This is a genomic window from Vannielia sp. (assembly GCF_029212645.1).
GTDB lineage: Bacteria > Pseudomonadota > Alphaproteobacteria > Rhodobacterales > Rhodobacteraceae > Vannielia.
Window position 1 is genome coordinate 1 of record NZ_JARGND010000003.1, and the last position, 54,305, is coordinate 54,305.

The 54,305-nt window shown below is 62.0% G+C and carries 57 protein-coding genes and 1 riboswitch (1 of these 58 running past the window's edge); of the genes, 33 read left to right on the forward strand and 24 right to left on the reverse strand.

The genetic code is table 11. The annotated features are described in order from the left end of the window. Nucleotides 1-386 precede the first annotated feature (386 nt). Together P1U55_RS01400 and P1U55_RS01405 are read left to right on the forward strand one after the other, a co-directional pair. Nucleotides 387-914, forward strand: coding sequence for a hypothetical protein (locus P1U55_RS01400; RefSeq protein WP_301045681.1), 528 nt, complete (start codon nucleotides 387-389; stop codon nucleotides 912-914). Nucleotides 915-1,079: 165 nt separating this feature from the next. Next, nucleotides 1,080-1,307 carry a DUF1127 domain-containing protein gene (locus P1U55_RS01405; protein ID WP_301045682.1) on the forward strand — a complete coding sequence of 76 codons (228 nt, stop codon included), beginning with the start codon at nucleotides 1,080-1,082 and terminating at the stop codon, nucleotides 1,305-1,307. Between the two features lie 110 nt (nucleotides 1,308-1,417). Here the strand turns inward: P1U55_RS01405 and P1U55_RS01410 are convergent, their stop codons facing one another. Together P1U55_RS01410 and P1U55_RS01415 are read right to left on the reverse strand one after the other, a co-directional pair. Further along, nucleotides 1,418-2,383, reverse strand: a complete 966-nt coding sequence (locus P1U55_RS01410) for a phosphoadenosine phosphosulfate reductase (protein ID WP_301045683.1) — start codon at nucleotides 2,381-2,383, stop codon at nucleotides 1,418-1,420. Between the two features lie 89 nt (nucleotides 2,384-2,472). Next, nucleotides 2,473-3,651 (reverse strand): acyl-CoA dehydrogenase, encoded by a 1,179-nt coding sequence (locus tag P1U55_RS01415; protein WP_301045684.1) that lies wholly within the window; start codon nucleotides 3,649-3,651, stop codon nucleotides 2,473-2,475. Nucleotides 3,652-3,773: 122 nt separating this feature from the next. On the opposite strand from P1U55_RS01415, the gene P1U55_RS01420 reads away from it, so the two are divergent. The 8 genes from P1U55_RS01420 (at nucleotide 3,774) to P1U55_RS01455 (ending at nucleotide 11,710) form a co-directional block, all read left to right on the forward strand. Beyond that, nucleotides 3,774-4,673: a MoxR family ATPase gene (locus tag P1U55_RS01420; protein WP_301045685.1), complete on the forward strand. Its 900-nt coding sequence runs from the start codon at nucleotides 3,774-3,776 to the stop codon at nucleotides 4,671-4,673. Between the two features lie 64 nt (nucleotides 4,674-4,737). Continuing rightward, nucleotides 4,738-5,169 carry a hypothetical protein gene (locus P1U55_RS01425; protein ID WP_301045686.1) on the forward strand — a complete coding sequence of 144 codons (432 nt, stop codon included), beginning with the start codon at nucleotides 4,738-4,740 and terminating at the stop codon, nucleotides 5,167-5,169. Nucleotides 5,170-5,184: 15 nt separating this feature from the next. Beyond that, nucleotides 5,185-6,447: a VWA domain-containing protein gene (locus P1U55_RS01430; protein WP_301045688.1), complete on the forward strand. Its 1,263-nt coding sequence runs from the start codon at nucleotides 5,185-5,187 to the stop codon at nucleotides 6,445-6,447. A gap of 64 nt (nucleotides 6,448-6,511) precedes the next feature. Beyond that, nucleotides 6,512-8,308 carry an OmpA family protein gene (locus P1U55_RS01435; protein ID WP_301045689.1) on the forward strand — a complete coding sequence of 599 codons (1,797 nt, stop codon included), beginning with the start codon at nucleotides 6,512-6,514 and terminating at the stop codon, nucleotides 8,306-8,308. Nucleotides 8,309-8,452: 144 nt separating this feature from the next. Then, entirely contained in the window at nucleotides 8,453-9,016 is a 564-nt protein-coding gene (locus P1U55_RS01440; protein WP_301045690.1) for a YeeE/YedE thiosulfate transporter family protein, read from the forward strand. A gap of 3 nt (nucleotides 9,017-9,019) precedes the next feature. Next, nucleotides 9,020-9,610, forward strand: coding sequence for a YeeE/YedE thiosulfate transporter family protein (locus P1U55_RS01445; protein WP_301045691.1), 591 nt, complete (start codon nucleotides 9,020-9,022; stop codon nucleotides 9,608-9,610). A gap of 127 nt (nucleotides 9,611-9,737) precedes the next feature. Continuing rightward, nucleotides 9,738-10,700 (forward strand): XdhC family protein, encoded by a 963-nt coding sequence (locus P1U55_RS01450; protein WP_301045692.1) that lies wholly within the window; start codon nucleotides 9,738-9,740, stop codon nucleotides 10,698-10,700. Beyond that, complete coding sequence (locus P1U55_RS01455) at nucleotides 10,697-11,710, forward strand: molybdopterin-binding protein (protein ID WP_301045693.1); 1,014 nt, start codon at nucleotides 10,697-10,699, stop codon at nucleotides 11,708-11,710. Before P1U55_RS01450 ends, P1U55_RS01455 begins: the two co-directional genes overlap by 4 nt. Nucleotides 11,711-11,842: 132 nt before the next feature. Here the strand turns inward: P1U55_RS01455 and P1U55_RS01460 are convergent, their stop codons facing one another. From P1U55_RS01460 to infC, 3 genes are all read right to left on the reverse strand, one after another. Continuing rightward, on the reverse strand, nucleotides 11,843-12,223 hold the full coding sequence (locus P1U55_RS01460; protein WP_301045694.1) for a hypothetical protein: 381 nt from the start codon (nucleotides 12,221-12,223) through the stop codon (nucleotides 11,843-11,845). After that, the gene (locus tag P1U55_RS01465) at nucleotides 12,220-13,050 is read right to left on the reverse strand and encodes a hypothetical protein (RefSeq protein ID WP_301045695.1); all 831 of its coding nucleotides are present in this window, start codon (nucleotides 13,048-13,050) and stop codon (nucleotides 12,220-12,222) included. Before P1U55_RS01465 ends, P1U55_RS01460 begins: the two co-directional genes overlap by 4 nt. 218 nt (nucleotides 13,051-13,268) lie before the next feature. Then, nucleotides 13,269-13,763 (reverse strand): translation initiation factor IF-3, encoded by a 495-nt coding sequence (gene infC, locus P1U55_RS01470; protein WP_301045696.1) that lies wholly within the window; start codon nucleotides 13,761-13,763, stop codon nucleotides 13,269-13,271. A gap of 257 nt (nucleotides 13,764-14,020) precedes the next feature. Between infC and P1U55_RS01475 the strand changes: the two genes are divergently transcribed. From P1U55_RS01475 to P1U55_RS01495, 5 genes are all read left to right on the forward strand, one after another. Then, nucleotides 14,021-14,905 (forward strand): translation initiation factor 3, encoded by an 885-nt coding sequence (locus P1U55_RS01475; RefSeq protein ID WP_301045697.1) that lies wholly within the window; start codon nucleotides 14,021-14,023, stop codon nucleotides 14,903-14,905. Between the two features lie 243 nt (nucleotides 14,906-15,148). Beyond that, nucleotides 15,149-16,834 carry an ATP-binding protein gene (locus P1U55_RS01480; RefSeq protein WP_301045698.1) on the forward strand — a complete coding sequence of 562 codons (1,686 nt, stop codon included), beginning with the start codon at nucleotides 15,149-15,151 and terminating at the stop codon, nucleotides 16,832-16,834. Next, on the forward strand, nucleotides 16,831-18,168 hold the full coding sequence (locus P1U55_RS01485) for a sigma-54 dependent transcriptional regulator (protein ID WP_301045699.1): 1,338 nt from the start codon (nucleotides 16,831-16,833) through the stop codon (nucleotides 18,166-18,168). The genes P1U55_RS01480 and P1U55_RS01485 overlap by 4 nt, the downstream gene beginning before the upstream one ends. A gap of 131 nt (nucleotides 18,169-18,299) precedes the next feature. Continuing rightward, a complete protein-coding gene (locus P1U55_RS01490; RefSeq protein WP_301045700.1) occupies nucleotides 18,300-19,292 on the forward strand; it encodes a TAXI family TRAP transporter solute-binding subunit in 993 nt (330 codons plus the stop codon). Between the two features lie 84 nt (nucleotides 19,293-19,376). Next, a complete protein-coding gene (locus P1U55_RS01495) occupies nucleotides 19,377-21,560 on the forward strand; it encodes a TRAP transporter fused permease subunit (RefSeq protein WP_301045701.1) in 2,184 nt (727 codons plus the stop codon). A gap of 122 nt (nucleotides 21,561-21,682) precedes the next feature. Here P1U55_RS01495 and lptD read toward each other — a convergent pair whose 3' ends face one another. From lptD to lptF, 3 genes are read right to left on the reverse strand one after another with little or no spacing between them, the layout of a single operon-like run. After that, entirely contained in the window at nucleotides 21,683-24,058 is a 2,376-nt protein-coding gene (gene lptD, locus P1U55_RS01500) for an LPS assembly protein LptD (protein WP_301045702.1), read from the reverse strand. Continuing rightward, nucleotides 24,058-25,155: an LPS export ABC transporter permease LptG gene (gene lptG / locus P1U55_RS01505; protein ID WP_301045703.1), complete on the reverse strand. Its 1,098-nt coding sequence runs from the start codon at nucleotides 25,153-25,155 to the stop codon at nucleotides 24,058-24,060. Before lptG ends, lptD begins: the two co-directional genes overlap by 1 nt. Then, nucleotides 25,152-26,276, reverse strand: a complete 1,125-nt coding sequence (gene lptF / locus P1U55_RS01510) for an LPS export ABC transporter permease LptF (protein WP_301045704.1) — start codon at nucleotides 26,274-26,276, stop codon at nucleotides 25,152-25,154. Before lptF ends, lptG begins: the two co-directional genes overlap by 4 nt. A gap of 275 nt (nucleotides 26,277-26,551) precedes the next feature. Here lptF and P1U55_RS01515 point away from each other — a divergent pair, with 275 nt between their 5' ends. Further along, nucleotides 26,552-28,012: a leucyl aminopeptidase gene (locus P1U55_RS01515; protein WP_301045705.1), complete on the forward strand. Its 1,461-nt coding sequence runs from the start codon at nucleotides 26,552-26,554 to the stop codon at nucleotides 28,010-28,012. A 5-nt stretch (nucleotides 28,013-28,017) separates the two neighbouring features. Next, nucleotides 28,018-28,479, forward strand: coding sequence for a DNA polymerase III subunit chi (locus P1U55_RS01520; RefSeq protein WP_301045706.1), 462 nt, complete (start codon nucleotides 28,018-28,020; stop codon nucleotides 28,477-28,479). A gap of 6 nt (nucleotides 28,480-28,485) precedes the next feature. On the opposite strand, the gene P1U55_RS01525 is transcribed toward P1U55_RS01520, so the two are convergent. Beyond that, entirely contained in the window at nucleotides 28,486-28,935 is a 450-nt protein-coding gene (locus P1U55_RS01525; protein ID WP_366942999.1) for an Lrp/AsnC family transcriptional regulator, read from the reverse strand. Between the two features lie 103 nt (nucleotides 28,936-29,038). Between P1U55_RS01525 and rocF the strand changes: the two genes are divergently transcribed. Both rocF and P1U55_RS01535 read left to right on the forward strand, forming a co-directional pair. Continuing rightward, nucleotides 29,039-29,965, forward strand: coding sequence for an arginase (gene rocF, locus P1U55_RS01530; protein WP_301045707.1), 927 nt, complete (start codon nucleotides 29,039-29,041; stop codon nucleotides 29,963-29,965). 53 nt (nucleotides 29,966-30,018) lie between these two features. Next, nucleotides 30,019-31,068: an ornithine cyclodeaminase gene (locus P1U55_RS01535; protein ID WP_301045708.1), complete on the forward strand. Its 1,050-nt coding sequence runs from the start codon at nucleotides 30,019-30,021 to the stop codon at nucleotides 31,066-31,068. A gap of 9 nt (nucleotides 31,069-31,077) precedes the next feature. Here P1U55_RS01535 and P1U55_RS01540 read toward each other — a convergent pair whose 3' ends face one another. Together P1U55_RS01540 and P1U55_RS01545 are read right to left on the reverse strand one after the other, a co-directional pair. After that, a complete protein-coding gene (locus tag P1U55_RS01540) occupies nucleotides 31,078-31,659 on the reverse strand; it encodes a TIGR02281 family clan AA aspartic protease (RefSeq protein WP_301045709.1) in 582 nt (193 codons plus the stop codon). Nucleotides 31,660-31,691: 32 nt separating this feature from the next. Then, the gene (locus P1U55_RS01545) at nucleotides 31,692-32,303 is read right to left on the reverse strand and encodes a MarC family protein (protein ID WP_301045710.1); all 612 of its coding nucleotides are present in this window, start codon (nucleotides 32,301-32,303) and stop codon (nucleotides 31,692-31,694) included. 174 nt (nucleotides 32,304-32,477) lie between these two features. Further along, nucleotides 32,478-32,623: riboswitch (FMN riboswitch) on the forward strand. A gap of 73 nt (nucleotides 32,624-32,696) precedes the next feature. Between P1U55_RS01545 and P1U55_RS01550 the strand changes: the two genes are divergently transcribed. Next, nucleotides 32,697-33,128 (forward strand): 6,7-dimethyl-8-ribityllumazine synthase, encoded by a 432-nt coding sequence (locus P1U55_RS01550; RefSeq protein ID WP_301045711.1) that lies wholly within the window; start codon nucleotides 32,697-32,699, stop codon nucleotides 33,126-33,128. On the opposite strand, the gene P1U55_RS01555 is transcribed toward P1U55_RS01550, so the two are convergent. The 3 genes from P1U55_RS01555 to P1U55_RS01565 form a co-directional block, all read right to left on the reverse strand. Further along, the gene (locus P1U55_RS01555; RefSeq protein WP_301045712.1) at nucleotides 33,125-34,063 is read right to left on the reverse strand and encodes an alpha/beta fold hydrolase; all 939 of its coding nucleotides are present in this window, start codon (nucleotides 34,061-34,063) and stop codon (nucleotides 33,125-33,127) included. The two genes, P1U55_RS01550 and P1U55_RS01555, sit on opposite strands and share 4 nt — an antisense overlap. Nucleotides 34,064-34,159: 96 nt before the next feature. Beyond that, nucleotides 34,160-36,010, reverse strand: a complete 1,851-nt coding sequence (locus P1U55_RS01560) for an ABC-F family ATP-binding cassette domain-containing protein (RefSeq protein ID WP_301045713.1) — start codon at nucleotides 36,008-36,010, stop codon at nucleotides 34,160-34,162. Nucleotides 36,011-36,209: 199 nt separating this feature from the next. Then, nucleotides 36,210-36,917, reverse strand: coding sequence for an SDR family NAD(P)-dependent oxidoreductase (locus P1U55_RS01565; RefSeq protein ID WP_301045714.1), 708 nt, complete (start codon nucleotides 36,915-36,917; stop codon nucleotides 36,210-36,212). A 116-nt stretch (nucleotides 36,918-37,033) separates the two neighbouring features. Here P1U55_RS01565 and ndk point away from each other — a divergent pair, with 116 nt between their 5' ends. Both ndk and P1U55_RS01575 read left to right on the forward strand, forming a co-directional pair. Continuing rightward, entirely contained in the window at nucleotides 37,034-37,456 is a 423-nt protein-coding gene (gene ndk / locus P1U55_RS01570) for a nucleoside-diphosphate kinase (RefSeq protein ID WP_301045715.1), read from the forward strand. A 149-nt stretch (nucleotides 37,457-37,605) separates the two neighbouring features. Beyond that, complete coding sequence (locus P1U55_RS01575; protein ID WP_301045716.1) at nucleotides 37,606-38,403, forward strand: glycosyl transferase; 798 nt, start codon at nucleotides 37,606-37,608, stop codon at nucleotides 38,401-38,403. Nucleotides 38,404-38,418: 15 nt separating this feature from the next. On the opposite strand, the gene P1U55_RS01580 is transcribed toward P1U55_RS01575, so the two are convergent. From P1U55_RS01580 to P1U55_RS01595, 4 genes are read right to left on the reverse strand one after another with little or no spacing between them, the layout of a single operon-like run. After that, on the reverse strand, nucleotides 38,419-39,903 hold the full coding sequence (locus tag P1U55_RS01580; protein ID WP_301045717.1) for a hypothetical protein: 1,485 nt from the start codon (nucleotides 39,901-39,903) through the stop codon (nucleotides 38,419-38,421). Beyond that, complete coding sequence (locus P1U55_RS01585) at nucleotides 39,900-40,277, reverse strand: GtrA family protein (protein ID WP_301045718.1); 378 nt, start codon at nucleotides 40,275-40,277, stop codon at nucleotides 39,900-39,902. The genes P1U55_RS01580 and P1U55_RS01585 overlap by 4 nt, the downstream gene beginning before the upstream one ends. Beyond that, entirely contained in the window at nucleotides 40,274-40,975 is a 702-nt protein-coding gene (locus P1U55_RS01590; protein WP_301045719.1) for a methyltransferase domain-containing protein, read from the reverse strand. The genes P1U55_RS01585 and P1U55_RS01590 overlap by 4 nt, the downstream gene beginning before the upstream one ends. Further along, nucleotides 40,968-41,948 (reverse strand): glycosyltransferase family 2 protein, encoded by a 981-nt coding sequence (locus tag P1U55_RS01595; RefSeq protein WP_301045720.1) that lies wholly within the window; start codon nucleotides 41,946-41,948, stop codon nucleotides 40,968-40,970. Before P1U55_RS01595 ends, P1U55_RS01590 begins: the two co-directional genes overlap by 8 nt. Nucleotides 41,949-42,296: 348 nt before the next feature. Here P1U55_RS01595 and P1U55_RS01600 point away from each other — a divergent pair, with 348 nt between their 5' ends. From P1U55_RS01600 to P1U55_RS01615, 4 genes are read left to right on the forward strand one after another with little or no spacing between them, the layout of a single operon-like run. Next, nucleotides 42,297-42,785: a hypothetical protein gene (locus tag P1U55_RS01600; protein ID WP_301045721.1), complete on the forward strand. Its 489-nt coding sequence runs from the start codon at nucleotides 42,297-42,299 to the stop codon at nucleotides 42,783-42,785. A gap of 1 nt (nucleotide 42,786) precedes the next feature. Then, nucleotides 42,787-43,341, forward strand: a complete 555-nt coding sequence (locus tag P1U55_RS01605; RefSeq protein WP_301045722.1) for a hypothetical protein — start codon at nucleotides 42,787-42,789, stop codon at nucleotides 43,339-43,341. Between the two features lie 3 nt (nucleotides 43,342-43,344). After that, nucleotides 43,345-43,842: a hypothetical protein gene (locus P1U55_RS01610; protein WP_301045723.1), complete on the forward strand. Its 498-nt coding sequence runs from the start codon at nucleotides 43,345-43,347 to the stop codon at nucleotides 43,840-43,842. 36 nt (nucleotides 43,843-43,878) lie between these two features. After that, entirely contained in the window at nucleotides 43,879-44,295 is a 417-nt protein-coding gene (locus tag P1U55_RS01615) for a hypothetical protein (protein WP_301045724.1), read from the forward strand. Nucleotides 44,296-44,419: 124 nt separating this feature from the next. Here P1U55_RS01615 and P1U55_RS01620 read toward each other — a convergent pair whose 3' ends face one another. Together P1U55_RS01620 and P1U55_RS01625 are read right to left on the reverse strand one after the other, a co-directional pair. Then, nucleotides 44,420-45,067 (reverse strand): hypothetical protein, encoded by a 648-nt coding sequence (locus P1U55_RS01620; RefSeq protein WP_301045725.1) that lies wholly within the window; start codon nucleotides 45,065-45,067, stop codon nucleotides 44,420-44,422. 40 nt (nucleotides 45,068-45,107) lie between these two features. After that, on the reverse strand, nucleotides 45,108-45,407 hold the full coding sequence (locus tag P1U55_RS01625; protein WP_301045726.1) for a hypothetical protein: 300 nt from the start codon (nucleotides 45,405-45,407) through the stop codon (nucleotides 45,108-45,110). A gap of 297 nt (nucleotides 45,408-45,704) precedes the next feature. Between P1U55_RS01625 and P1U55_RS01630 the strand changes: the two genes are divergently transcribed. Genes P1U55_RS01630 through P1U55_RS01645 form a run of 4 tightly spaced genes read left to right on the forward strand, consistent with a single transcriptional unit; the run spans nucleotide 45,705 to nucleotide 47,910 of the window. Further along, the gene (locus P1U55_RS01630; RefSeq protein WP_301045727.1) at nucleotides 45,705-45,965 is read left to right on the forward strand and encodes a hypothetical protein; all 261 of its coding nucleotides are present in this window, start codon (nucleotides 45,705-45,707) and stop codon (nucleotides 45,963-45,965) included. Nucleotides 45,966-45,976: 11 nt separating this feature from the next. Continuing rightward, nucleotides 45,977-46,720: a hypothetical protein gene (locus P1U55_RS01635; protein WP_301045728.1), complete on the forward strand. Its 744-nt coding sequence runs from the start codon at nucleotides 45,977-45,979 to the stop codon at nucleotides 46,718-46,720. 42 nt (nucleotides 46,721-46,762) lie between these two features. After that, nucleotides 46,763-47,392: a hypothetical protein gene (locus P1U55_RS01640; RefSeq protein ID WP_301045729.1), complete on the forward strand. Its 630-nt coding sequence runs from the start codon at nucleotides 46,763-46,765 to the stop codon at nucleotides 47,390-47,392. A 2-nt stretch (nucleotides 47,393-47,394) separates the two neighbouring features. Next, nucleotides 47,395-47,910: a hypothetical protein gene (locus P1U55_RS01645; RefSeq protein ID WP_301045730.1), complete on the forward strand. Its 516-nt coding sequence runs from the start codon at nucleotides 47,395-47,397 to the stop codon at nucleotides 47,908-47,910. Between the two features lie 89 nt (nucleotides 47,911-47,999). Here the strand turns inward: P1U55_RS01645 and P1U55_RS01650 are convergent, their stop codons facing one another. Further along, a complete protein-coding gene (locus tag P1U55_RS01650; RefSeq protein WP_301045731.1) occupies nucleotides 48,000-48,593 on the reverse strand; it encodes a hypothetical protein in 594 nt (197 codons plus the stop codon). Between the two features lie 130 nt (nucleotides 48,594-48,723). On the opposite strand from P1U55_RS01650, the gene P1U55_RS01655 reads away from it, so the two are divergent. Together P1U55_RS01655 and P1U55_RS01660 are read left to right on the forward strand one after the other, a co-directional pair. Beyond that, on the forward strand, nucleotides 48,724-49,659 hold the full coding sequence (locus P1U55_RS01655) for a helix-turn-helix transcriptional regulator (RefSeq protein ID WP_301045732.1): 936 nt from the start codon (nucleotides 48,724-48,726) through the stop codon (nucleotides 49,657-49,659). Nucleotides 49,660-49,872: 213 nt separating this feature from the next. Then, entirely contained in the window at nucleotides 49,873-50,301 is a 429-nt protein-coding gene (locus tag P1U55_RS01660) for a hypothetical protein (protein ID WP_301045733.1), read from the forward strand. Between the two features lie 42 nt (nucleotides 50,302-50,343). On the opposite strand, the gene moaA is transcribed toward P1U55_RS01660, so the two are convergent. Then, complete coding sequence (moaA, locus tag P1U55_RS01665) at nucleotides 50,344-51,348, reverse strand: GTP 3',8-cyclase MoaA (RefSeq protein WP_301045734.1); 1,005 nt, start codon at nucleotides 51,346-51,348, stop codon at nucleotides 50,344-50,346. Nucleotides 51,349-51,437: 89 nt separating this feature from the next. On the opposite strand from moaA, the gene P1U55_RS01670 reads away from it, so the two are divergent. Continuing rightward, nucleotides 51,438-51,938: a hypothetical protein gene (locus tag P1U55_RS01670; RefSeq protein WP_301045822.1), complete on the forward strand. Its 501-nt coding sequence runs from the start codon at nucleotides 51,438-51,440 to the stop codon at nucleotides 51,936-51,938. A gap of 66 nt (nucleotides 51,939-52,004) precedes the next feature. On the opposite strand, the gene P1U55_RS01675 is transcribed toward P1U55_RS01670, so the two are convergent. Together P1U55_RS01675 and glmS are read right to left on the reverse strand one after the other, a co-directional pair. After that, complete coding sequence (locus tag P1U55_RS01675; protein ID WP_301045735.1) at nucleotides 52,005-52,688, reverse strand: DNA alkylation repair protein; 684 nt, start codon at nucleotides 52,686-52,688, stop codon at nucleotides 52,005-52,007. 66 nt (nucleotides 52,689-52,754) lie between these two features. Then, a protein-coding gene (gene glmS / locus P1U55_RS01680) for a glutamine--fructose-6-phosphate transaminase (isomerizing) (RefSeq protein WP_301045736.1) crosses the window boundary here: on the reverse strand, nucleotides 52,755-54,305 show its 3' portion. It continues 264 nt past the right edge of the window; the window shows 1,551 of its 1,815 coding nt (coding positions 265-1,815); the start codon falls outside the window, past its right edge; it ends in the stop codon at nucleotides 52,755-52,757.

Genomic DNA, 54,305 nt, shown 5'->3' on the forward strand with positions numbered 1-54,305 from the left:
CGAGACGGAAGTGACCTATGAAGATGGTCGCAAAGGCCAGATCACCGCGACGCTGGGGGCAAGACGCTTGTGTCGGGCATTTCGAGGATCAAAACGTTGGGGCCGGGACATGCAGATGACTCCGGGTTGTCGGAGTTGTCTGCCGTGTCGGGCCATGAAGCGGGGCCGAAGCGGGTGTTACGCGGTGTCATGTTCGATATCCTAACATGGTTTTCCTAAGATTTGCTTGCCCCTTGGAAGCGAAAGACGGTTTCGTTAAAGTTTTTTTAATAGTTTTGTCTTTGGGGTTTCACTACATGGCGCACTTTGGCCCGATTGTTTCAGTTTTGGCAGTAATTGCCGGTCCACTGGGGGCGCAACCGGCCTGTCCAACCCCACAGGATTTGGTGGAGGGAATCGCTGCGCAGGACGATGAGGGCAGTGTGACGACCTATCGCTCGGCGGGGGTGCCGGGGGTGATCCGCGAAACCACGCTGTTTGATGACAACACCGGCTTTGTGGTCACCTCCCAGGGCGGCTTGTTGGTGCAGGAAAGCGCCAATCTTGCCGCTGGGGGAGCCGTGGAGGCTGGCAGCGTTGTGACCACCAGCTACACCAACCCGCAAGCGGTGTTTCCGGTGGCCGAGGGCATGGTGCGGGAGTTGAAGGCAAATGAGCAGCGCGCCGATGGCACGCCCGACGTGGCGACAGAGGTGCTGATCGAAACCAGCCTCCAGCGACGGGTGCTTTATGGTGGTTGTGAGGTGGCGGCGATCCCGGTGCGGCTGACCTATCGCCGCAGCGACGGGGATGCGCAGGAGTTCGTTGATTTCCTGCCTGCTTATGGCATCTCGCTCTATCTTGGCGGCGGCGAGAAGGGGCAGGCGCCCGATATTTACCGCATCGTTGAGTTCAGCAAGGCGCCGCCGCAATAAATCGGCCGCAGTAAGCCCGCCAGCTCTCCCTTTTGTCTACGCTGCATTGCAGCAATTGCATGGCGGGGATGCGGGATTGGCGGTGGTAGGCTGGCAGGTGACACCTTTATTGTAAGGCCAAGCGCGTGACCGCAATGACGCAGTCAACACTCAAGGAGTTACAAGATGGCCACCCCCGCAACAAACGCCGATTTCGCCCACCATGGTTTTGGCGCGCGCATCGGCGCCGGTTTCAGCCGCGTGTTCGGCACGCTGGTGAAATTGGCCGAGAACAATCGCCGCTACAAGGCGGCCCAAGAGTTTGCAAAGATGTCTGACGAGGAACTCGCCAAGCGTGGCTTGACCCGTGCTGACATTGCGCGCCACGTCTATGGCGATATGTTTTACATCTGAGCCGGAAGGGTCAGGACACCGCCCCAAACAGGGCGCGTGTTGGAAGAGGGGCTGCCGGGCAACTGGCGGCCCCTTTCTTTATGTGACGGTCGGGCGGGGTATCAGGGCGGTTATTCGGCGGCGGCTTGTGCGCGGCGCGGGGCGGGCAGGCTGCGGCCTTCGGCGCTGAGGGCGGCTTCGGCATCGGCGAGGGCCTTGCGAAGGCGCGGCCAGTCAAAATGCGTGAGCGCGTGGCGCGCGACAAGGCCCATGCGCCAAGGCTCAGCCGCGCGGTCAAGGCGCACCACGAGGCGGCGCAGGTAGGGGCCATGCTCGCGCCGTTTGCGCAGCAGCTCAAAAAACCGGGCAGAGGTGAGGCGGCCATGGGCGGCGTGCCGGATCATGCTGGCCAGAACGCCCATTTCATGCAGCTCATGCGCCAGATGCGCCCCAAAGCCGGGGCAGCGCAGGGGGGTGATGTTGCTGTCATGAAAGAGCGAAGCATGCATGGCGTCTTCTCTCACCTGCGGATCAAACAGGATAAACACCTGCTCGGCGGCTTCGCACATTGACGGGGCGTAGCCGTAGCGCGAGGTGAAATCATGGCGGCGCAGCTCGGGAAAGCGCTTGTCCCACCCGGCGCGGTCAGGGGCGAGGGTGGCCACGGGCGCAATGGCGATTACACGCGCACCGGGCGCGGCGACGGAATAGGTGGCAGCGGCGTAGCCGGAAAGGCCAACGCCGAAAAACACCACCTCGTCAAACTCATCAAAGAAGCCCTCATCGACCAGCCGATCAAAATAGGCGTAAACCTCGGGGGCGCGGAAGGTGCCATCGGTTTCGCTATAGAGGCAAAGCTGCGAAAACCCCTCGCGCCCCGCGACCTCAAGGCCAAAGGGCAGTGCCCCCTGGGCCTGGTCGCGGATGGTGGCGGCACTTTCAAAGGTGACGAGCAGCGTTTCACCATCTTCGGTGAGCAGCGCGCCGTGATCCTCGCCGAGGCGCAGATGCGCCCCGTGCTCGGCACCGTGGGTATCAAGCGTCAGCCGCCACGCAGCGGCGCGATTTTTATGATCCGGGTCCGTTCTGGCAGCCATCTCTCGCACTTCCGGCGTGTTACCTTTCGTAATTTAGGGCTGATGGACGGGTTTATCCATGGGGGTGGGCGGCTGTTGCCAAATCAGCATCAAAAGAAGGCTTGAAGCCCGGTTTGTGCACGCCCGAGGATCAATGCATGAATGTCGTGGGTGCCCTCATAGGTGTTCACCGTTTCAAGGTTGGCGGCGTGGCGCATCACCTGAAACTCTTCGGAAATGCCGTTGCCGCCGTGCATGTCGCGGGCCACGCGGGCCACATCCAGCGCCTTGCCGCAGTTGTTGCGCTTCATCAGCGAAATCAGCTCGGGCGGGCAATCATCGGCGTCCATCAACTGGCCGGCCCGCAGCGCGCCTTGCAGGCCAAGGCTGATCTCGGTTTGCATATTGGCGAGCTTCAGCTGGAAAAGTTGGGTTTGCGCCAAGGGGCGGCCAAACTGGTGGCGATCAAGGCCGTATTGCCGCGCCGCGTGCCAGCAGAACTCGGCCGCGCCCATGGCCCCCCAGGCGATGCCGTAGCGGGCCTTGTTGAGGCAGCCAAACGGGCCTTTCAACCCTTCGACATTGGGCAGGAGCGCATCCTCGCCAACCTCGACGCCCTGCATCACGATCTCGCCGGTGACAGAGGCGCGCAACGAGAGCTTGCCGCCGACCTTGGGGGCCGAAAGGCCCGCCATGCCCTTTTCAAGCACGAAGCCGCGGATCTTGCCGCCATGCGCCTCTGACTTGGCCCAGACCACGAAGACATCGGCGATGGGCGCGTTGGAGATCCACATCTTGGAGCCGGTCAGCTTGTAGCCGGTGGCGGTTTTTTCGGCGCGGGTTTTCATGCCGCCGGGGTCTGAGCCGGCGTCAGGCTCGGTGAGGCCAAAGCAGCCGATCAGCTCACCGCTGCACAGGCCCGGAAGGTATTTGCGGCGCTGCTCTTCGGAGCCGTAAGCATTGATCGGGTGGATCACCAGCGAGGATTGCACCGACATCATGGAGCGATAGCCGCTGTCGACGCGCTCGATCTCGCGCGCGATCAGCCCATAGGCGGTGTAGGATGCCCCAAGCCCGCCGAACTCCTCGGGGATGGTCACGCCCAGCAGGCCTGCCGCGCCCATCAGGGGAAACAGCTCTGGCGCAACGGTGGCTTCGCGGTAGGCTTCGATCACCCGCGGGGCCAGCTCGGCCTGTGCGAACTCAGCCGCCGCGCGGGCCAGCATACGCTCGTCTTCGCCCAGCTGTGCTTCAAGGCGGAAAGGGTCATCCCAGGTAAATGTGCTCATAGAATCCTCCAAATTTGCGGCGGACACTATCCTCAGCTTTGGGCGAGGGAAAGGGCTGTGCGGCTTTGGTCGCCCTTGACCCTATGCGCCCCAGATGCAGCATGGGGCGCAGGAGGACGGGTATGCAATCCATCGACGATGTACAGGCCGCCCTGGGCGAGCAGAATTATGTGTGCGGACGGGCACTTGCGACGGTGGTGTTCCTTTCGCTCAAGCTGGGGCGACCGCTGTTTCTGGAAGGTGAGGCGGGGGTTGGCAAGACCGAGATCGCCAAGGCGATTGCCGCCGCTCTGGGCCGCCGTTTGATCCGGTTGCAATGCTATGAGGGGTTGGACGCGGCAAGCGCGGTTTATGAGTGGAACTTTGCCGAGCAGATGATCGCCATTCGCACCGCCGAAGCCTCTGGCGGGGCGGATCGTGACGCGCTGAAAGACGAGCTTTTTACCGAAGACTACCTGATCGCGCGCCCCTTGCTGCAAGCCATGCAGCCCCAGCCCGGCGGCGCGCCTGTGCTGCTGATCGATGAGTTGGATCGCACCGATGAGCCGTTTGAGGCCTTCCTGCTGGAGGCGCTCAGCGACTTTCAGGTGACGATCCCCGAGCTTGGCACCATCAAGGCGCCTGAGCCGCCGATCGTGATCCTCACCTCCAACCGCACCCGCGAGGTGCATGACGCGCTGAAGCGGCGCTGCCTTTATCATTGGGTGGACTACCCGACCTTTGATCGTGAGCTTGAAATCCTGCAAGCCCGCGCCCCGGAAGCCGCCGAGGCGCTGAGCCGCGAAGTGGTGGCCTTTGTACAAAAGTTGCGCACCGAAGACCTGTTCAAAAAGCCCGGCGTGGCCGAAACGATTGACTGGGCCAAGTGCCTTCTGGCGCTGGATGTGCTGGAGATCAGCCCCGAAACCATTGCCGACACGCTGGGCGCGATCCTGAAGTATCAGGACGATATCGCCAGGTTGCAGGGGGCCGAGGCGGCGCGGCTCCTGGATGAGGTCAGGGCCGAGCTTGCGCCTGCATAGGGGCTGTGCCACCCTTTTGCCCGCAGCACGTTTGCGGGAAAAGACATTGGAAAGGTAACGAGTTATGGCAGAAAACAAAGCAGTAGGCGGTGCGGTTGGCGGCCTGGTTGATGCGTTGGCGGGCTTCGCCCAAAGCGCGATGGACGCCTCGGTAAAGCACGCCGCACGCGAGGAATACCGCGCCCGGTGGAAATCTCAGGTGATGGAGGTGTTCAACGACCCTTCCAGGATTGACGACAATATGTGCCGGGTTGGCGGGGTTACCGGTGTGTTGCTGGTGATCGGTGTGGCCGAGCCTCGCGCGATCAACCTTGTGCCGGTGCCCACCTACCGCGAATTTCTGGGCATCCATGTTGCGGGCTATGGCAATGATCCGGCCGAGGTGAAGGCGCGCTATCTGCAACAGCCCAGCATGGTGGCGCTTTCGGCCAATACCCACCTGCACCGGGTGGATTACTATGTGTGGATGAACCGGGTTGAGGCCATGACGTGGTGATGCGCACCGTGTGCCATGGTTAAACTCCCCGATCTGGAGTTGCCGGAGACCCCGCGCCTGACCCACAACATCACGTGGTTCGCGCGGGCGCTGCGCAAGGCGGGCCTGCCAATTGGCCCCGGCCGGGTGATTGATGCGATCCGGGCGGTGGAAGCAGCGGGCTTCACCTCAAAAACCGATTTTTACCACACGCTTGCGGCCTGCTTCATTTCCAAACCCGAGCAACGCATTGTTTTTGCGCAAATCTTCCGGCTCTACTGGCGTGATCCACGCTATATGGAGCATATGATGAGCCTGATGCTGCCCTCGGTGCGCGGCGTGCAGGAGGAAAAGGCGGCGCAGGCGGCTGAAAAGCGCGCCGCCGAAGCGCTGCTGGATGGGGTGGACCGTGATCTGCCCGACATGCCCGAAGAGCAGGGCGGTGACACCCAGATCGAGATTGATGCGTCGGCCACCATGAGCCGCGAGGAGCGCCTGAAAAGCCTCGACTTTGAGCAGATGTCCAATGATGAGGTGGCCGAGGCCAAGCGGATCATCGCGCGGATGGCGCTTCCGGTGCGCCCGTTGCAAAGCCGGCGCACCCGCGCCACCCCGCGCGGCCAGATCGCCGATTGGCGCGCCACCATGCGCGCCGCCATGCGCAAGGGCGGCGAGGTGACGGAGTTTGCCGCCAAGAGCCGCACCGAGCGCTGGCCTGATCTTGTCACCCTGTGCGATATCTCCGGCTCGATGAGCCATTACAGCCGGATCGTGCTGCATTTCCTGCATTCGGTCGCCAATGCCAAGGGGGCGGGCTGGGCGCGGGTGCATGCCTTCACCTTTGGCACCCGGCTCACCAATATCACCCGCCATCTGCGCACCCGTGATGTGGATGCCGCCCTGGCCGCCGCCGGGGCCGAGGCACAGGATTGGGAGGGCGGCACCCGGATTGGCGCCTGTTTGCATGAGTTCAACCGCGATTGGTCCCGCAGGGTGCTGTCACGCGGGGCGGTGGTGCTGGTAATCACCGATGGGCTTGACCGGGACGCGCCGGAGCGGCTGGCACGCGAGATGGAGCGGCTTTCGCTCTCGGCGCGCCGCCTGATCTGGGTAAACCCGCTGCTCCGTTGGGATGGGTTTGCCCCCAAGGCCGCCGGAATTGCCGCGATGCTGCCCCATGTCACCAGCTTTCGCGCAGGCCACAACATTGCCTCGCTGGAAGCGCTGGCCGATGCGCTTTCGCGCGAGGATGGCGGCGGTGAGAAGGCCCGGCTGATGAAGATGCTGCACGAGCGCTAGGGAACTTGCGCGCCGCTCTGTTCGTTGACGATCCAACGCGTCACGCGAAAAGAGGAGCATTTTCATGCTGAAGAGCATTCGTAACACCACGGCCCTTGTGGCCGCATTTTCCCTGATCAGCCCTGCTATTGTCACGGCTCAGCAAGCCCTGAGCGGCCCCGCCGCAGAGCTGTGTGCGCCCGAACGCCGCCCGGTGAACAGCACGCTGGCCAAGGATCTGGGCCTGAAGCTGCCGCAGAAATTCCGCCAGGCGCTGGACGAGAAGCCGACCGCCGGGCCGGTCGCGATGGCGAAGGGCAAGCTAAACGGCGAAACCACCGTGTGCCTGACGCCCAAGATGGTGCAGGATTGGGGCGGTGACATTGCCTATTTGCAGGAGGAGCTTTCCGTCGCTGAGGTGACGGTGGCGGGGGGCCCAAAGATAGTGCCCGCGCCTGTTGAAGCGGCTCCGGCTGAGGCGGCACAGGCCGTTGTACCCAAGGCCAAAGGCAAGGCTGTGCCCAAGGCCGATGCTGCGCCTAAAGCCGATGCGGCACCCAAACCCAACCTCGCTCAAAACGAGGCTCCCAAGCCCAATCTCGTAGAAGACAAACCTGAAATGCAGGCCGATGGGAACAAGACGGTGAAGCCGAAAGCGGCCCTTAAACCTAAGCCCGCGGTGCGTCCCAAAGGGGTGAATGAACTGCCCGGTCAGGCCTCAGAGAATGCCGTAACCACCACTGGTAAGCCTGCGGCCGCCCAACAGGATATTTCCGCCGTCGCTGAGCAGATCGAACAGCAATCCGCCCAAGAGGCGGACCCGGCCGTGCAGGCCAATCTTGCGGAATCCGAAGCGCCCAAAGCCTCGGCGGCGGCAGCGGCAGATGCGCAAGCCTCTGCTGTGCTTGAAGAAACCGTGACCGAGGATAACGCCCGCTCCAGCGGTGAGGAATTTTCCTCCGGGTTTCAAAACCAGCCTCAAGCGGTGGCAAACGGCGGCTCCAGTGGCGGCAACGACGGCATGAGCGACCTTGAAAAGGCGCTGCTCGTCGGCCTTGGTGCGGTGGTCGTTGGCCAGGCGCTGAAGGGCGACGATAAAGCCACCGTTGTGAGCAAATCGGATGACCGGGTGGTGGTGCTGGAAGACGGCCAATACCGGGTGATCCGCGACGATAACGAGCTGATCGAGCGCCCCGGCTCCACGGTAAAGCGCGAAAGCTTTGACGATGGCTCCACCCGCACCACGGTGACGCGCGAAAACGGCGTGCAGATTGTCACCATCCGTGATCCTGAATTGCGCGTGTTGCGCCGCACCCGGATTGCGCCGGATGGCACCCGCACCGTGCTGATTGACGACACGGTGGAGATTGAAGCCGTTGATGTTTCGGCCCTGCCGGACCCGGTGGAGCAACCCGAGGTGCGCGAGGGGGATCTGCGCGCAGCGCTGGAGGCCGAGGCGGGCACGGATCGCCGCTTTGCGCTGTATCAGGTGCGCAATATCGAACGGGTGCGCAAGCTTGCGCCTTCGATTGACCTTAGCGCGATCAACTTTCGCACCGGCAGCGCGGTGATTGATCCGCAAGAGGCCCGTGAACTGGCCGATCTGGGCAACTTGATTGCCGCCTATGTGGAGGAAAACCCTGGAGAAATCTTCCTTGTTGAGGGGCACACCGATGCGGTGGGCAACGCCGCCTACAACCTCGCCCTGTCTGACAGGCGGGCGGAATCGGTGGCGTTGGCGCTGACCGAATACTTCGATGTTCCGCCTGAAAACCTTGTGGTGCAGGGTTACGGTGAGAGTGATCTGAAGCAGCGCACCCTTGAAGCGGAGCGGGTGAACCGCCGGGCTGCGGTGCGCCGGATCACCGGGCTACTGCGCTAAAGCCATCGGAGGAAACACAGGAAAAAGGAAGGGCAGGCGGGGTGACTCCTCGCCTGCCTTTTTGCTGTTTGATCGAGATCAATTCACATTCTGACTTTTGAATGTTAATATATCACATCCTTTGAATGTGAATGGGAGGGCGGAATGACCGCAGACAAACCCCTAAACTGGAAGATCGGCGGCGTTGCTCTTGGCCTCGTCTTCTTCCTCGCCGTGCTATTGGTAAAGCCGATTGGCGTTAGCACACAATTCGTGATCCTCGACGGGATCTTGGCAGATATCGCCGCGCCCGAGTTCATCACTCAAACCGAGGAGGGCTACACCTCAACCAACGCCTATATGGCGAAATCCGACGGCAAGTACGCCAAGTCTGCCGCAAATCCGCTAAATTACTCTTTCATTTTCGTCCTCGCGATGGCCGCGGGGGCTTTTGCCTCTGTGATGGCGCGCGGTGGGCTTTCGAAATCCGAGCGGGTGGCGCCGGCGCTTTGGCGCGCAAATTTCGGCGATAGCGCGGCAAAGCGCTACGCGGTGGCCTTTGTTGGCGGCTTCGTGGTGCTTTACGGCGCGCGGTTGGCGGGGGGATGCACCTCGGGACATATGATGAGCGGAATGATGCAAACCGCTGTTTCGGGCTACATTTTTACCGCCGGGGCTTTTGCGGCTGCAGTGCCGGTGGCCATGATCATGTACAAGCGGGAGGGCTAAGGTATGCAAATCATCCTCGCAATCGTCATAGGGGCCGCTTTTGGCGCGGTGCTCGACCGGGTTGGCGCCGCCAACCCAAACTGGATCGGCAAGATGCTGAGCCTCAAACATTTGCACCTCGCGAAAACGATCATTCTGGCAATTGGTGTTGGCTCGGTCTTGATGTTCGGTGGCCAGATGCTGGGCCTCGTGGAGGTTGGCCACATGTCGGTGAAGGCCGCCTATGTCGGCGTTTTCATTGGCGGATTGTTGCTCGGCGCGGGCTGGGCGGCTTCGGGCTATTGCCCTGGCACGGGCGTGTGTGCGGCGGCGTCGGGGCGCAAGGACGCGCTGTTTTTCATCGCCGGGGGGCTGCTTGGCGCGGCCGCTTACATGGCGACCTATCCCAGCTGGAAAGCCAGCGGCCTGCTTGACGATATCGCAGGCGGCAAGGTGACATTGGGCGCCGTGCCGGGCGCGTCTTACGACGGGCTGTTCGCGGTGTCTGGCGACGTGCTGGGGGTTGCGCTTGGGGCGGTGTTCGTCCTTGTGGCCATTGTGCTGCCTGAGCGGCTTTCAGGCGATGGGGCCGGGGTGGAAACGCCCGCGGAGTAAGCGCTTCGTTGCACGACTTGGGAATGCCGCGCGGGGCCACTCGCGCGGCTTTTTCCTGCGACCAAGGAAGGGGAGACATTGCCGCCCGCCGTGGTAGACTGCCCCGTGCGAGAGAGGAGCTCCCCCCATGGAAAACATTGCAGAACAAGCGCTTGCGTGGCATCGCGCCGGAAAAGGCGCGGCATTGGCGACGGTGGTGCAAACATGGGGATCAGCGCCGCGCGGCGTGGGCAGCTTGCTGGCGATCAGCGGCGCGGGCGAGATTGAAGGCTCGGTCTCGGGCGGCTGTGTGGAGGGTGCGGTGGTGGCCGAAGCGCTGGCGGCGCTGGAGAGCGGCGAGAGCGTGATCCTCACCTACGGCGTGGCCGATGAGGAGGCCTTTGCGGTGGGGCTGGCCTGCGGCGGAACGATCCGGATCATGGTGCAGCCGGTTGGGGCCGGGATGCCGGTGGCGCTGCTGGAAGAGCTGTGCGAAGCGCGGGCAGAGCGGCGGGCGGTGGCCTATGTGGTGGATACTTCCGACTGGTCGGCCCGGCTTGCGGCAGAAGAGGAATTTATCGAGCGTTTCCGGGCGGATAGATCTGGCTTTGAAAGTGATGAGATCACCTTTGTGGGGGTGCATAACCCGCCGCTGCGGATGGCGATTGTGGGGGCGGTTCATATTGCCCAGACGCTGGTTTTGATGGCGCGGAACGTGGGGTTTGATGTGGTGTTGATCGACCCGCGTGAGGCCTTTGCCTCGGAAGGGCGCTTCCCTGGTGAGGTGATCTCGCATGACTGGCCCGATGAGGCGCTGGAGGCTTGGGGAATTGATGCGCGCACGGCCGTGGTGACGCTGACTCATGACCCCAAGATTGACGATCCGGCGATTGCGACCACCTTGAAATCAAAGGCTTTTTACCTTGGCTGCCTCGGCTCGACCCGCACCCATGCCAAACGGGTGGAGCGGCTGGTGGCGCAGGAGTTCAGCGAGGCGGATATCGCGCGAATCCATGCGCCGGTGGGGCTGGATATTGGCGCGAAGACGCCGGCGGAAATTGCTGTTGCGGTGATGGCTGAGGTGACGCAGGTGCTGAGGCAGGGGTCGTGAGGTTTGGCGCGACCCCTCTGAGCGAGGCTGAGGGCGGGATTTTGGCGCATTCCCTGCGGCTGGAGGGGCGCAGGCTGGCGAAGGGTAAGTACCTGACATCAGAGGATATTGCTGATCTTGGCGCGGCAGGGTTCAGCACGGTTGTGGTGGCCTTTCCCGACGAGGGGGACGTTGGTGAGGACGTGGCGGCGCAAGGCTTGGCGGAGGCGATTGTGGCGGGGCAAAACGCCACTGGATTGCGGCTGACCACGGCGCATACCGGGCGGGTGAACCTGATCGCCGAAGGGCCGGGCGTGCTGGTGGTGGATCGGGAGAAGGTGAACCAGATCAATGGCATAGACGCCGGAGTTACACTGGCTACATTGGCTCCGATGACGCGGGTTTCCAAGGGATTACTTGCGGGAACGGTGAAGATGATCCCCTATGCGGTGCCGGGAGATGCGCTGGCGGAAGCGGTGGAAATTGCGCCGGGGGCGCTGCGGGTTGCGCCTGTGATCACACGCCGCGCGGGGCTGATCCTCACGGAGGTGCCGGGGCAGAAAAAAACACTTAATGACAAAGGCTTGAAGGCCATTCTTCAACGATGCGAGGCGCTCGGGATTGCGCTGGACGATGTACGGGTGGTGCCGCATGGGACGGATAGGATTGCAGAGGCGCTTTCTGTGATTACGGGGGAGATCGTGATGATCCTGACCGGCTCTGCCACCAGTGACAGCCGTGATACCGCCCCCGCAGCGGTGCGGCGGGCGGGCGGAAAGGTGCATCGGTTTGGGATGCCTGTTGATCCGGGAAATCTGTTGTTCCTCGGGCAGTTGGGCGACAAACGTCATGTGATTGGCTTGCCGGGATGTGCTCGGTCTCCGGCGCTGAACGGGGCCGATTGGGTGCTGGAACGGGTGGCCTGCGGGATGCCGCCAAGCGACCGGGATTTCGCGGAAATGGGGGTTGGCGGGCTCCTGAAGGAAATTCCGATCCGCCCGCAGCCGCGAGAGGTGTCCCGCAAGGGTTAACGCGGCTGAGGCGCGGCCCAAAAGCGAGGGGCCATAAGGGATGCACAAGCGATGCACAACCCATACATACGCGATTATCGCACCCGGCGAGGGGGTTAAGGCAGCGTTCGCGCATTTGTGCCGAGGCGGAACCTAAATACTGTCGTGCGCCAGTGCAGGTGCCGGTTTGAGCACGACCTGCACAAGGGCTGCGCGCTCAGAACCGCTGGCCCCGAGATGGGTGAAAGGGGCGAGCCGCAGGCGGGCGTCTCCCGACGGGGTGACGAGGTGCAGGTTGACCGCGATCGGCTCCAGCGTGGGATAGCCGGGCAGGAGCAGGCCTTGAGGGCCGCAAGCCTGCGCAAGCGGCGCAGTGGCCTCGCCGCCCTCCCAAGTGGCCTCGATCACGCCTGCGGCGGCATCGGGGCAGCGCAGGTAGACGACGGTTTTGAAGTGTTCTCGCCCAAACCACCAGAACGCCAATGCCGTGAAGGCAAGCAGGGCGAAGGCGGTGAGGCGCAGGCGGCGGCTCATGGGATCACCTCTAGAACATAATCGGCCTCGTCGGTGTGGCCAGCGGAGCGGAGCTTTGCCTCTATCGGGGCCCAATGGGTGGTTTGCCCCGAGGCGGTTTGCGCCGCGACGACCATGGCGCGCATACCGTGATAGAGCGCCACGGCGATGCGCAGCACGTCCTTGTCGGGGCGGGCCGGTTTGGTGGACCGTTTGATGAGAATGGCCAAGTAGGCGGCGACGACGAAATCCTCGGCGGCGGGTTCGGTGATGGTATAGCTGTAGTCGTCACGCGGGCTGCAATTGGTGAAGCCCCCCGCCCATTTGACGCCGGTGGTCACAGCGGCATTGGGCAGGTGGGTGGAAACACCGATCCGCTCGGACCAGGCCTGAAGGGCGGTAGGATAAGCGGCCTTCACGTCAGTATAGGCGGGCTTGCCAAGTTGGCCGCGCCCGATGGTGGCGCCGTCGATGCCGTGCCGTTCCAACCAGCTGAGGCGACCGGCTTCGGCGGCGTAGATCCGCATGACCATGCTGGCGGTGAGAAACCGGTGGGCAATGGCATTGCTGGCGGGGGTGCCGGCGAGCACCGCATCCACCGCCTCCCCCGGCAGCGAGGTAATATCGGGAAAGCCGCAGCGGCTTTTCAGCAGGGTGATGGCGTGGCGATCATCCGCCGAGATGTTGCCGCCGTAGAGGGTGCGAAAGAGGATCAGCACTGCGTTCGCATCGAGCGCGGCGATCTCGGCGCTGGTGGCGGCGTTTACGATGCGCACCGCCTCGTTGTCGCTGTCGATCCAACTCGCGGCGGCGATGCGGCGGCGGACTTCGTTGGAGGTGACGGCCATGCAACGGGCTCCTTGAAATGCATAGTAGAAAGGAAAATGGCCGAGAAAGAAATGGCCAAGAAGGAAATGGACCAGCGAAATGGGCCGGCCAAGCCGGTGAATGGGGGCAGGGTAATGGAAAGGGGGGTTAGGCGGGCGTGAGAAAGCCGTGAAGGGCGCATGAAAAAGGGCGGCACGGGGCCGCCCTTTGCATGGGATGGTTTCGGCGCGCGGGCGCTTCAGGTTTGCAGCGGGTTGATCATCATGACCATCTGGCGGCCTTCCATTTTAGGCATGCTCTCGACCTTGCCGACATCCTTGATGTCTTCGGCAACGCGTTGGAGCAACTCGCGGCCCACGTCCTGGTGGGCCATTTCACGGCCCCGGAAGCGCAGGGTGATCTTCACCTTGTCGCCGTTGCCGAGAAACTTGAAGACATTGCGCATTTTGACGTCGTAGTCGTGCACATCGGTGTTGGGGCGGAATTTTACCTCCTTCACCTCGATGATCTTCTGCTTCTTGCGGGCTTCGGCCTCTTTCTTCTGGGTCTCGTATTTGAACTTGCCGAAGTCCATGATCTTGCACACCGGCGGGGTGGCATTGGGCGAGATCTCGACAAGGTCGAGCCCGACCTGTTCGGCGAGTTCCATCGCGCGCTCCGGCGTAACAACGCCGACGTTTTGTCCTTCATGTCCGATGAGCCGGATTTCGGTGGCCTTGATGCGATCGTTCACGCGGGGGCCTGTGTCACGCACCGGCGGGGCGTTGTGGGGTCTGCGGGCTATGGGATCTGTCCTTTTTTGCCTTCGGTTACGAGGGTAAATTACCTGTCAAATGAACACTGTTCAAGCGCGATTAGGGTGGCGGGAGTTGGCCGGTGACGCTGCATTGCCACGAAGGTGCTTTTCTTTCGGGTGGCTGAGTGGCAAATGGGGGCATGTGAGAGCCCCGCTGTGAGGGTTCCGCTGGTGACAAGAGGGAAGTCAGGATTATGAACAAGACGATGATCGGGGGTATCGTGGTGGTGGCATTGGCCATTGGCGCATACATCTATGCGACTGGCGGGGCCGATGAGGCCATCGAGGGCGCAACCGGAGCCGTCGACAACGCGACCGAAACTGTGAGCGACGCGGCCGAAAGCGCTGGCGCAACAGTGTCTGAGGGCGCGGCGGATGCGGCGGATGCCGTAGCCGAAACGGCAGAAACCGCCGTGGAAGAGGCCGGGGAAGCCGTTGAGGCCGCCCAAGAGACCGCAGCCGAAGCGATGGACGAAGCCGAAGAAGCTGTTGACGCGGCCACCGATATGGCCGCTGACGCTGCCGAAGGCGCGGCTGATGCCGCTGCCGATGCGGCAGAGGGCGCGATGGACATGGCCTCCGAGGCCGTGGACGACGCCACCGAGGCGGCGAGCGAGGCAGTTGACGCTGCCGAGGACGCCATTGATGCGGCAACAGACGTGACAGGTGACGCGGTAGACGCCGGTGAGACCGCGGCCGAGCAGGCCGTGACCGAGACCGAGCGCGCGGCAGAGGCCGTGGCTGATGGCGCGACGGATACCGCTGAAGAAGCTGCTGGTGACGCAACCGAAGCTGCTGGCGAAGCAACCGAAGCTGCCGCTGAAGAAGCCGCTGCGGCAGTGGAGTCCACCGAAGCTGCCACCGATGCGGCGGGCGAGGCTGACGTGCCAGCGGGTTTTGACATGTCGCTCCTGACCGCAGAGGGCTTTGACTTCGACAAGGTCAGCACGATGATCGAGGAGAGCGACCTTGGTGCGCTCCAGAAGACCACGCTGATCCGGGGTCTCGATGCGGCAAAGGACAATCCTGAGCTGCTCTCGGGCGCTTTGGACAAGGTCAAAGACGCGATCGGGATGTAACTCCTTTCCCTTCCGGGAAATGGAACCCCCGCGCTGGAAACGGCGCGGGGGTTTTCTTTTGGCGGTTAGGGGAGTGCGGGGGATGGGGCCGCGCAGGGGGCGAGGGGCTGCCTTGCGGAAATCCGCAGACGCCATTTGCGGGCGGGTTTTCGAACCATTTACATATCGCGCCGCCTCGTTCCACAGTGGTCAAACAGGGAGGGCGTGATGCAAGAGAGCGATGTCGGGGGCCAGAAAAGGCGTATGCGCAAGAGCATTTTGAGCCTGCTGATCGCGACGGTTGTGCTGGCAACATTGGCAGTTTCGTTCGGCGCATACCGCTATTTTGAGCGCCTTGAGACACTGGCGGCCTCAAACCGGATGGAATTTTATCTGCGGTCCCTGAATGAAGCCTTTCGCCAGCACCAACACCTGCCGTTCGTTCTGGCGCGCGATCCGCGTTATTCAGACACGCTGGACCCGGAGGACATTGACCCAGACTTAAATGCCCGCCTGCGCCAACTTGCTGAGGAGGCCAAGCTGGAAGCGATCTACTTGATGGATGACACCGGCGTTGTACTGGCGGCATCCAACGCCGGTTTGCCGAACAGTTTCCTTGGGCAGAACTATGGGTTCAGGCCCTATTTTACCGAAGCCCTTGCGGGCCAGCGCAGTGATTACTTTGCGATCGGGGCGACCTCTGGACGGCCCGGATATTTTGTTGCCGAACCTGTGAGCTATGCGTCAGGGGCGCAAAAGGGTGTGATTGCCATCAAGCTGGATGTCAGCGAGTTGCAGCGCTCCTGGGAAAGCGGCGCGGATACGGTTGTTGCCATAAACGAGGACAACATCATTGTTTTGGCGTCAAACCCGGACTGGTTGTATCGCCCGATCCGTGAGCTTGAGCCGCAGGTCAGACAGAGGATCCTTGAAAGCCGACAATTCGAGAACGAACTCCCCCCGCCGTTGCAGTGGACCGCCAAGACCGACACGAGGATCGTGGTTGAGGGGATCGGGTATATTGTGGCGATAGGGCAGGCGGATTGGCGGGGTTGGTCGGTTTACCACTTACAGCCCGAATCTGTTGTGGCAAAGCAAACCATTGTAATCACGGTGCTATTTGGGAGCATTATAGCTCTGCTGGTGGGGTTTGCGACCTTTCTGCGCTCTCGCCGGATTGCGCTGGCCTATGCCGCATCGGAGCGCCAGCGCGTTGCGCTTACAAACACCAACCTCAAGCTCGAAAAGGCCCAGGCTGACCTTGCGCGCAGCGCCAAACTTTCGGCGCTGGGGCAACTTGCGGCCTCGGTAACGCATGAGTTGGGGCAACCGATCAGCGCGTTTCGCAATCACCTGACAGCCGCCGAAATCAATGGAGAGATCACCTCTCCAAGCACGGCCAGAAGCCTGACAAATCTGGTGGACCGGATGGAATCCATCACCAAACAGTTCAGGTATTTTGCCCGAGGGCGGACAAGTGACAAACTGCGGGTGGATCTTGCTGATGTTCTTGGGGAAGTCCTGAATTTGCTCAGGGCTGATTTCAAGGCGGCGGGCGTTGTTTTGCGGGTGAGCCCGCCGGTGCCTCCGGTTGAGGTGAAGGCAAACAAGGTGCTGTTGGAACAAGCGCTTACCAACCTTTTGACCAACGCCCTGCACGCGGTTGAAAACGAGCCTGACCCGGAGGTTAGCGTTGAGGTGACATCTGGCGACGGGCATACTGAGCTCAGAATTTCCGACAACGGCCCCGGCCTTGGCGGGGTGAGCCTTGCGGATATTCAGGAGCCGTTTTTCAGCACCAAGCCCTCCGGTATCGGGATGGGGCTTGGTCTGGCAATTACGACTGAAATTATCAAGGATCACGGCGGTGAATTGACCCTTGGTTCAACCGCCAAGGGGGCGGAATTTATCGTCCGGCTTCCGGTATTGCTGAATGGAGATGCAGAATGAAAAAGGCACGCGTTCTCGTTGTGGATGATGACCGGGAGTTGCGGGTTTCGCTGGCGCATCTGTTGGAAAGTGTGGGCTATGAGGTTTTGCTTGCGCAGGATGGCCCACAGGGGCTGAAAGCGATCCCGACCGAACACCCCGACGCCATTTTGAGCGATGTGCAGATGCCGGGCATGGATGGGATGGAGTTTCAGGCCAGGGTGCGTGATATTTGCCGGGTTCCGGTGATCATGATCACGGCGCATGGTGATATTCCGATGGCTGTGGATGCGTTGCAGGCCGGGGCTTACAGCTTTGTCGAAAAACCGTTTGAGCCGCGTCGCTTGCTGGGCATCCTGAAAAACGCAATCCAGTTGAAACAACTGACTGATAGTGCCGCGATGCTGAAGGATCGGCTGGCTGAATTGACAGATCTGGAACGGATATTGATCGGCAACAGCCCGCAGATCGTGGCGGTTCGGGACATGATCTTTGATTTCGCGGCCAGCACGGCAAGTGTGCTGATCCTTGGCGAAACCGGAACCGGCAAAGAGCTGGTGGCCCGCGCGCTGCATGATCTGGGCACGGCCTCTACCGCGCCGTTTGTTGCGGTAAATTGTGCGTCTATTCCGCCGGAACGCTTTGAGGAAACCGTTTTTGGGACCGTCACCAACCCGGACGGGCTATTGAGCGGGGCCAATGGCGGCACCCTGTTTCTGGATGAGCTTGGGTCGATGCCGTATGACTCGCAGTCAAAACTGCTGCGGGCCATTGAAACCAAGCAATATCATAGGGTTGGCGAAACGCAGATGCGGTCGGTCGAGCTGCGGGTGATCAGCGCGGCGACGGAAAACATCCTGTCAAATTCGGAAGGGCTGGAGTTTCGTGAGGACTTGCTGTTTCGACTGAATACCCTGGCTATTCCGCTGCCGAGCCTGGCTGATCGTGGCGAAGATGTGCTGTTGTTGTTCCGCCATTACATGGCCCGGCTCAGCCAGCTTTATGAGTTGCCCACGCCTGAGCTTACCCCTGACGATATGGCGACGCTGATGTCTTACCACTGGCCGGGCAATGTGCGGGAGTTGCAAAATGTGGCGGAGCGGCGGGTCTTGGCCGAACGGCGTGGAGGCGGGTCGGTGCGGCGGGCGATTGCGCTTCAGTCCTCTCGGGAAACCGTTCCCGAGACGCTGCGCGAGGCGGTGGCCGCGTTTGAGCGCGAAGTGATCGGGCGCGCCATCAAGGACGAGGGCGGGCGTATGGATGACGTGGCCGCCTTGTTGGGTATCGGGCGGCGGACATTGAATGAAAAGATCGTGAAACTGGGCCTCGATAAGGAAGCGCTGTTGAGCAGTTGAGGGCGGCCTGCGGAAATCCGCAGGGCACTTTTTTACGATGCGCGGATTATTTCATACCATGCGACGCGAGATTTTTGCATGAATGGGGCACTGTTTTTCGTAACGAACCGACTTTCCAGGGAGGAAAACCGATGAAAATGTTGAAAGCGCTCGTGCTGGGCGTAGGTATCGCGGCTTCTGGCAGCGCTTATGCGCAAGAGTCCGATTATGTGTTGAACACGGCGTCCACAGGCGGGACGTACCATCCGGTTGGCACCGCAATCTCGACCTTGTCGAAGATCAAACTGCTTCCGACAGAGAAGTTCTCGTTGACGGCCGTGAACTCGGCCGGGTCTGCCGCGAACGTTCAGGCCTTGTCTGCCGGCACCGCTGACTTTGCGATCTTGCAGGGGCTTTATGGCTCTTACGCTGTTACCGGCACCGGGCCGGTCAGTGAGCCACAGGCCAATCTGCGGTCGGTGACGATGCTGTGGCAAAACGTGGAGCAGTTTGTTGTCCCGGTCGACAAGGCGGAAACCGGCACGGTCTCTGACCTCAAGGCGATGAAGGGCATGTCTGTGGGCATGGGCAAGGAGAACTCGGGCACGATGGGATCGAACGAGGTTCTATTGTCTGGTCTGGGCCTTGCCTTGGAGGACTTCACGCTTGTTTCGGCAGGCTACGGCCCGACAGCCGATGCGCTGGCGAACGGTCAGGTGGTTGCCGCAGGCATCCCCTCTGGGCCGCCCACAGGCGCGATCACCAAGCTCTTTGCGTCTAACGAAGGCAAGTTCACCATCCTTGATGTGACCGATGAAGAGAATGCTGCAATGGACGGGGGCCGTAACCTTTGGGTGCCTTACACGATTGCGGCAGGCACCTATCCCGGCCAGGAGAAGGATGTGCACACGATTGCGCAGCCGAACTTTTTGGCGGTGAATGCATCGGTGGATGAAGAGCATGTGTATATGTTGACCAAAACGATGTTTGAGAACCTGCCCTTCCTTCAATCCATCCACCCGGCCACCAAGGCCATGGCGCTGGACAAGGCGATGGCTGGTTTGCCCGCGCCTCTGCATCCCGGAGCGGCACGCTATTACACCGAAATGGGTCTGGAAATTCCAGAAAACCTGATCGCGAAATAAGCAAACACGCTCAAAAATAATGGCCAGAGGCCGCCAGGATTCCGGCGGCCCTGGTTGACTTGACGTCCGGGAGGGGACTTTGAGATGACCCAGAAAACAGATTTCGCGCTGTCATCACGTGGCACCCTGCTGGACCTGCCAAAGGGAAGGTGGGGACCACGCCAGATTGTTCTGATCTTCGCGCTTCTCTTTGCGATCTGGCATATCCTGACAAATGTTTACCTAGCGGAACCGGGGCTGTGGCAAAACGCCATTCACTTCGCGGGGTTTGCCTTTATCGTTTCTGTCACACGAAGCCCCTGGGGCCATCGCTCGGATGAAACATGGGCCTGGGTTGTGGACACGCTCTATGGCCTTGCGGTTGCGGCGGCGGCTCTTTGGGTCGCCTACGCCGAATCCGGGCTTTATGAACGCTCGCTCGCGGTGACCGGGCAGGGGTGGCAATTTACGGTTGTTGACTGGGCTGCCGGGGTGTTGCTGATCTTTGCCTGTATTGATCTTTCGCGCCGGGTTGCGGGGTGGGTCATTCCGATTTTGATCGTTTTGGCGCTGAGCTATATCCTGTTTCTGGGGTCGATGATGCCCGGCGTCTTTCGGGCCGCCAGCCTGCCGCTGGACGATGTTTTGTTTCGGACGCTTTACAACGACGAAGGTATGTTTGGCATCCTTGCCGAAATATCCGTGACCAACATCACCTTGTTCATGATCTTCGGCGGGTTTCTGGTGGTTTCAGGGGCCAGCAACTTTGTGATCGAATTGTCCAAGGTTGTGGCTGGAAGGATCAAGGGCGGGGCCGCCTTTGTGGCGGTGATTTCCTCTGCGTTGACCGGCACAATCTCTGGCTCTGCCATTGCCAATACGGCCTCCACCGGGGTCATCACCATCCCGTTGATGAAGGCAAACGGGTTTCGCCCGCAATTTGCCGCCGGGGTTGAGGCGGCCGCGTCGACCGGGGGGCAGTTGATGCCGCCGATCATGGGCGCAGGTGCCTTTGTGATGGCCAGCTATACCTCTATTCCTTACGGCACGATTGTTGCGGTTTCTGTTGTTCCGGCGATCCTTTACTTTCTGTCGGTGGCGTTCATCGTGCGCATTGAAGCTGTCAAATACGACGCGGGCGGCGAGATGGATCTGACCGTTGACAAGGGCAAGCTGATGTCTGGCGGACTGGTTTTTGTGATCCCTTTGGCGGTGATGATCTGGTTGCTGCTTTCGGGGGTGACCCCGGCCTACGCCGCGTGCTGGGCGATTGCCGCGGTGATCCTGACCTCCTGGGCCACAAGCCTTTTGGCGCGGCTCATCACCAACGGGTCATTCAAATCAATTGACATGGGCGTGGCGAAGATTTCCGAGGCCCTTGCCAGCGGTATCCGTTCGGCGATGATGACCGCGATCCTGTTGACCGCGATCGGGATCATGAACAACGCCATTGTCACAAGTGGCGTTGGCAACGGGTTTTCGCTGATGATTGCACAGTGGTCGCAGGGGTCGATGGCGCTTGCGATTGTGCTGATCGCGCTGGCCTCGCTGGTTTTGGGCATGGGTCTGCCGGTGACGGCGGCCTACATCATTCTGGCGATTCTCACCGCTCCGGCGCTGGCGGGCATCATGGCCGATGGCCTGATCGTTGAGCAACTGGTCAATGGCATTGCAGACCCGGCCAAGGCGGGCTTGTTCTTCCTTGTCGAGCATCCGCTGGCCGCCCAGGTCGCGGACGGGATGACAAGGGCTGAAGCCTGGGAGTTGATGGCGGCGGTGCCTTTCGAGATTGCGGTGACCATTCGGCCTGTGTTGGTTGATCCGACCTTGCAAATGACCTTCCTGTTGACCGCGCATCTGATCATTTTCTGGCTGAGCCAGGATTCCAACGTGACCCCGCCGGTGTGTCTGGCGGCGTTTGCCGCTGCTGGCATCGCCGGGTCCCGCCCCATGGCGACCGGGTTCGAGAGTTGGAAGATCGCCAAGGGCCTTTACGTTGTGCCGCTTCTCTTTGCCTACACGCCGTTGATTTCGGGGGATATTTCGCAGGTTCTCCAGATCGGGTTTTTCTCGCTCTTCGGGATTTATGCGACCTATGCCATGATCCAGTGGTATGCCGAGGGCCCGGTTGGCTGGCTGAGCGTGCCGCTCTTTGTTGTGGGGGGCATTGGCGCATATTGGCCGCTGGCATGGCTTCCCAATATCGCCGGCGCTATTGCGGTTGTTGCGGCGATCGTCCTTTCGACCCGCGCGAGGGGTGTTGAAACCGTTAAGGCGCGGGCCGCTTGACCAAGGCGACGGGCGGTTGAGCGTGGGATCGGTGACGGGCGGCTCAGCCGGGATGGCGCGCGCGGTGTGTCGGGCTACGGCGGGTTTGCCGCTCAGGGGGCGCGGGCGATGAGGCAGGCGGTTTAGTTGGCACATCCGCGTGCAAGCGCCTGTCCAGAGCTGCGCCCGGCACCAAAGCCGGTGAGCGAGACTTGCAGGCCGATATCGGTGGTGGCCTCAACCTGCGTTGAGCTGGTGAAGCGGCGCGAGACGGAAAGATCGACCTCCACACATTCGTTGCGCCACTCGATGCCTAGCTCGGCGCTGGCGGCGCGGTCGGCCTCGATATCGTAGCGGTAATCGAGCGAGACCAGCCAGTTATCATCAATCTGGTAGGCGCTATCCATGGTGATCTCGTTCACATCATCCGGGCGCTCTTCAAGGGCATTGGCCTCAAGCCAGATGTAGCTGCCCGAAAGCGCGAGCCTGTTGCTTGACCAGGAGGCGCGCAGCTCATTGCGATCAAAGGAAAAATCATCGTCAAACAAGGCGCGGTTGGTGAGGGTCAGCCGGTTTGGAAACTGGACCTGCACAGCCGCCAGCCAATTGGAGCCGGTGCCCTCCAGCGCCGGGTAGCCGGTGAACTGGCCTAGATCCTCGGCCCGCAGGATGCGCCCGAGGGTGACGCCCATGGTCCAGCCGCGCGCGTCATAGCGCGTCCAGCCGAGGCCAAGATTGGCCCGCAGCCCGCGTTCATAGACATCGCCACCGGGGAAGCGGTCCAGCGCAAAGAGGTTGCCCTCATCCAGCTCCAGCAGGGTGCTTTCATCATTGGGCAGGTCAATGTCGCTCTCGGGGGTCCAGGCGAGCTGCACCACAGGTTCGAGGATATGGGTGGCGCGCGGGCTGCGGCGGATGAAGGGCCAGCGCAGCTCTACGGCGGCCTGCGGGGTGACGAGGAACTCAGACTCGGGATAGGCGGCATCCTGGCTGACATGGGTATAGTCAAAATTCAGCGCGCCGATGGCGCCCAGCATCATGCCGTTGTCAAACAGCCAGTCGCGCCGCCAATCCAGCCGGGCCGAGGCGCGGGATACATCGCGTCCGTCAACGATGCTGTCATCGTCGCCGCTGTCAAAGGCAAGATTAGAGCGGCGGTAATGGCTGTGGGCCTCCAGCATCCACCCGGCAGAACCGCCAAGCCACGCAGGCGGGGTGAAGCGCTTTTCCCATGAGATATCGGCCACGATGGTGGGCTGGGTTTCGTTGCTTTCCCCGTCACGCAGGGAGCGGTAGCCGGTGAGCACGGCAGAAATGTTCTCATCCCGGCGGGTGCGGGTGAGGGAGATCTCGCTATCGAGGCGGTCCTTGTCGGAGTAGTCGTAATCGAGCAGGTAGCCCCGGTCGGAGACGGTTTCGATATCAAAGGCGAGGGTGAAGCCGCGTGGCAGCTCGAAGGTGCCCTCGCCAAAGAGGTAGCTGCGCTGCTCGTCGGGGCGGATGCTGTCGGTGCTGATCGCGCCTTCAAAGGTGAGGGAGCCGGTGCGGAAGGCGCGGCGAAAGCGCCCCTCCAGCGTGCGGGTGGAGGAGGTGGACACATAGGGGGTTAGCGTGAGGTCGGCGTGATCGCCCATCCGGATGAAATAGGGGATCTTGATCCCCACCCCAAGGGCATCGGTCGAGCGGTAGGAGGGGGCCAGAAAGCCGGTGGCGCGCTTTAGCGTCGGGTCCGGCAGGCGCAGGCGCGGCAGGTAGAGGATAGGCACCCCGGCAACCTCGAAGCGGGCCTTGTCAAAGTAGAGCTGGCGCGCCTCCTCATCATGGATGATCCGCTTGGCCCGGATACGCCAAAGCGGCACCGGGCGGTCCTTGCAGACCTGGCAGGTGGAAGCGACGGTTTTCCAGAGCTGGGTGTAGCGGCCATTGACGCGGTGGATTTCGGCCGCCGCAAGCTGAAGCTGCTGGCCCAGCACCATGCGGGCGGAGCGCAGGATGCCGTTGCGCAGATCGGTGGAAAGTTCGGCCTGATCGGCCAGCAGCAGCGTGTCTTCGCCCTGTTGCAGCACGATGGGGCCGGTAAGGATGAGCTGATCGGAGGTGCGATCATAGATGATGCCCGCCGCAGTGAGCCGCGCATCCCCCTGCACCACCTCGACATTGCCGGAGGCGATCAGCCGGTCGTTACCATCAATCTCGACCCGGTCGGCCAGCAGCACGGCGGGGGTATCTTGTGCGCTGGCGGCGGGGGCGCAGAGAACGAGGAGGGTGAGCGCAGCGAGGCGACGAGGGGGCCCCGCGAGCGCAGCGAGCAAACGAGTGGCGGTGAGCGCAGCGAGCAAACGAGTGGCGGTGAGCGCAGCGAGCAAACGGGTGGCGACGAGCGTAGCGAGCAAACGGGTGGCGGTGAGCGTAGCGAGCAAACGGGTGGCGGTGAGCGTAGCGAGCAAACGGGTGGCGACGAGCGCAGCGAGCCAGCGGGTGGCGCGCCCGAGCGCAGCGAGGCGGTGGGGAGCGCGCATCAGCCGTCCTCCAGGTGCAAGAGCAGCGCGAGCGAAGCGAGCACCCCGGCCACGGGTGGGGTCCACGCGGCAACGGCAACGGGGATTTGGCCGTTCTCCCCCAATATCTGTGCAAAGTTGCGGATGAAGTAGAGGCCAAGGCCGAACATCAGCGCCAGAAGCACCATCACCCCGGTGCGCCCGAAGCGGGTGTGGCGCATGGTGAAACCTGCGCCGATCAGCACCATGGCCACCAGAAACAGCGGCATGGCCAGCTCCATTTGCAGCCAGACACGGTGCAGGCGGGCGGAAAATCCGGCGTTTTCGAGGTTGTCGATGAAGGCGGGCAACTCCCAGATCGGAATGGCGGAGGGGGTGCCGAAACTGTCGCGAATCTGGTCGCGGGTGAGGGTGGAGGGCACCTCCAGCATGGCTTTCCGGGTGGCGGCGGCTTCGGGGTTTGCCACCCCGTCGAGCGGCCAGATCTTGGCGTTGCTCACCGCCCAATGGCCCGGCTGAAGCTCGGCGCGGGCGGCTTCGATGCGCTGCACCGGCCCGCCTTCGGGGGAAAAGCTGAGGAAGGTCACGCCTTCAAACACCGTGCCATCAAGGTTGGCGCGGGCGGCGCGGATCACGGTTTGCCCCTCGGTGCCGCCCTGGCGCAGCCAAAGCCCTTCTTCCGAGATTGACAGCACCGAACCGTCATTGGATTTCAAATCGGCCGCGCGTTGCTCATATTGCACTTGGGTTGCCGCCACGATCGGGTTGAAGGCGGCCACGCCGAGGCTGCCCACCAGAATGGCCACCGCGACAGGGGCATTCAAGGCGCGGATCGCGGAGCGCCCGGAGGCGCGGGTGACGACCAGCTCTGAGCTGCGCGCGAGGCCGAGAAACAGCACAAGCGTGGCCAGCAACACCACCAGCGGCAGGATGCGATAGAGCGTTTGGGGCACAGAGAGCAGCGAAAGCTCCAGCGCCGCGCCCATCCCAAGCCCGGCATCAGAAAAGCGGCGCAGCTGCTCCACAAGGTCAAGCAGCGTGAGCAGGATCGCAAACACCATGAACACCCCTAGCAGGGCGATGGCGAACTTGCGCGCAAAGTAGAGGTGCAGCGTCATGTGGCGGCCTCCCGCCTGCGTTTAAACAGGAACGGACGGTCGGCAAAAAAGAGCAGCGCACCAGAGATCGCGAGGCCGACCACGATGGGCAGGTAGACCAGCGGCCAAAGCGCGACATCCTCGCGGGCGGCCCCGGCGGTGGCGGTTTCGAGCACCTGAACCAGCACCAGAAGGCCAATCGCCAGCAGGATTTGCCGCCAGACCCCAAAGCGCGAGAACCCGCCGAGCAGCAGGGTGGCAAAGCCAAGCAGGGTCGCGATGAGCGCGGTGAAGGGCTGGGCGATGCGCAGGTGCGCCTCATAGGTGAACGCGGCCTTGCTGGAGCGGGTGATCTCAAGCACCTCGGGGGCGGCGCGAAACAGTGCAGGCGTGGAATATTGCCGGGGATCGGAGCGGGTGAACTCAGTCGCCGTGATCAAGGCCCCGATATCATAGGCAAAATCGGCAAATGACGTGATAAAGAGCCGCTCGGTATCGGTATCGAGCGTTTGGGCGATGCCATCGAGCATCACCAGCTTTGGCCCGGTCTCGTGGCGCACCAGCAGGGCGCTGCGGGCGGTATAGGTGACCGAGCTTTCCGGGTTGCGGGTATCGGCCAGAAACACATCTCGCAGCTCGCCCTGGGGCGAGATTTCACGGATGTAGAAGGTGATCCCGTCGGCGGGGTGCAAAAACTGCCCTTCGGTGAGAAAGCGGGAGGTGATATTATTGGCGATCTCGGCCTGGCGCTCGGAAAGCTGGGTGCGCGAGACCGGCACCAGCACATGCACCAGCACCGCCATCAGCAGCGTGACGAAAAGGCCAAAGATCAGCACCGGGCGGGCCATTCGCCAGGCCGAAAAGCCGGTGGCCTGAATGACCACCAGCTCTGATTCTGAAGCGAGCCGGTTGGTGGCGTAAACCGTGGCCACGAAGGCCGCCATGGGCAGCACAAGGCGGATCACATTGGGCAGCGAGAGCGCGGTGAACTCCACGAAGACCCCGAAAGACTGGCCATCGGCGATCACCTGGTCAAACAGGATCACCGCGCGGTTCACCCAATAGACCGACACCAGCACCAGTGCGAAGAAGCCAAAGAGCACGGTGAGCTGTGACAGGATGTAGCGGTCGTATTTCGGCACGCGGTGGTCACCCGGGTTTGTTGCTCTTGATTGCGGGAAATCTATAGGAACGGCGGCGGCGGGAAAACCGTTAATGCGGGCGGGGCCGGGCGTGGGCCGAAAATGCGGTGTCCGGGGGTGGCAGAGGGGCTGAGCCAGCGTGCGCCGGGCTTGGCGTGGGGCGAGGGGAGGGGCGAGGAGAGGGCGGGGCGCGGCTTTGTTGCCGTCAGCCCTTTTCCTTTTGCCCCGTTTCGCACTAGCTTGCCGCCAACAGACACACCGCCAAGGAGCGCACCATGACCGATTTGCCCCGTTTCACCATCACCGAGACCGATATCGAGACCATTGCCGAGGCAGAAGGCCGGGTGGTGGTGCTGGTGCCAGAGGGCGGCCAGCTTGATATTGCCGCCCGCCGGGTGAACCGGCAGACCAAGGGCGCGCTCAAGCGGTTTATTGAAAGCGAGGCCTTTGCCAAGCTGGAGGAAGGCGCGGCAAAGGATCTGGCGTTCCCGGCGGGCATGGCGGCAGAGGCGGTGCAGGTGATCCGGCTGGCCCGCCGCCCCTCCGTGGAGGACGCGCGGTTGGCGGGTGCGGCGATTGGCAAGGCGGCGGGTGCGGGGCCGGTGCTGGTGCTCGCGGGGGCCTGCCTCAAGGCGGAAGAGGTGCTGCTTGGCGCGGTGCTGGGGGCCTATGACTACGTTGAGATGACCTCGAAAGAGGCGAAAGACCCGGCCGAGATCACCCTGATGGTCTCAAAGCCCGAAGAGGTAAACGGCGACGCGTTGAAGGCCGTGGCCGAGGGCGTGATCTTCACCCGAGATCTGGTGAATGCGCCTGCCAACCATTTGACAACCATCAGCTTTGCCGACCGCCTGAAAGCCCTGGAGGGCGATGGGCTGACGGTGGAAGTGCTGGAAGAGCCAGAGCTGGAAGAGCTGGGCATGGGCTGCTTGCTGGGCGTTGGCATTGGCTCGGAAACGCCGACCAAGGTGGTGGTCATGCAGTGGAATGGCGGCGGCGATGAAGCCCCGTTGGCGCTGGTGGGCAAGGGCGTGGTCTTTGACACCGGCGGCATCTCGATCAAGCCCGCGGCGGGCATGGAAGACATGACGATGGACATGGGCGGCGCGGGCGTTGTTTCGGGGGTGATGGCAACGTTGAAGGCGCGCAAGGCGAAGGCCAATGTGGTGGGCCTTGTCGGGCTGGTTGAAAACATGCCCGACGGGCGCGCACAGCGGCCCGGCGATGTGGTGACTTCGATGAAGGGTGACACAGTGGAGGTGATCAACACCGACGCCGAGGGCCGCCTCGTTCTGGCCGATGTGATGTGGTACGCGCAGGAGCGGTTCAAGCCCTGCGGCATGGTTGATCTGGCCACGCTGACGGGGGCGATCATTGTGGCGCTGGGGCACGAAAACGCCGGGGTCTTCTCGAACGATGACACCTTTGCCAATGCCTTCCTGAAGGCGGCAAAGGCCGAGGGCGAGGGCGCGTGGCGGATGCCGCTGGGCAAGGCCTATGCCAAGCAGTTGAAAAGCTCGATCGCGGATGTGAAGAACGTAGGCGCCCGTTGGGGTGGCGCGGTGACGGCGGCGGAATTCCTCCAGCGGTTTGTGCAGGATGGGGTGCCGTGGATGCACCTTGATATTGCCGGGGTGGCCAAGCCCGCCGAAGCGCCCGCACTGGCCCCGAAGGGGGCATCTGGCTGGGGCGTTATGGCGATTAACCGCATGATTGCAGATAGTTACGAGGCGTAATTCACGTGGGAAAGGCGATGTTCTACCACCTGACCCAGAGGCCGCTGGAGGCAACGCTTCCGCAGCTTCTGGACCGCTCGATGAAAGCCGGGTGGAAGGTGGTGGTGCGTGGCCCCAACAGCCAGCGGCTTGACTGGCTGGACGATAAGCTATGGGGCGCGGACGACAGCTTTTTGCCCCATGGCCGCGCGGGCGGGCCGCATGATGCCTTGCAGCCGGTGCTGCTGACAACCGAGGACGCCGCCCCCAACGGTGCCGCCTGCCTGATGGCGGTAGACGGGGCGGCGGTGCGGGCCGAGGAGGTGAACGCGCTGGAACGCGTGTGCATTTTGTTTGACGCACATGACCAGGAGGCGGTGCAGCACGCGCGCGGCCAGTGGAAGGCGCTCACCAGTGCGGGCGTGACGGCGGAATACTGGTCAGAGGAAAGCGGGCGCTGGGAGAAGAAGGCCGAGAGCGGCGGGTGAGGCGGGCTACCGCGCGGCGCGATGGCGCTGGGTGGCGAGCAGCAGGTTGGTTTCGGATTCGGAGATCCCGTCGATCCCGCGCATCTCGGTCAGGGCGGCATCGAAAGCGGGCAGGCTTTCGGCGGCCATTTCAGCGATGAGATCCCATTTGCCGTTGGTCGAATGGATCATCTGGATCGCGGTGATCTTTTGCAATTGGGCGACGATGCGCTGGGTGCGGTGCCCGGCGATCTTGATCAGGGTGATGCCGCGCACCGGGTGATCGAACTCATCGTCGCGCAGCCGGAGGGTGAAGCCCGCGATCACCCCGGTTTCCTGCAACCTTTCGAGCCGGGTGCGCACGGTGGCGCGCGACACTCCAAGCGCTGCGGCCAGATTGGAGAGCGACTCGCGGGCGTTTTGGCGCAGCAGCGCGATCAGGTCTTTGTCACGATTGTCCATATTGGTAAGTTTCACTCCCGTTTTGGGCTGTTTGTCGGCCAATTTGGCCAAGGATGCCACTGTTCTCTGCCGTGAGCGAGGGGAGAATGGGGGCAACGCACGGAATAGGACACCAGATATGACGCATTTTATCCTCCTTGGCGCACCGGTTCAGGAGGGGGCCAGCCAGCCGGGCTGCCAGATGGGCCCCGAGGCGCTGCGCACCGCCGGGTTGCCGCAAGAGCTGGCCAGCCTTGGCCACACGGTTGACGACCGGGGCGATGTGCGCCCGCGGGTGGTTCCGCTGGAAAGGCACCCCAACCCGGCGATCCATCACCTTGATGAGGTGGCGGCCTGGACGGGGGCGCTGGCCGAGGCGGCCTATGGCGCGGCGCGCGACGGCACGCCGATCACCATGGGCGGCGATCATGCGCTGGCGGCGGGCACGGTGACGGGGATCGCCCGCGCGGCGGCGGAGCAGGGCAAGCCGCTGTTTGTGCTGTGGCTTGATGCGCACCCGGATTTTCACCGGCTGGACACCACCGAAAGCGGCAATCTGCACGGCACGCCGGTGGCTTATTTTACCGGGCAGCCGGGGTTTGAGGCGCATTTCCCGCCGGTGGAACACCCGGTTGATCCGGAGAATATTTGCATGATCGGGCTGCGCTCGGTTGATCCTGCCGAGGCGGGCGCGATCATGGCGGCGGGCATCCAGCTGCTTGATATGCGCGCCTTGGATGAGTTTGGCATTGCCGCGCCGTTGCGCGCGTTTCTGGCGCGGGTGAAGGCGGCGGAGGGCTGGCTGCACATCAGCCTTGATGTGGATTTCATTGACCCGACGATTGCGCCCGGCGTGGGCACCACGGTGCCCGGCGGCGCAACCTTTCGCGAGGCGCATCTGATCATGGAGATGGTGGAAGAGAGCGGACTGGCGCGCTCGCTTGATCTGGTGGAGTTGAACCCGTTTCTGGATGAGCGCGGGCGCACCGCCAAGCTGCTGGTGGACCTGACGGCAAGCCTGTTTGGCCGCCGTGTGCTGGACCGGCTGACCGGCAGTTTCCAGTGAGAGGGCTTGGGTGATGTGCGCAGTGAGTTGGATGAAGAGAGCGGTGTAAACCCATGAAAGATAACCTGAATATGGTTCCCTTTGTCAGCGTTGAAAACATGATGCGGCTGGTTCTGGACATTGGGATTGAAACGGCAATGGAGGGGATTGCCGGGTATATCGAGGATGATTTTCGCCGCTGGCCGCTGTTTGACAAAACCCCGCGCGTCGCCTCGCATTCGCAGGATGGGGTGATTGAGCTGATGCCAACTTCGGACGGCATTGATTATGGCTTCAAATATGTAAACGGCCATCCGAAGAACATGAAAGAGGGCTTGCAGACCGTGACGGCCTTTGGCCTGCTGGCCTCGGTTGAGACCGGCTATCCGGTGCTGCTTTCGGAGATGACATTGCTGACGGCGCTGCGCACGGCGGCAACCTCGGCGGTGGCGACGAAGTATCTGGCGCGCAAGGGATCAAGCTGTTTGGCGCTGATCGGCAATGGGGCGCAGTCGGAATTTCAGGCGCTGGCGCTGAAGCGAATTTGCGCGATCACATCGGTGCGGCTTTATGATGCCGACCGCGCCGCCACCCGGAAATGCGCGCGCAACCTTGAGGGCAGCGGGCTGGAGGTGGTGGAATGCGCCACGCCGCAACAGGCGCTGGAGGGCGCGGATGTGGTGACGACCTGCACCGCCGACAAGCAATATGCCACCATCCTGAGTGACAACATGGTTGGCGCGGGCCTGCATATCAACGGGATCGGCGGGGATTGCCCCGGCAAGACCGAGATCCACCGCGATATCCTGCTGCGCTCGGATATCTATGTGGAATACCCGCCGCAGACGCGGATTGAGGGGGAAATTCAACAGCTTGAGGCTGACCACCCGGTGAAGGAGCTTTGGCAGGTTTTGACCGGGGAGATCGAGGGGCGGGCCAACGAACAGGCGATCACGCTGTTTGATGGGGTGGGCTTTGCGATTGAGGATTTCTCGGCGCTGCGCTGGCTGCGCGATGCGCTGGAAACCTCGGATCGGTATGACGAGTTGGACATGATCGCCGACCCGGATGATCCGCGTGATCTTTATGGGATGCTGCTGCGCGAGCGGGCAAGGATGGGCTAAAACGCGGGCTTAGCGTTGCAGCACCATTTGCCCCTGAGAAAAGCTGACCTCGGCAAAGCGGGTGAGGTAGCGCATCCCGAGGAGAGAGCCGTTCATCTCGCCCTCGTTGACCAGCGCGGTGACGCCCCTGTCGGTGATGCCGCCCAGCGTAACCTCATCCAGCCGCACCATGGAGGTGCGCACCATGCCGTTGGCGGTGTTGGCGCGGCCAAAGTAGGTGAGGCTTTCCGGATCAATCCCGGCGGCGCGGGCATCGTCCTGGCTGAGGACGATATCGGTGGCGCCGGTATCGACGACAAAGCGGGTTGGCGTGCCGTTCAGCCCAAGGGTGAGGTAATAGTGGCCATCGGGCGCGATCGGGATCACCACGCGGCCCTCCTCGGCAAAGACCGCCTGTGAGGGGACGAGGGTGCGCTTCACGTCTTGCCAGAGCCCAACGGCGATGATCGCCCCGAGGAAGATGAAAACCCAAAGCGCGGCGTGGCGCAGGGTTTGGCTCCAATTGGTGCGGCCGGACACAAAGAAATAGCTTCCGACGAAGACGCCGAGCAGGACGAGGTAAGCGAGGGAGCCGAAGCTGACTGAGGTCATGGGCAGTATGTAGGGGCCGTTTCGGGGGTTTTCTAGATCAGGCCGGATTGGGCGAGGCCGTCGAGGACGAACTGCACCGAAAGGGCGGCCAGCAGCATCCCGAGCAGGCGGGAGGTGACATTGATCCCGGTGGTGCCCAGCAGGCGGCTGAGCAGCCCCGCCGAGAGGAACAGTGTCAGCACCAGCAGCAAAACGAAGGCCATCACCAGGATCAGCAGCCCGGTTTCGGCCCAGCTTGTGGTTTGCCCGGTGAGCAGGATGATCGAGGCGATGGAGCCGGGGCCTGCGATGAGGGGTGTGGCGAGCGGGAAGATCGACGGATCGGGGCGCTCTTCGTCGGTTTGATCCTCGCGGCGCTTGGTGCGCCGCTCAAACAGCATTTCGAGCGCGGTGAGAAACAAGAGCATCCCGCCGGCGATGCGGAAGGCGGCCATGGAGATGCCGACAAAGTTGAGAACGCGCTCACCCGCCACGGCAAAGAGGGTTAGCACCGATGCGGCAATGATGATGGAGCGCAGCGCGATGGCGCGGCGTTGGGCGGCGCTGTCATCATGGGTGATGGCCGCGAAGATCGGCAAAAGCCCGAGCGGATCGATCACCACGAAGAGGGTGACGAAAGCGGAGATGAGGAAGGCGGTATCCATAGCTGATGGGTAGGCCAAGCGGTGAGATGGGGCAAGGGGGAAGCGGCGCGTGGGGCAGGGCCGGGGCGCGCGGGGGAGATTGGCCCGGTGCGCAAGGGGAGGGGTATTTCAGCGGGGATGCGGGGAGGCGTGCCTGCAACGGCTTGCACCCGCCGGAATTTGCGGCGATGATTGGCGCATTCTCAGGGCGGGGCGAAATTCCCCACCGGCGGTAAGCAGGTGAACCTGTAAGCCCGCGAGCGCCTTCCGGGAGGAAGGGCCAAGCAGATCAGGTGTGATTCCTGAGCCGACGGTCATAGTCCGGATGGAAGAGAATGTGCTGCTGCTTCGCTTTGGGGAAGCGGGCTGGCGCGTGATCGCCTTGGGTGAAGTGTCACGACAAGGGAGATGACCATGACACCCACCCGCTACGCCTTCATCAAGGCGAATTGGCATTCGGAAATCGTTGACCAGGCATTGGTTGGTTTCACGCAGATTATCCCACCCGATCAGGTAGATGTGTTTAATGTGCCGGGGGCCTTTGAGATGCCGCTGTTTGCGCGCCGGCTGGCCAAGACGGGGAAGTACGGGGCCGTTGCGGCGGCGGCTTTGGTGGTGGATGGCGGCATTTACCGGCATGATTTTGTGGCGCAGGCGGTTGTGAACGGGTTGATGCAGGCCGGGTTGGAGGCAGATGTGCCGGTGCTTTCGGTCTCGCTGACGCCGCATCATTTTCAGGAAACCGACCACCACATAGGAATTTACCGCGCCCACTTTGTTGAGAAGGGGCGGGAGGCGGCGCAGGCCGCGCTTGGCGTGACCGGGGCCTTGCGGGCGGCGGGTTAATCGGACGTTGGCGTGGCCAAGATGAAGGCGGTGACGGCGGGCAGGAGGGCCTTGTGCAGGGGCAGGTCCGGGTTGGCGTAGGTCGCAAACGGGTTTCCGGCGATATCGGCTTTCAGCATATGGGTGCCGCCTGTGAGGGTGACGCGCTGCGCTTGGGGCATGGCGGCTTCGAGCAGGTCAGCGTCATGGGGGCGCACCTGGATGTCGGCGTCACCCTGCACGATGAGCGCGGGGCCTTGCCAGCCTTTGGCGAGGGTGGCGGGATCGTGTGAGAACAGGTTGATCATGTAGCGCTGGAGGCCGAGAGAGAAGAGCGGTTGCAGGGCGGGCGAGATGGTGGCGGGATCGCGGGTGCGCCCGGCCTCAAGTTCGCTGACGAGGCTTTTGATTTCGGGCATAAGGGGGGCGTTCATTGGATTGGCCTCGAACTGCTCGATCATAAGCTGCCCGGTTGGCCGCCCCGAGGTTGCCAGCAGGATCAGGCCGCAGAGGTTGTTTGGCGGGGTTTGCGCGGCGAGGAGGGCGACAAGGCCGCCCTCGGAATGGCCCGCGATCCAGACGCAGGGCGCGAGGGTGGCGGCATGGGTGACCCATGCGCGGGCATCCTCGGCGTAGGCGGTGATTGTGACGCTATTGGGGTCAGCGATGGCCTTGGCGCTGCCAAAGAAGCCGCGTTTGTCGATCCGCAGGGAGGGGATGCCGTTATCTGCCAAGCCCTCGGCCAGCAGCTTGTAACTATCTGACGAGAGGCCCATTTGCACCGCGTTTCCATCGCGGTTGGTGGGGCCAGATCCGGGGATGATGACGACGGCGTGCTCAGCCCCGTCAACGGTGATCTGCTCGGCCTCCAGCGGGCCTTCGGGGCCGGGGATTTGCACTGGCTCAGCCATGGCGAGTGCGGGAAAGAGCAGGGGGATAAGGCAAGTGAGGCGCATGGAACCCTCCGGGTGGGTGCGCTTATGCCTATGGGCTTTGGGGGGCGGCGGCAATGGGCATCACCGCCCGGTTTGGGCGGGATGCGTGGCGCGGGGTCAGGCGGTGGTTTGGGTGGCTTCGAGCTTTTCGCCAACGCTTTCCCAGATCGTCTCTGCACGCTCCAGAGCTTCCATCACTTCGGCGTATTTGGCGTTCCAGGTGGCGAGTTCGCCTTTGCGGCTGTCCTCGTAAAGCGCTGTATCGGCGAGCTTTTTGGCCAGTTTATCGCGCATCTCTTCCAGTTTGGCGACGCGGGCCTCGGCCTTTTTCAGCTCTGAGCGCAGGGCTTGAATATCAGACTGGCTGACGCGCTTGGCGGGCTTTTCCTTGGGCTTTTCGGCCTTTTCGGGGGAGGTGAGCAGGAGGCGGCGATAGGCCTCAAGATCCTGTTCGAAGGGCTGCACGGTGCCGCCATCGACCAGCCAGAGACGGTCGGCCACATGGGAGAGCAGGTGCATGTCATGGCTGACCAGCACCACGGCGCCGGTATAGGCGGTGAGCGCCTCCACAAGGGCTTCGCGGCTTTCCATATCAAGGTGGTTGGTCGGCTCATCGAGGATGAGCATATGGGGTGCATCCAGCGTGGCGACCAGCAGCGACAGGCGGGCCTTTTGGCCCCCCGAGAGGCGTCCCACGATGGTTTCGGCCTGAGCGGCCTGAATGCCGAAGCCGGCGAGGCGGTTGCGGGCGCGGCCGGGCAGCTCATCGGGGCGCAGGCGGCGCAGGTGGTCGAGCGGGGTTTCATCGGCGCGAAGCTCATCAAGCTGGTGCTGGGCGAAGTAGCCGATGCGCAGCTTGCGGGCCTTGATCATACGGCCCGAAAGCGCTTCAAGTTTGCCTGCCAAGAGCTTGGAAAGGGTAGATTTACCCTGACCGTTGCGGCCCAGCAGCGCGATGCGATCATCCTGATCAATCCGCAGGGAGAGGCGCTGCAACACGGGCGTGCCATCATAGCCAACCGACGCGCCTTCCATGTTGATGATGGGGGGCGAAAGCTCTTCAGGTTCGGGGAAGGTGAAGGCGCGCAGGGCGGCCTCTTGCGGGGAGGAGATTGGCTTTAGCTTGGCGATCATCTTGAGGCGGGATTGGGCCTGCACCGCCTTGGACGCCTTGGCGCGGAACCGGTCAACAAAGCTTTGCAGGTGGGCGCGGCGGGCATCTTGCTTGGTGCGCTCGGCCTCGGCCACCGCGAGGCGTGCGGCGCGGGTTTCGGTGAAGCGGTCATAATTGCCCTGGTAGAGCGTGAGCTTGCGATCCTCCAGGTGCAGGATTGCGCCGACGGCGCGGTTCAGCAGGCCCCGGTCATGCGAGATCACGATGACGGTGTGGGGATATTTGGCAAGGTAGGCCTCAAGCCAGAGCGCGCCTTCAAGGTCGAGGTAGTTGGTTGGCTCATCGAGCAGCAGCAGATCGGGGGCCGAGAACAGCACCGCGGCCAGCGCCACGCGCATCCGCCAGCCGCCGGAAAAATCGGCGCAGGGGCGTTGCTGATCGGCGTGAGAAAAGCCAAGCCCGGCGAGGATAGAGGCGGCGCGGGCCTCGGCAGACCAGGCATCAATATCGGCCAGCCGGGTTTGCACATCTGCGATGCGGTGCGGGTCGGTCGCGGTTTCGGCCTCGGCCAGAAGATCGGCGCGCTCGGTATCGGCGGCGAGCACGGTTTCAATCAGGGATTGGTCGGTGGCGGGGGCTTCCTGCGCCACGCCGCCAATGCGCGCACGGGTCGGCAGCGAGATTTCACCGCCCTCCAGCGTAAGCTCGCCACGGATCAGGCGGAAAAGGGTGGTTTTGCCGGTGCCATTGCGGCCCACGAGGCCAACTTTGTGACCGGTGGGAACCATGGCGGAGGCCGCCTCAAGAAGAGGGCGGCCTTCGACGCTGTAGCTTATGGAGTCAATTCTGAGCATGGCGACCGCCTAGCAGAGTGCCGGGGCGGGGGCCAGTGCTGGAATTGAGTGCTGGGATTCCGTGCTGAAATGACTCGGGGGCGTTGACGGTGACAAAGAGGCCAATGTCATTGGCGCCAAAGCCCCATTGGCCAAGGCTGGTGACAATGGCGGAGGAGACCATGGTGGGAACACCCGCCGTTATTGGCGGATTTCGCGCCTAGGGCGCGATTTCCTGCCCGTCCCACGCGAAGCAGCGGCCAGACTGCGCGGCGCTGGTGGATTGGATCACCTCCCAGAGGTGGGCGGCGGATTTCTCGGGTGAGAAGAGCTTGCCTTTGGGCACATTGCTCTGGAACGGTTCGGAAAGCGGCGAGGCGACGGTGCCGGGGTGCAGGCCGATCAGCCGGGCCTTGGGGTGGGTGCGCTTCAACTCGATCGCGAAGGTGCGGATCACCTGATTGAGGGCGGCCTTGGAGGCGCGGTAGCTGACCCAGCCGCCAAGATTGTTATCGGAGGTCGAGCCAACGCGGGCCGAGAGCGCGGCGGCAAAGGCGGGCGCATCGCGCGGCAGGTTAGGCAGGAAGCGCGACAGGATCAGCGCCGGGAGCACGGTGTTGGTGGCGTAGACCTCGGCCATGGCCTCGGGGGAGAGGTGCTTGAAGGTTTTTTCCGGGCGGTGATTGGGGCCGTGCAGGGTGCCAAGGGTGATCAGAAGGCCGGAAATTTCGGGCAGGTCGGCGGCGAGGGCGTCGAGCGCTTCAGGGGTGTGCTCACCGATGGCGTGAGTGGTGGTTCCCTCAGTGCCGTGGCCGCTGCGGGTGACGACATGCACCGGCGGCGCGTTTTTTACGCGCGCGGCGAGGTGGGCCATGGCGGTGCCGATCGCGCCAGTGCCGCCGAAGATCAGGAGGGGGGCTTTGTTCATGGGAGCAGAGCTAGGGCTGCGAAACGGCTTTCCAACGGATGCGGCCCATGTTACCGCAGCCGCGATTTCATAGCGGGGCGGCGGCAGTGCCTGTCCCCCATTAGAGGAGACGCCACATGGCCACGCAACGCACCCTTTCGATCATCAAACCCGACGCCACCCGCCGCAACCTGACCGGCAAGATCAACGCCAAGTTCGAGGATGCCGGTCTGCGCATCGTTGCGCAAAAGCGCATCAAGCTGACCATGGAGCAGGCTGGCAAGTTTTACGAAGTGCACGCCGAGCGCCCGTTTTACGGTGAGCTGTGCGAGTTTATGGCCTCTGAGCCGGTTGTTGTGCAGGTGCTGGAAGGCGAAGACGCCATCCTGAAGAACCGCGAAGTGATGGGCGCCACCAACCCTGCCGATGCGGCCCCCGGCACCATTCGCGCCGAGTTTGCCGAGTCGGTCGGGGAAAACTCTGTTCATGGCTCGGATGCGCCTGACACCGCCGCTGAGGAGATCGCCTATTTCTTCTCCGGTCTTGAACTGGTGGGCTAAGCGATTGGTGGGATGAAACCCATCTTGCGGATTTGGAAAGGCCTCGCTTTGGTGCGGGGCCTTTTTTATTGGGAAGCAATGGCGCAGCGGGGGTGGCATGGTGGGGCCTGCCCCCTTGGCGCGGGCGGCGCTGCGGGGTAGGAGGGGCCATGGTAGCGAACGTCATCTGCATCAAATGGGGCACGCTGTTTGGCCCTGAATATGTGAACCGCCTTTACAGCGGTGCACGGCGGCATCTTTCTGAGGATGTGCGGTTTTTCTGCATGACCGAGGAGCGTGAGGGGCTGCACCCCGATGTGGAGGTGCTCGACTTGCCGGTGGAGCCGTTCCACGAGGAGATGAACGCGGCCCTCGCCGTGGCCAACCGGCAGGGGGCGATGCGCAAGGTTTCGCTGTTCAAACCCGGTTTGATCCGCGATCTCGACGGCCCCTTGCTGGGCTTTGATCTGGATGTGGTGGTGACCGGGCCGCTGGACGGGCTGCTGCATTTTGCCCCCGGCAAGGTGGCGATGCGGGCCGATTGGGTAGAGGCGCGGCGCGGGCGCAAAACCGGGCATGGCTCGGTGTTTCGCTATGATCCCGCCGAGCATGGCTGGCTTTATGAGGTTCTTGCCGGGGCGCCCACCGCAGAGGTGGAAAAGGCGCGGGGATCAGAGCAGCGCTATACCTCGACGCTGGCGCAGGAGCGGGGCCAGTTTGCCTATTTGCCGGGCGATGAGGTGGTGAGTTTCAAGCATGATTGCCTTGGCCTGCCACCGATGAACTGGCTGCGCCCGGCGCGCCTGCCGGACGCAGCCAAGGTGGTGTGCTTTCATGGGCATCCAAAGATGCACGAGGCGGTTGAGGGCTACTCTGGCTCATGGCTGCGCGCCTGCAAGCCGACCCCGTGGTTGAAGGATCACTGGATAGATCGGGCCCGCGACGATCTGGGCGCGGCCTGGGCCTGATGGCTGGTGCGCGGTTCACCCGGACGGCAGATCACATCCCGGGCGGGCATAGATCGCGAAGGGGCCAACGTGGCCTTGAAGGGTGTAGCTGCGCCAGGCGCGCGCGAAGCTTTCATCTTCGCTGAAATAGGCGAGGTAATCGAAGGGCGCACCGTTGAAATACTTCTTTTTGGGGCTTTCGTCGACGATCACCAGTTGCGGAGCGACCCGGAAGAAATCCTTGAGCACCCGTGCGCGCGCGTCTTCAAGGGTGGCGCGATAGATCGCCTGCTCTGCTGGATCTTCGGTGAGGCTCAGCCGGTAGCTTGCTCCGGGAAAGAGCCAGAGCGTGGGCGCGCGGTTGGCCGGGATGGCCTTGGCGTGATTTGCCAGCGGGAAGCCCGAGGAGACGGTTGAGCTGAAAATCTGAAAGCTCCGCTCGCCCGGTGCGCAGGTGAAATAGGGTTCAACCGCTTTGGCGAAGGGGCTTTTATATGACCCGTAGCGCATTTCCGGCACCAGAAGCAGGATGACAGCCACGGCCGCAACGCCGGTTGGCCACCAATGCTTGCGGGTCTGGGACAGGGTCATCGCGGTCCAGGTTACCGCCACCATGACGAACAGCTTGGCGGGAATAAGGTGATAGGTCCAACCCTTTGACTGGATCAGATACGCAGCAACGGCTGCCGCAGCGGTGAGCACCACCACCGCATTTGACGCTGGCCGCGCCCGGTTCATCACCAGAAGCGCCAAGGCGACGAGCAGCAAAACGATCACAAACCATCCGCGCCAGACTGTGGCAAGCATCGACACGTCAAACGCTCCGTAAACCTGCATCGTAAGTGGCACGACACTGTCGAAGTAAGCCGGATGCAGGATCGCCGAGGCCAGGACATAGAGCACCAGCATCGTGGCCATGACGAGGTATTCCACCCTGAGCACAGGCCGCAGGCTACGCGCCGCAATCACCTGGTAGACGGCGATTGCAAGCGGCAGGAGCAGGAAATAGTGCTTGAGCGCGACCCCGAACGTGGCCCAGACAGCCACCCCGGCGCGCAGAGGTCCGGGCGCGGATCTGGAGAGCAGGTTCATCACCAGAAACGGCAGAAACAGGATTGCGAACAGGTGGTCGCGCTGCCCGAAATCCCGGATCGGCAAGAGCAAAAGCCCAACTGCCGCCACCGCAAGCACCAGGCGCCGCTGCGCAGGCAAAAGCTGCGCGTCACGCACCAAGAGCCTTTGTGAGAGGATCAGCGACCCTGCCGCGAGCACCAGCACGAAGCCCTTGTAGGCGGCCATTGGCGCAAGCTCGGTTACCTGTGAGGCCCATACCGGAATCGCAGTGAGATAGAAGGCCAGCGGCGGGTTCAGCTCAAGGATATCGGCGTAAATCTCGACACCGTCGAGCCACCAGCCCGTTGAGATCAGATACCAGCTGATATCGTGGCTCAAAAGCGTTCCCCATAGCAGGCAAACGGCAGTGGCCATGATGATGGCGGGGGCGGACAGGTCTCGGATCATGTGCGGAAAACGAAGAACTTCATCATCAGGAAGGAGCAAACCGGCACCAGCACCAGCACGGTCACAAAGGAGACCATCGGGGCGAAAGAGGCCAGCACGATCGGGATAAGGGCCGCCAGCGACAGGCCGATCCCGGTAGCGACGATGAAGCGGGTCATCTCATCTGCGGCGTGCGCAGGTTGTCCGAAGGTCAGGAACTTGTGGCCGAAATAGGCGACGGTAGCGGCGATGACGTAAGCCAGCACCGAGGCCGCAAGCGCGGCCATGCCGAAGACCCCGTTGAACACCGTGGCGAGCAGGACATAGAGAGCGGAGTTTACCGCCCCGATCCCCGCGAACCGCAGCATTTGGCCGATGACACGCCCTTTGATCATTGGACCCGGCCGATGGCCGCGTATTGTGCGCCGAGCGGCAACCAGTGCAGCCGCCGTTCCAGCGCCCGAAACCCCGGCCGGTTGGACGGGAAGAACACAAAGTTTCGCGTTGCCACCTCGGCCAACCCGGCGCGGCGCATGAACCCGCGCATCTTGCGCGTGCCCAGCAGCACGGCATCTTCGTCAAACGGACAGCGCGCCACCGAAAGCCGGGTGCCGGGGTTCACCGGGTTATGCTCGATCAGGCAAACCATGCCGCCGGGCGATACCACGCGGGTAAGCTCGGCCATGAACCCTTCCCATTGGTCCACCGGAACGTGGTGCATCACGCAGATCGACAGGGACATGTCAAAACTGTTGTCCGCGAAGGGCAACCGCTCACCGTCATAGGCATCGTACAGGTTGCCGGGGTTCTCCTGTTTCGCGCGCTCAATGCTCTCGCCCGACACATCAACGCCGTGGATTGCCGAGAACTGCCCGCTCAGAAGCGGGTGAAGCGCGCCAATCCCGCAACCCACATCCAGAAGGCGGGGGGAGGGGCGGTTTGGGAGCCGCAGCGCCAGAAGGTCACGGATCATCAGCGCCTTGGAGTGCTGAAAGAACCCATGCGACAACCCGGAAAAGCTGATGGATTGCTCAACCGTGTCAACGTAAGTGTCTCGGTATGCGTCAAATTCGGGTTGCATCGTTTCAGCCATGGGACACCAGTTTTGGTTGGGGCATCTGCACCGCTTCGGCGATGCCAATGCTCTCGGAGATGAAATAGAGCGGGCGCTCTTTGCTCTCGTTGTGGATGCGCCCGACATAGAGGCCGATGACGCCACTTATGAGCAGGTTCATCCCCGAAAGGAAGGACAACACCACGATTGTAGAGGCCCAGCCATCCACCAGACCACCGGTGAAAAGCGCGATGACGAAGATGTAGATGCCATAGGTCATCGCGCCAAGGGACACCAGCGCGCCGAGCCATAGGGCGAGCCGAAGGGGCGCATCTGAAAACCCGACCACGCCATCCATTGCGAGACGCATCATTTTCTTGAGGGGATACTTGGTTTCGCCGGCAAACCGCTGGGGCCGGTCAAACTGCACGATGGACTGGCGAAAGCCGACCCATGCGAACATGCCGCGCAAGTAACGGTCGCGCTCGGGCATTGAGCGGATCGCCTCTACCACCTTGGCGTCCACCAGCCGGAAATCTCCGACGTTGCGGGGAATTTCAACAGAGGACAGCCGCGACAGCAGCCGATAATAGAGGTTGGCGGACATCTTCTTGAACCGCGTTTCCCCTTCGCGGGCGCGCCGTTGGGCATGGACGATCTCGTAGCCGCCTTTCCATTGTGCAACAAGCTCGTGGACCACTTCGGGCGGGTCCTGAAGATCGGCATCCATAATGATGACCGCCTCGCCGCGCACCGTGTTCAACCCCGCAGTCACCGCGATCTGGTGGCCAAAGTTGCGCGACAGGCGGATGAGTTTCATGCGGGGGTCGCGCCGGGCCGCAGAGGCGATGATTGCCGCGCCCTGATCGCTACTGCCGTCATCCACGAAGACCACTTCGCAAGCCCCGTCCAGCGCGCCCATGAGGGCCGTCATGCGCACAAGAAGCGCTTCGAGCACGTCTTCCTCGTTCATGAACGGGATGACGAAACTGTATGTGACCTGCGTGTTCATGATTTTTGCCACCCTGTTGATTGCGCAAAGAAAAAGGGGATTTTCTCTTTGGTTCCCTCTGATCACATGTGAAGCGGGCGGAAATATGACCATTTCGGGAAGGAAACCAATCGCTGGAAAAAAACGCGATTGTTTTTGGTTTGAGGCAGGTCTTCGGCTTGATGATCGAAGTCTTTGGTCGCGCCCGGAACAGGCTGTCTTACTGCGGGAAAGGGCTTTGGGTATGCCCGGAAAGCCTGAGGCTCGCGTGCTGCATTGTCCAATCGAAGGGAGTGCAGAGTCCAAGACACTTTGGGCGGGGCTCGGGTAGCATGTGCGGATTATTCATTTCGATTGAAAGAGACTCCAATGCAAAACTTTCTGACACGACGCCTTTTTTTGTCCTTGATTGCGGCCAGTGCCGTGATGTTTGGGGCGACGACGGCCATGGCCGCTGATCCTGAGGAAACTGGCAAGCAGGTATATCAGGTTTATGTGGACACGATGGCCCAAACCAATGCGGCACTTGCCGGGTCGCCCGAAGTAACTGCCGAACTGGGCGCAGAGATTGATGCGATCAAGGAGGCCGGGGTGACGAAACTCGTCGCCTTGGGCAAGGAGATCGCCGCGATGAGTGAGGCGGATCGCGAGACAGTCGAACGTATCGTGCGCCTTGGCGCATACGAGCCAGAAGCCAAAGCGGTTTATGCTAATTACCAGGGGGTTTGGAAAGCCTATGTTGGTGGCGATCAGGATTTCTTTAAAAAGATCCAATCGCTGAATATCCTGACGCAATATGCCTTCTTTGACCTGCTGCGCAAACAAGCGCCGGATGAGGCCGACCGGCTAGGTGTTTAAGATGCGATTGGGCGGCGGCCTCGCGGCGCGGGCGTTAGGTTTTGGCACCGTGTTGCTGCTCGTCACCGGGGCTGCCGCCGCTGGCATTCTGGAGGATATGGTGCCGCCACCGCCGACGGATGGGGCGTGCTGGGAGCGTAGCTACAGCAATGATCACCTCGCGCTCCATCCCCGCCAAAAGGTGACTGAGCTGCGCTTTTTGGTACAGCCGTTCCAAGGGCGCTATGATTTCACCATCGACATTGCCACCCGCGAAAGGGCTGGCACTGTGACTGGGTCTTGCACGAATGGTCCGGCTGGATCGGCGGTTTGCAGGGTGGCCTGCGGGGGCGGTGCGTTTAACCTGCGCCAAGCGAGCAGCGATAACGCGATACTGCTGGACATCAGCGGGGCGGGGCGTTTGCATATCAATGCCCGCTGTGAAGGGCGCGAAGGGGCGGCCCCGTTTTTGATAGAGGCCGAACCAGACGATAAGGTGTTCAAGTTGCAGCCAACATCGGTGCGCAGCTGTACGCTTCAGCCATTTAAACCCTATCTTGATCACAGGGGAGAGTAAGCAATGCGGATTTTTACATTTTGCGCGGTTGCACTGGCGGCAACCAGCCCGGTCTTTGCCCAAACCCTTGATGAAATTCTTGCGCCGCGCCCTGATACCGCTGCGTGCTGGCACCGGACCTATTCCGACGCGCATCTGGCCAAACATCCACAGCAAAAAGTCACCGCGGTCGATTTTTATCTCGATTATTATGAGATGGACCATGACGAGGCGGGCAAGGGCAGCTATTCGTTCTCGATTGATTTCACCACCCGCGAACGCAAAGGCGGGGCCGGGGGGCTGTGTCAGCAGGGCGCGCAGGGCAAGGTCACATGCGGCGGCGATTGCGACAGCGGCGCCCTGACGATCCGCAATTCCGGCACAAAAGGATCGCTGTTGGTTGAGTTGTTATCCGGCGGAATGACATTGACGGATTGCGAGGAAGACGCCCCGTATTACATGTCGGCCGAGCCGGATGATAAGGTGTTTCTGGTCCACCCTGTGGCCTGTCCTGCGGATTGATTGGCCGACGATGGGCCGCGTGAGAATGCAAAACCCATGAGCCGCATGTGGCAGGTTTTTTCCGGCCCCGACGCATTGGAAGACGTGCCGGATGAGGGCTATGCCTCGCCCTGGAGCTATCCGTCGCAGGTGCGCATCCCGATGGAGCATTGGCAGGCGATCATCGCCTTTGCCCAAAGCCGAGATGCGGCAGAGGCGGCGCTGCTTGAACGGGTTTCCTTTCTGGATGGCACGCCACTGGACGCTGCGGCAGAGGTACGATTCCTGTCGCTTCTCGAAACGCTGGCACAGGCGGTTGTGGGCGCTGATCCGCTGACACCCGAGGGCGTTGACCCCGCCGTTATCCCGGAGCCGATGCCAAACACGTCACATGCGGCTATGTTGGGCGATATCGCCCGCCTCATTCAGCGCACGCGCGCGCTTGGCCTGTCGCTGGACAGTTGGGTTGATTGATTTTTTGCACCTGACGCGCGGCGATAACGTTTCGCGTCAAACCTCTCTCACCTGACATTGGCTGAAATCATAGATTTCAACGTGTTAGGCAACACTTGATGCCGAAGTGTAAACGCGAAACGCCTTAATCTAACGTAAGTTCGATGTCGCGCGCGGTGCCGTCCGGTGCAACAAGCAGCAGGTAGAAATCGGCGCCAAGCGTAGCAAGGGTCGCCTTGAATTCCTGATCCGTGCCCGGCGTGACCTCGGTTCTGAGATAACCCTTCAGGATCAACCCCTCTTCGGGCGGTTCCTGACCCCGTACCGGATTGTCGACCAGCACGGCGGCACGTTTCCACAGATCAACATCCACAACGCTGTAGATCTCCAGGGGGCCGTCGCCCGAACGGGCCGTGCCGCTGACCTGCACCACTTTGCCGTAACGCATGTAGTTCGAGGTATGGGCCAGTTTCAGGCGATACCGTTTTGTCAGTTCCTCAATTGCAACGGTCCCGCTGATGTTGAACGCTCCAAAAGAGGACGAGCTGGTGGTCAGCCATGAGGTAACGCCGCGCGCGTTGCCTTGGCTTATCGGCAGGTTTTCAACGAATCCGCTCTCAAGATAACTCTCTTTGAACGCAAGCGCCTGACACCATCGCCTGCTGTGGGAGTCGAGCCGGTCATTACTGCCAAAATCCGTGCAATCGGGGCGTGGCGCGGCGGTGGCCGCAGAACAGGACAACAAGCCTGCCAGAAACAGGGACAGGAACAGAGTATTCACTTTCTCAATCATACATGTGCCCCCGGCCTCCACCGATACCGCGCCCTGCGCCCTAGATCTTGCCGCAGCGGGATCTGTCAGATTCTTCTTCGCTGAAGACTGATATGATCATCCGGCACTTGCCGGGCTTGTCGGGGAACATGGCCGACGGGGTCAGGTAGCTCCAGGCGGTGCAGCCTTCGCCTGCGTTCTCCTTGCAGGCCGCTTCGCAGTCTGCGGCGGTATTGGTTTCAAACATGGGTCCGATGGCATCTGCCGGGGTGTAGGAACAATGCGGATATGTATCTGCGTCATCGGCAAATGCCGGAACCGCAAGGGCGCAGAAAAGGATCGTTGTGAGGGTTCGTTTCATCTTGAAATAGCTCCGTATTATGAATGCGATTGCGCGGGTTTGCGCGTTTGACAAGGCGTCATGCTCGGCAAGAGTAACCAACCCTTGGCGCTCCCGCTTGGACTCTGCGCTTTGATGACTTGTCGAAAACGAGATGCGGGTAATTCAGGCCCCATGCGCATCTCGATTTGTCCAAACGGCAGAACTGCGCAGTCCAAGACAGCGATTGGCCCCGCGTCTAACATTGGTCCCATGCGCGGCCATGGAAGGGCCTGCGCAATTGAAACGGATATTTTGATAGTAAAGAGGTTTATTCCCATGCGGACTATAGTGAAGACGGGTGCTCAAGGGCTGGTTTTGTTGGGGTTTGCAACCCAGGCAACGGCGCAGGACGGCGGGGTTGCCGATGCGATGATCGCCGAAGGTGCGCCCGCCGCGATGGCCAAATGTATGGTTGCACAGCTTGGCGATGATGCCGAACGCCTGTTCACGGCCAGCGATGATGAGCTTTCCGAGGGTGACACTGCAACGCTTGTTGCCGCGTTGGAGGCGTGTAGCGATGTGGACGGGGGCGAATGAGAGTGCGCCAAATGAGCAAGGGTCTTGCGGCCCTTTGCCTTGGCCTTGCGGGGCTGTGCGCCACGCCCGGCCACGCGCAGGACGCCACCTATTCGCCGGATGAGCTGCTGGCGCGTTACACGCATTGGCAGGATCAAAGTGTGACCATCGCAGCTTATCCGGCGCTGTTCATGTCACCGGGCCGTTGGGACGCCAAGTGGATGAAATTCGGCGCAATGCCGGAACCAAAAGCTCCGGCCCTGGTTGAGTGCAAAAACCTGACGCCGCCCAATGAGGACAGGATCGCCAGCGCCGATCTGGTCATCCTGCGCGGCACCTTTGTGCGGCGCCAGGTATCCACCTTGCCCGACGCGCCAAACCGTGTGCTGCTTGACGACTGTGAGGTGCTGGAGATTGGCGGCGAGATGCCACAAGGGGGCGATCCGTGGCACATTGGCGAGACGCCGGTTGCCATTGATGCCCTGCACAGCGCGGTGTTTGACCTTATCGGCGAAACGGTGCGCGTCACCGGGTATTACTGGGGGAAAACATGGTCGAGCGCCAGCGATGAAACCCGCCATGACATGCAGGAAACGGCAGAGTTTGGTGGCCCCAAGAAGCCCATTGGGTGTTTTCAGGAGGGTAAGATCGATGCGCCGCAAGCCGTTCTGGACAATCGCGAAAACACCGTGATCGCGGGCGAGGTTGCCCTGACAGCGTTTAGCCGGCCCGACCGGGTTGATATTGGCAATTGCCGTTTTGTCCTGCCGGACTGACGGAATATAGAAAGGCGTGGCATGTTTGGAATTTTATCTCATTTGGCACGCCTTATTCTGATCTGTCTCGGCATACTTGGCATTGCGGGTCCAAATGCCGCCGTCGCGCAGGACAATCTGAGCGCCCGTTTCAAGGATTGGCACACCTTTTGCGACAAGGGCCGTATCTGCGACGCCTACAGCTATTCGGATTTGGCGTCAGCGCAGAACCCGAACGTGAGTCATGTGTTTGCGCTACGTCGGCACCCGAACGGGGGCGGCTGGTCGATGTTCATCACCTTTGACGGGGTTGAGCCAAAGCTGTCGCTTGGGCTGTTCGCCAGTGTGATCCGCATGGGCCACCACGATCAAGAGCCGATCCCCAGCTTCTGGAAAGAGTCACTTGTGTTGCGGGGCGGAGGGCCGGCCCACCGATTGACGGGCACTTACGACTTGTATCTCACCGGTCCCAGCGCCGAGACCCTCATGGAGCGCCTGCGCCTTGGGGATAGTCTGGGTTTTGAGTTCGGTGGCTGCCGGGATGAATTCCTGTTTGCCGAATTCTCACTGGCGGGTGTCACCGCCGCGCTTGCCTGGATTGATGAGGTGCAGGGGCTGCCGCCGGGAAGCACCAAGGTTATGCACACCCCGCCCGGTACGGAAGAGGGGCCATTTCCGAATTGCGATGAATGATGATGCTGGGGACAGATCTTTTGGTTGGCGGCACGCAGGATGCGGATGACCTTGCGGCGGCCCTTTGCGCGGAACTGGCGGTCGACCCGGCGGATATCTATCAGGCGAAACTTTTTACCTGGGAGCAGAGCCCATCACCGCCTGGCACGTCCGGGTCGTATTTCTCGGCGCTGGGGCAAAGGAATACGATCCTCATTCGTGAGCTGACCGGACAGGGAGAGGTCGGGTTTATCGTGGAAATCGAGTTTCTGACCCCCGTGCCGCTGGCGCATTTGCAACGGCTCTCGGATGCGCACGGCTTGGTGGTGGGGCTGTCGCGGGATACCGCCTTTCCCGAGGAAGCCGGGACGATTTCCGCCGAGGGGTATGTGCTGTTTCGCCCCGAAACCGCGCCAGAGCCGGCTGTCGTGCTGGAAGATCAAGACCATGCTCTGCGCATTTCCTGGGGCATCCTGAATGAGGCGCTGCCACCGCTTCCAACGGTCCTTTTGCCCCGAAGCATTCCGCCAAAAACCTGAATCACAGCTTTTGGCGGAGCGCAGGGCGATGCAGGGTCGTTGCGCGCGCCTCGCCTTTATCTGATGTCTCAGGGTAAAGGCGAAGCGCTTCAGGTGGGCACACCCGAGATCCGCCAGCCATCTGCTTCGCGCCTGACGGTGAAATCGTCTGTTCCGGTTTCCTTGTCGCCGTCAATCGTCAGGTCCATCCAGACGCTGACATACCCGCGATCCTCCCCGCGCATCTTGCGCGCCTTGATTTGTGCCGCGTTCAGCTTCCACTTGTTCCATGTCTTCACGGATTTCTTGCCTTTGCGGTCAAGATCGCCGGACATTGCGCCTTTCCAGGCGCGATCCCCCCGGATCCGGCTCGCCAGAAACAGAACAACCGCCGCTTCGGGGGAATTGGGCTCTGGCCGGAGGCTGGCGGCGGTGGCGGAATCTATCATTGGCGGGTCAACATAGTTTTCCCACCCGTCGTCACCCGGCGCGGTTTCAGGCGGTTGGAATGGCGTTTCTGCCGCGCCAATCCGAGGGAGCGCGCAGGTCGCGACGGCGCCGAGGGTGCAAAGCAGGAAATGCCTGCGCGTTGGGAGAAAATTGGGCGTGGTCATGGAGGCCTCATAAAGGTTGGTTTCAATGGTGTCACAGTAGCGAGCCGCGCGCCGAATGCCTTGGACCAGACGGGACAGTGACTTGGACATGGCGGGACGAATGCCCTGTGAAACTTGACAACCCAGAGGGGCAGGCGCAGGTTTACCTTGGGAAAAGACTCCATTTGGAGGAACTTTTTTGAATTTTGAACAAACCAATTTCGGGCGTCATGGCCCACCAATGCGATTTTCGACGAGCTGGCTGCCTGAAAAGGATCGGCTGGACATTTGGCGTGAGGAATTCGGGCACCGGTTCGTTCGGCTGGACTTTGAGCCGCTGGAAAGCAGCCCGCTGCATTACGATACGACGTTTCTGAACCTGGGCGATATCATAATTGCCAAGGGCGAGATCAGCGCGATTTCCTGTGCGCGCACCAAATCCATGCTGAACGATGGCAATAGCGATATCGTCTTGCTGATACAGGAAGACGAGTGGATGTATGCTGAGCAGGGCCGGCATGGGCAAAGCGTTTCTGTGGGCGAGGGATTGGTGCGCCGCTCCGATGAAGCCGGGCGGACCTTGCTGCGCCCCGGCAAGTTTTTGACCCTGAACCTACCCGTTGAGAAATTGACCGACCGCGTGGCCGACATTGACCGGCTGGGCATGACGGTGATCCGTGACGGCGACGAGGCGTTGGGGCTTTTGGCGGGGTATTGCAAGGCGATCATGGCATTGGGCGATGGCGGCTCGGCATCGGCGCGATCGGTTATGAGCAAGCATGTGCTTGATCTGGCCTCGCTGGCGATCGGGGCCAACCGCGATGCCTGGGTTGTGGCCCAGAACCGGGGGGTGCGCGGTGCGCGGCGGGTGGCGGCGATCTCTGCCATTCGGCGAAATGCCAGCCGTCCCGGCTTTCGTATCGGAGAGCTTGCGCAAGAGCTGAAGGTTTCGGAGAGCTATCTTCGCAAATTGTTTGCCGAGGTCAGCCAGACGTTTTCATCGCTCTTATTGGAAGCACGGCTGGTGATGGCGCGGGACAAGCTGATTGATGCCCGGTTTGATGGTTTGCAAATAAGCCAGATCGCATTTGAGTCCGGGTTTGGTGATGTGTCCTATTTCAACCGGACGTTTTACCGACGTTTCGAGATGACCCCGTCGGACGCGCGCAAACGATGATCGACGGGGCGTGTGGCTTTGCCATTGGCGCGGGTTGAGAGCGACTTTTCCTCGAAGAAGACATGGATTGGCAGAGGCGTGGAGGTTTGGAGCCTCGCCGGGCTTATTGTTTTGGAATAACGGGTAATTCCAAAACATACGGGAATTGGCGTTTCCAAGCGAAATTTTAGCGGATAGCGTAGAAGGAAGGATATTGGTTTACGGAGAGAAGATATGAAACGGATTTTGGCGGGGGCTTTGATTGCGGTTTGTGCACTTGGTGTGGCCGGGGAAGCGGCGGCCAAGAACAAGGTGACGCGGCAGATCAAGGTTGATGACAGTTTTCAACGGGAGGAGATCAAGGGGGAGGAAGCAAAGGGCTATGTCATTCGTTACAAAATCATCGCGGTTGATGGCGTGGTTGAGCTTTGCGGCGCGGGCTATAGCCGTAACGCAATGTTCAAGCGGACCGCCAAGAGCGTTTTGCGAGGGTTGTCGCTGGAGATGAATGGCAAGAAGATCATTCGCAACTTCACGTTTTTCAACGATGTGCGTGGCGAGTTGAGCAGTCTTGATGGCCAACTTGCCAATTGTGCGTCAAGCGGGAAGCGGGCGGTCAAAGGGGCGAGATTCGGCTTTGATGCCCGAATGGTTTATTACTGACGGCAGCGCGCCGCTGGTGCCAGCGCCGCTGATGGCGCTGGTTTAGCCGCCGGTGTGGCTCATGTGGCGGGACATCTGGCCGCCGATCTCCTGGCGCGAATAGTCAAAATCATGGCCCTCGGGCTTGAGGTTGATGGCGGCGCGGATGGCAGCGCGAAGTTCGGGGCTGTCGCCATGGGTGCGCAGGGCTTCCCGCAGATCGGCGCGGTCTTCCTGACCGAGGCACATGAACAACTCGCCTGTGCAGGTCATCCGCACACGATTGCAGCTTTCACAAAAGTTATGCGACAGCGGGGTGATGAAGCCAACCTTTTGCCCGGTTTCCTGCAAGGCCACATAGCGGGCGGGGCCACCGGAGCGCTCGGCAAGGTCGATCAGGGTATATTGCTCGGCAAGGCGGGCGCGAAGCTCCTTGAGGGACCAGTATTGGCCGATCCGGTCTTCACCGCCCAGATCCCCCATGGGCATGACCTCGATGAAGGTGATGTCCATATCGCGGGATTTGCAGAACTCGACGAGGCTGAAAAGCTCATCCTCGTTGAAGCCCTTCAGTGCCACCACATTGAGCTTGACCCGCAGGCCAGCCGCCTGTGCGGCATCGAGCCCGCGCAAGACCTGGGGCAGGCGGCCCCAGCGGGTGACGCGGGCGAATTTCTCTTCGTCCAGCGTGTCGAGCGAGACGTTGATCCGCTTCACCCCGGCGGCCACAAGCTGCGGCGCGAACCGCTCCAGCTGGGAGCCGTTGGTGGTGACGGTCAGCTCGTTGAGCGCGCCGCTTTCAAGATGGCGGGTCATGCCCTCGAAGAAACCCATGATCCCTTTGCGCACCAGCGGTTCACCGCCGGTGATGCGCAGTTTTTTGACGCCCATGTCGATGAAGGTGGTGCAGACAGTATCAAGCTCTTCCAGCGTCAGCAGGTCACGCTTGGGCAGGAAGGTCATGTTTTCAGACATGCAGTAGACGCAGCGAAAATCGCAGCGGTCGGTCACTGATACGCGCAAATAGGTGATAGCGCGTTGGAAAGGGTCGATAAGGGGTGAGTCCATAGGGTATAGGTAATCCTCAAGAGGTCGCGCAGCAAGGCAAATTGCCAGAGCGCAAGACCAAGGTCTAAAGGAGGCAAACGGTGGGATTGATGCGTGGAATGGTGATGGCCCTGATGGCGGGCGGGATGCTGGCGGGTTGCACCGAGGGCATGTTTGCCCCGAAAACGGGCAAGACCGGCCCCGGAGCCATGGTTGAAGGGGGCGAGGTGGAAAAGCCGGGCGATGGGGTTGCCCCGAAGCCGCCCGCCTCGGCCCGCACCGTGGACCAGTTTGACACCACCACAGAGGCCGAAAAGCAGGCGGCAGCGGCGAAGCCTGCGGCGGCGGCGGAAAAGCGGCTGGGCACCACCATTGCCTCGCTCGGTGATCCAACGGACCCCGGATTTTGGGCCGAGACGCCCCTGGTGCGCGTGGCGCAATCGGGGCGGCTGGAGTTTCCGGGCAATGGCAACAGCGTGCAGGTAGAGCTGCGCCCCTCGGGCGGGCCGGCCGGATCAGGGACGCGGGTGAGCCTGCCGGCGTTTCAGGTGCTTGGCGCGCCGCTGACCGGGCTGCCGGAGCTTGTGGTTTTTGCCGGGCCTGCGGGTTAGGCGGCCAGTGCTACGTGGCCAATACTACCTGGCCAATGTCAGGCGGCCAGTGCCGCGCCGCGGGCGTTAAGCGGCGGGCAGATACTTGGCCGCCTCCTTGCGGGCAAAGGGCTTTAGCCCCTGTCCGGGGCCATCGAGGAAAGCGCGGGTGCGGGCGGCATCGTGCTTTGAGAGATCGCGCAGCCACCACGCCACCGCCTTTTGGATGAACCACTCAGGATCACCCACATAAGAGCGCGCCCAGCCAAGCACTTGCTCGCGAATGGCGAGATCTTCGGGCTTTGGGTTGTTCTTTTTCGCATAGGGCAGGGTGATCACGAGGGCGGCGCGGCGCACCCAGAGGCTATTGGAACTGGTCCAGCCCTCAATGGCGGTGATGCGGGTGGGATCGGCGGTGAGGCGCTTTTGCCCGGCCATCATCGCGTGATCGGCAATCGCCCATGAATCGAGATCGGGCAGCCAGCTTTGGATCACCTCCCAAGCGCCGTCATCCGGGCGCAGGCGGGCCTGGGTGAGCAGCTTGGCGGCGGCGATGCGGGCCTCGAAGATATCGGTTTGCCAGAGGGCTTTGGCGAGGCTGACGCGGGCAGGCACATCAAGGCTTTGCCGCCATTCCTTGGTAAGATCATTCAGCACCGGGTTGGGCACGCCGAGCACCTCGCGCGATTGCTTGTGATAGCGGGCCTGCCCCTCGGCGCGGCTTGGGTCGGCGGCGGTGCGCAGGGCGGTGAGGGCATCTTCAAGGGTCATCGTGTGGCTCCATCGAGCGGTGTGCTGTTACGTTCGCCCCGATAGGGCTTGGTGCCCTTGGGGCCGCTACTCCACCGTCACCGATTTGGCGAGGTTGCGCGGCTGGTCGACATCGGTGCCTTTGGCAACCGCCGTGTGATAGGCGATGAGCTGTGCGGGCAGGGCATAGAGGATGGGGGCCAGCGCGGGCGAAACCTCGGGCATGATGATTTGCCGCCAAGTGCCCTCACCAGCGACCTTTGCGCCTTTGGCGTCGGTCACAAGCACGACCTTTCCGGCGCGGGCCATGACTTCCTGCATGTTGGAGATCGTCTTGTCGAACAGCCCGTCGGAGGGCGCAAGAAAGACCACGGGTGTGTGCTTGTCGATCAGGGCGATGGGGCCGTGCTTTAGTTCACCCGATGCATAACCTTCGGCGTGGATGTAGCTGATTTCCTTCAGTTTCAGCGCGCCTTCCATCGCCAGCGGGTAAAGCGCACCACGGCCGAGGAACAGCACATCGCGGGCTTCGGCGAGGCGCAGGGCGGTGGCCTTGATATCGCTGTCCGCGCCGAGCGCGTGGTGCATCAGGCCGGGCAGCGACTGGAGGTCTGCGAGGTGGGCCTTGGCCGCCTCAACGCTGAGGGTGCCGCGATCGAGGCCCGCCTTGATGGCCATGGCAAAGAGCACGGTGAGCTGGCAGGTGAAGGCCTTGGTGGAGGCCACGCCAATCTCGGTGCCCGCAAGGATGGGCAGGGCAATGTCGGAGGCGCGCGCGATGGAGCTTTCGGAGACGTTGACCACGGAGGCGATCATCGCCTTGTCTTCGCAGTAGCGCAGGGCGGCGAGGGTATCGGCGGTTTCGCCTGATTGCGACACAAACAGCGCCAGTGTGTTGGCGGGGATCGGTGGCTCGCGGTAGCGGAACTCTGACGCGATATCGACCTCGACGGGCAGGCGGGCGATTTGCTCAAACCAGTATTTCGCAGTGAGGCAGGCATAAAAGGCGGTGCCGCAGGCGACCATGGTGAGGCGGTCGAAACGGGTGAAATCAAGGCCCGGCTCAGGCAGCTGCACGCCGTTTTCGGTGAGGTAGAAGCCAAGCGCGTCGCCAATCACCGAGGGCTGCTCGGCGATTTCCTTGGCCATGAAGTGCTTGAACCCGCCCTTGTCGATATGGGTGGCGTCGATGGACACGGTTTTGACCGGGCGGTTGGCGCGGCGGTTCGCGGCATCAAAAATCTCGATGCTGTCACGGGTGAGCACGGCCCAGTCGCCATCTTCCAGATAGGTGATCCTGTCGGTCAGCGGGGCGAGGGCGATGGCATCGGAGCCAACGAACACCTCGCCCTCGCCATGGCCGATGGCCAGAGGAGAGCCTTTGCGGGCGGCGATGAGCAGGTTGTCTTCGCCCTCAAACAGGAAGCACAGCGCAAAGGCACCCTCGAGGCGGGCGAGCACCTGCTCACAGGCGGCGCGGGGGCCGAGGCCGGTGGCCATGTAGTGGCCGGTGAGCAGGGCGACGGTTTCGGTATCGGTTTCGGTTTGCGGGGTGATGCCGTGGCTGGCCAGCTCCTCGCGCAAATCGCGGAAGTTCTCCACGATGCCGTTATGCACTACGGCGACGGGGCCATAGCT

Excerpts from the sequence above, each read along its gene's own strand:
- P1U55_RS01460 (WP_301045694.1), bottom strand. The coding sequence starts at position 12,223 with ATGAGCCGCCGCCTGCGCCTCACCGCCTTCGCCCTGCTTGCCTTCACG.
- P1U55_RS01420 (WP_301045685.1), top strand. The coding sequence starts at position 3,774 with ATGCAATCCATCGACGATGTACAGGCCGCCCTGGGCGAGCAGAATTAT.
- lptG (WP_301045703.1), bottom strand. The coding sequence starts at position 25,155 with ATGACGCTGCACCTCTACTTTGCGCGCAAGTTCGCCATCGCCCTGCTA.
- P1U55_RS01450 (WP_301045692.1), top strand. The coding sequence starts at position 9,738 with ATGGAAAACATTGCAGAACAAGCGCTTGCGTGGCATCGCGCCGGAAAA.
- P1U55_RS01545 (WP_301045710.1), bottom strand. The coding sequence starts at position 32,303 with ATGGATACCGCCTTCCTCATCTCCGCTTTCGTCACCCTCTTCGTGGTG.
- moaA (WP_301045734.1), bottom strand. The coding sequence starts at position 51,348 with ATGGACTCACCCCTTATCGACCCTTTCCAACGCGCTATCACCTATTTG.
- P1U55_RS01485 (WP_301045699.1), top strand. The coding sequence starts at position 16,831 with ATGAAAAAGGCACGCGTTCTCGTTGTGGATGATGACCGGGAGTTGCGG.
- P1U55_RS01515 (WP_301045705.1), top strand. The coding sequence starts at position 26,552 with ATGACCGATTTGCCCCGTTTCACCATCACCGAGACCGATATCGAGACC.
- P1U55_RS01465 (WP_301045695.1), bottom strand. The coding sequence starts at position 13,050 with ATGGCCGTCACCTCCAACGAAGTCCGCCGCCGCATCGCCGCCGCGAGT.
- rocF (WP_301045707.1), top strand. The coding sequence starts at position 29,039 with ATGACGCATTTTATCCTCCTTGGCGCACCGGTTCAGGAGGGGGCCAGC.
- P1U55_RS01650 (WP_301045731.1), bottom strand. The coding sequence starts at position 48,593 with ATGTCCAAGTCACTGTCCCGTCTGGTCCAAGGCATTCGGCGCGCGGCT.
- P1U55_RS01625 (WP_301045726.1), bottom strand. The coding sequence starts at position 45,407 with ATGAAACGAACCCTCACAACGATCCTTTTCTGCGCCCTTGCGGTTCCG.
- P1U55_RS01615 (WP_301045724.1), top strand. The coding sequence starts at position 43,879 with ATGAGCCGCATGTGGCAGGTTTTTTCCGGCCCCGACGCATTGGAAGAC.
- P1U55_RS01550 (WP_301045711.1), top strand. The coding sequence starts at position 32,697 with ATGACACCCACCCGCTACGCCTTCATCAAGGCGAATTGGCATTCGGAA.
- P1U55_RS01585 (WP_301045718.1), bottom strand. The coding sequence starts at position 40,277 with ATGATCAAAGGGCGTGTCATCGGCCAAATGCTGCGGTTCGCGGGGATC.
- P1U55_RS01480 (WP_301045698.1), top strand. The coding sequence starts at position 15,149 with ATGCGCAAGAGCATTTTGAGCCTGCTGATCGCGACGGTTGTGCTGGCA.
- P1U55_RS01645 (WP_301045730.1), top strand. The coding sequence starts at position 47,395 with ATGCTGGGGACAGATCTTTTGGTTGGCGGCACGCAGGATGCGGATGAC.
- P1U55_RS01590 (WP_301045719.1), bottom strand. The coding sequence starts at position 40,975 with ATGGCTGAAACGATGCAACCCGAATTTGACGCATACCGAGACACTTAC.
- P1U55_RS01610 (WP_301045723.1), top strand. The coding sequence starts at position 43,345 with ATGCGGATTTTTACATTTTGCGCGGTTGCACTGGCGGCAACCAGCCCG.
- P1U55_RS01580 (WP_301045717.1), bottom strand. The coding sequence starts at position 39,903 with ATGATCCGAGACCTGTCCGCCCCCGCCATCATCATGGCCACTGCCGTT.
- P1U55_RS01445 (WP_301045691.1), top strand. The coding sequence starts at position 9,020 with ATGCAAATCATCCTCGCAATCGTCATAGGGGCCGCTTTTGGCGCGGTG.
- P1U55_RS01635 (WP_301045728.1), top strand. The coding sequence starts at position 45,977 with ATGAGCAAGGGTCTTGCGGCCCTTTGCCTTGGCCTTGCGGGGCTGTGC.
- P1U55_RS01535 (WP_301045708.1), top strand. The coding sequence starts at position 30,019 with ATGAAAGATAACCTGAATATGGTTCCCTTTGTCAGCGTTGAAAACATG.
- P1U55_RS01605 (WP_301045722.1), top strand. The coding sequence starts at position 42,787 with ATGCGATTGGGCGGCGGCCTCGCGGCGCGGGCGTTAGGTTTTGGCACC.
- P1U55_RS01475 (WP_301045697.1), top strand. The coding sequence starts at position 14,021 with ATGAACAAGACGATGATCGGGGGTATCGTGGTGGTGGCATTGGCCATT.
- P1U55_RS01440 (WP_301045690.1), top strand. The coding sequence starts at position 8,453 with ATGACCGCAGACAAACCCCTAAACTGGAAGATCGGCGGCGTTGCTCTT.
- P1U55_RS01560 (WP_301045713.1), bottom strand. The coding sequence starts at position 36,010 with ATGCTCAGAATTGACTCCATAAGCTACAGCGTCGAAGGCCGCCCTCTT.
- P1U55_RS01540 (WP_301045709.1), bottom strand. The coding sequence starts at position 31,659 with ATGACCTCAGTCAGCTTCGGCTCCCTCGCTTACCTCGTCCTGCTCGGC.
- P1U55_RS01620 (WP_301045725.1), bottom strand. The coding sequence starts at position 45,067 with ATGATTGAGAAAGTGAATACTCTGTTCCTGTCCCTGTTTCTGGCAGGC.
- P1U55_RS01495 (WP_301045701.1), top strand. The coding sequence starts at position 19,377 with ATGACCCAGAAAACAGATTTCGCGCTGTCATCACGTGGCACCCTGCTG.
- P1U55_RS01660 (WP_301045733.1), top strand. The coding sequence starts at position 49,873 with ATGAAACGGATTTTGGCGGGGGCTTTGATTGCGGTTTGTGCACTTGGT.
- P1U55_RS01490 (WP_301045700.1), top strand. The coding sequence starts at position 18,300 with ATGAAAATGTTGAAAGCGCTCGTGCTGGGCGTAGGTATCGCGGCTTCT.
- P1U55_RS01655 (WP_301045732.1), top strand. The coding sequence starts at position 48,724 with ATGCGATTTTCGACGAGCTGGCTGCCTGAAAAGGATCGGCTGGACATT.
- P1U55_RS01555 (WP_301045712.1), bottom strand. The coding sequence starts at position 34,063 with ATGCGCCTCACTTGCCTTATCCCCCTGCTCTTTCCCGCACTCGCCATG.
- P1U55_RS01595 (WP_301045720.1), bottom strand. The coding sequence starts at position 41,948 with ATGAACACGCAGGTCACATACAGTTTCGTCATCCCGTTCATGAACGAG.
- lptD (WP_301045702.1), bottom strand. The coding sequence starts at position 24,058 with ATGCGCGCTCCCCACCGCCTCGCTGCGCTCGGGCGCGCCACCCGCTGG.
- P1U55_RS01405 (WP_301045682.1), top strand. The coding sequence starts at position 1,080 with ATGGCCACCCCCGCAACAAACGCCGATTTCGCCCACCATGGTTTTGGC.
- P1U55_RS01410 (WP_301045683.1), bottom strand. The coding sequence starts at position 2,383 with ATGGCTGCCAGAACGGACCCGGATCATAAAAATCGCGCCGCTGCGTGG.
- P1U55_RS01565 (WP_301045714.1), bottom strand. The coding sequence starts at position 36,917 with ATGAACAAAGCCCCCCTCCTGATCTTCGGCGGCACTGGCGCGATCGGC.
- P1U55_RS01600 (WP_301045721.1), top strand. The coding sequence starts at position 42,297 with ATGCAAAACTTTCTGACACGACGCCTTTTTTTGTCCTTGATTGCGGCC.
- P1U55_RS01630 (WP_301045727.1), top strand. The coding sequence starts at position 45,705 with ATGCGGACTATAGTGAAGACGGGTGCTCAAGGGCTGGTTTTGTTGGGG.
- P1U55_RS01425 (WP_301045686.1), top strand. The coding sequence starts at position 4,738 with ATGGCAGAAAACAAAGCAGTAGGCGGTGCGGTTGGCGGCCTGGTTGAT.
- P1U55_RS01430 (WP_301045688.1), top strand. The coding sequence starts at position 5,185 with ATGGTTAAACTCCCCGATCTGGAGTTGCCGGAGACCCCGCGCCTGACC.
- ndk (WP_301045715.1), top strand. The coding sequence starts at position 37,034 with ATGGCCACGCAACGCACCCTTTCGATCATCAAACCCGACGCCACCCGC.
- P1U55_RS01675 (WP_301045735.1), bottom strand. The coding sequence starts at position 52,688 with ATGACCCTTGAAGATGCCCTCACCGCCCTGCGCACCGCCGCCGACCCA.
- P1U55_RS01415 (WP_301045684.1), bottom strand. The coding sequence starts at position 3,651 with ATGAGCACATTTACCTGGGATGACCCTTTCCGCCTTGAAGCACAGCTG.
- P1U55_RS01670 (WP_301045822.1), top strand. The coding sequence starts at position 51,438 with ATGCGTGGAATGGTGATGGCCCTGATGGCGGGCGGGATGCTGGCGGGT.
- P1U55_RS01575 (WP_301045716.1), top strand. The coding sequence starts at position 37,606 with ATGGTAGCGAACGTCATCTGCATCAAATGGGGCACGCTGTTTGGCCCT.
- P1U55_RS01435 (WP_301045689.1), top strand. The coding sequence starts at position 6,512 with ATGCTGAAGAGCATTCGTAACACCACGGCCCTTGTGGCCGCATTTTCC.